Genomic DNA, 56,337 nt, shown 5'->3' on the forward strand with positions numbered 1-56,337 from the left:
CTGGTGCGCCCCCACGCGGCCTTCGCCGCATGCGCCGCGTCGAGGGCCGCCTCGACATCCTGCGCGTCGGAGCGCGCGATCTCGCAGACGACCTGGCCGGTCACCGGCGAGGCATTGTCGAAATACTTGCCCGAGATCGGCGCGACGAATTTGCCGCCGATGAAATTGTCATAGCGTTCGGCGAAGGGAACTTTGGTGACGCTGAGGAATTCCACCTTGTTCATTGATCACTCCCGATGTTTGCTGTTCGCGCAATTCGTCGCGTGGTCGCGACTTGCGCCGACGATGATGCGGGAGGTGTTTTCTGTCAGCCCGGGCGCGAGCGATGATGGCGCCGACCTGTCGCAGTTCTGCGACAGTGGTGCTTGCCCGCTTCCTCAAAGCAAAGGGCAGAAGGAGCGTTAGCGGCTTCCGCATCGTCATTGCGAGCGCAGCGAAGCAATCCAGAGTCCCTCCGCGGAAAGATTCTGGATTGCTTCGCTGCGCTCGCAATGACGGAGACAGAAAGCTCAGTGGTTCAGCTCGAACCGCTTCAGCTTCCGATGCAGCGTGGCGCGGCTGACGCCGAGCGCCTTGGCGGCCGCCGAAACGTTGCCACCCGCGCGGAGCAGCGCCCGCTGCAACACCGCGCGCTGACCGCCGGCAAGGTGGTCGTGTGCGGTGTCGCCGCCGAGGAGATCGGCGGCGGGCACCGGCTGCAACGCCCGGCCGAGGGCGATCCCGAGTCCGATCCGGGCAGAACGGGTTGCGCCGATCACGAGATCGTCCGCATCGACGGCAAGGAGGCCGCCGCAACTACCATCCGGGCCCTGCGTCAGCACGATGCGGGCATGGGTAAAGGCCCTGCGAAACAGGTCGGCCTCGATGCGCTTGGCCGCCTCGCCCGCCGCCAGCGCGATCAGACTGGAGAACGCGTCGGTGCGGTCGGCGCGGCAGGAGGAGACGTCAAGCACGCCCGCGAGCGCCGCCTCATGGTCGTAGATCGGAACGGCGGTGCAGCTCAAAAGCGTGTTGCGGGCGAAGAAGTGCTGGTCGCGATCGATCGTCAGCGGACGCTGCTCGACGAGGCAGGTGCCGATGCCGTTGGTGCCCTGGTGCTCCTCGCTCCAGAGCGCGCCGGTCCACAGGCCCCAGGATTGAAACGTCGCATCGTCCCCCGGCGTGCCACGGCGATCGACCGGAACGCCCTCGCCGTCCGCGAGCAACACGCAACAGCCGCTCGCGCCGACGGCCTGATACAGCCGGTCCATCGCACCTTGCGCGGCCGCCAGCAGCGACGCGATGCGCTCGCGGGCCTGAACCAGCTCAGCTTCGGTGAGCCGCATCGGTGAGTTGCGGCCGGCGGGATCGAGATGATGCAATCGGGACGAACGGCGCCACGAGGCCACGAGCGCGGACCGGGCCGCCTGGCCTGACGCGATGGCGGCCTCGACGCGGGCCGCGTGATGCGGGGGCGTTGACCCATTCATCACTGTTTCCTCCGGAAGGCAGTCTAGGCAGTGCCGGCACGGCCCGGTTGATCATGCGTCAATCTTGGGCGACTGCGAGGCATGAGCCCCCTTGCTGTGGCGCCGTCAAGGCAGCCGACCGCTTTTTGGCCTACGACTTTCGGTACAGCCGAGGGCCGAGCTGGTGGCCACCGGCAGCCGCTTTCGGTGTCGGTTTCGAATGCAGCGAAAACGCTATTTCGCCGGGATCATACGAACGAGATCATGCGGGTTGACATAGTCGAGCTGGTAGCGCGCCCGCTCGTCCAGCATATCAGGATCGATCCTGGACGTGCGTAGCAACGAGACGCGCTGCTCGCTCCTGGCGCGCTCGCGCTTGAGCTGTGCCAGCTCGCTGGTCAGCGCGATGATCTCCTGGTCCAGCTCCTGGCGGGCATTGAGGCCGTATTTGCCGGTGTAGGCGTTGACGCCGAAATAGCCGACGATCGCCGCCGCCATCGCATAGAGGGCAAGGCCGGTCAGGATCGATTTCAGGCGCGCGCGCGAGACCATCTTGGGAAGATGGGACAGGTTGGTTAAGGGAGTGCTAACCGTTCTCTCCCTACGCCCACTCCAGCCACCGATCGCAACGAGGCAAGCTATCTCCCCGCGCCATGGCCGGGCCTGTCCCGGCCATCCACGTTCTATGCCTGGGATGACGAAGAACGTGGATGCCCGGGACAAGCCCGGGCATGACGGAGAGTTGAGCGGCCTTGGCTTCCAGTTTCAGCCGTGATGCTTCGCGACGTGGGCGGCGAAGGCGTCGATATAGGCCTGGAGCACAGGCTTCAGCGACTCCTTGACCAGATTGCCCTCGGCATCAAAGGCGTCGCCAATGGCGTTCAGATAGGTCTCCGGCTGTTGCATGATCGGGCCGGTAATACCAGGCAGGATGGTTTGCAAATGCTTGGCCGCGCTGACCCCGCCGAGCGGGCCCGGCGAATTGGAGATGATGCCGACCGGCTTGCCATTGAAGGAGCTCTTGCCATAGGGCCGCGAGGCGACGTCGATGGCGTTCTTCAGAGCGCCAGGGATGGAGCGGTTGTATTCAGGCGTGACGAAGATGACGCCGTCCGCCTTCTGAAGCTTCTCGCGGAACGCCAGCCAGTCCGCGGGCGGCGCGCCCTCGAGGTCCTGGTTGAAGAACGAGATGCCCGCCGGCGTGATCACCTCGAGCTTGAGCGAGCTAGGTGCGAGCTTGGCGAGCGCATTGGCGATCTTGAGCGAAAAGCCGGCCTTGCGCACGCTGCCGGCGATTACGACGATATTGTAGGCCATGGAATGTCCTTCGAACTTGAGCGGGAGTGCCGGGAGCGCACTTAAGCGATCCGGACCGATGGATGCAAGTGCATGAACCGGCTCGATTTGGAAACGCTGCGTTTCTCGAACGTACCCCTTGGCTTCTCCGGGCGACATCGCGCCCTTTGACTGTTGGCCAAAACATTCGGGCCGCCAAGCGGCGGCCCGATCTCTCGCCCAAACGTCTAAGTCAGGTCAGATTGTCGGATTCCAGGCCGACGGGATCAGGCGATATTTGGCGCCGTCCTTCACGACATGCCCGACCGACGGGAAGGTGAAGTGGAAGCCGATCACGGTCGCTCTCTCGGCCGCCGCCATGTCGTAGAATTTGTGGCGGGTCGCCTGCGCCATCGCCGCATCATTGTCGAACATCACGTGCCAGTCCGGATTGCGCAGGAAGAATTCCGGAATGTTGGTGACATCGGACTGGATCAGCACTTTGGCATCGCCCGATGCGACCGCGAACGAGGTGTGGCCGGGCGTGTGGCCCGGCGTCGCGATCGAGGTGATGCCGGGCGCGACCTCCTTGCCCCACTCGTATTTGGTGACCTTGGATTCGAGGCCGGCAAAGGTCTTCTTCACGTTGGCGAAATAGTTCTTCATCATCGGGTTGGACTCGGCCTTGGCGGTGTTGTCCTCGTTGGTCCAGAACTCCCAGTCCTTGCCCGGCACCATGATCTCTGCATTCGGGAAGGCGAGCGCGCCATCGGCGAGACGGATGCCGTTAGTGTGATCAGGATGCAGATGCGACAGCAGCACGACGTCGATGTTCTTGGGGTCGACGCCAGCGGCCTGGAGATTTTGCAGGGTGCGGCCGACAGCGCCCTTGCTCGGCTCGAGATTGGCGACGCCATTGCCGGTGTCGATCAGCACGAGCTTGGAGCCGGTGTTGATGAGCTGCGGATTGAACGGCACCGTGACCATGCCCTTCGGCATGTAGGCCGCCTCGCCCGCGGCCAACGCTTCATCCTTCGGAATGTTGGCGACGAACTTTTCCGGCATCGGGAAGGTGCGCGCACCATCGTTGATCGAGGTGCACTCGTAGCTGCCGACCTTGTAGCGGTAGAAGCCCGGCGCCTGCGTCCCAGCCGGCGGCACTGAGGCATTGGCGGTGGTCGGTCCAAGCCCGGTAACGGCAGCCGCACTGAGGGCGGCGGCACCTGCGAGCAGGTGACGGCGATTGACGTCGGTCATGCAGAGATCCCCTTCTGAACGCCTTGCGGTTTTTCCGCTTTCAACGGCGGCGGGAATAATCCCCCGCTTCGCTCAGAAGGCAAGTCCCTTCTACCGGTGACGTGCCGTCGCACATCACGATTATTTATTTGGGTTGATGAGGAATTTTTCACCGGTCGCACGTTTGGCGTACACCGCGATATTGGCGAGGTCGAGCGCCTCGGCAAGCGAGACCACCTTGGTGTAGTGGCTGGCGAAGGTGGTCTTGAGCTCGGACGCGATGCGCTGGCGCAGGCGGCCGATCTCGGCCGGACCGATCTTCTGAAGGAACGGCGTGAGCAGCCAGCCACCGACGCCCCAGCTCAGGCCGAACGAGCGGTTCAGCTCGGTCGGCCGCGTGTCGAGGCTGCCGTAGATATAGACCTGCTTGTACACGTTGGAGCCATAGCGGCTGTATTCCTTCGCGGTCTTGTTGGCCGCGATCTCCATGGCGGTCAGGATCTGGCTCGCCAGCTTGCCGCCGCCGATAGCGTCGAAGGCAATCGTAGCGCCGGTCTCGACCAGCGCGTTGGTGAGGTCGTCCATGAAGCTCGCCGCGCTGGAATCCACAACATGCTTGGCGCCGATCTTGTGCAGGATGTCGGCCTGCTCCTTGCTGCGCACGATGTTGACGAGGCCGATGCCGTCCTTGATGCAGATCTTGTTGAGCATCTGGCCGAGATTGGAGGCGGCCGCCGTGTGCACCAGCGCCTTGTGGTTCTCCCGCCGCATCGTCTCGGTCATGCCGAGCGCGGTCAGCGGATTGACGAACCAGGAGGCGCCGTCGGCCGCCGTGGTGCCTGCCGGCAGCTCCATGACGTCGCGGACCTTCAGCACGCGATACTGAGTGTACATCGCGCCGCCGATCATCGACACCGTCTTGCCCATCAGCGCCTTCGCCGCATCCGATGATCCGGTCCGGATCACCGTGCCGGCCCCCTCGTTGCCGACCGGCAATGACTGATCGAACCTGGCCGCCATCATCCGCATCGCGCCCTCAGGCATTTTGGCGGTGATGACCGGCATCTCCTTGGTGCCGGAGGCCTGGGCAGCCGACATATCGGCGGCCCCGATCAGGAGCCCGAGGTCGGAAGGATTGATCGGGGTGGCTTCAACGCGGACCACGACCTCATCGTCGGCCGGCTCCGGTGTCGGGACATTCACGAGGGACAATTCCAGCTCGCCGCTCTTCTTCAGCAGCGAACGCAGTTGCAGTCCGGTGTTGCCGTCGCTCATGTCGATCCTCCCCTGTCCGTCTTTCGCGAGTCGAAGCGCCGGCTTATGCCAGCGCCTTCAGTGCCGCCTTGCCGCCGTAGAGCGCCTGCTTGCCGAGCTGCTGCTCGATGCGCAGGAGCTGGTTGTATTTGGCGGTGCGGTCGGACCGCGCAAGGGAGCCGGTCTTGATCTGACCGCAATTGGTGGCGACCGCGAGGTCGGCGATGGTGGAATCCTCGGTCTCGCCCGAGCGGTGCGACATGACAGAGGTGTAGCCGGCCTTATGCGCCATCTCGACGGCGGCGAGCGTCTCGGTCAGCGTGCCGATCTGGTTGACCTTGATCAGGATCGAGTTGGCTCGGCCCGCTTTGATGCCTTCGGCGAGGCGCTTGACGTTGGTGACGAAGAGATCGTCGCCGACGAGCTGGCACTTCTTGCCGATGAGGTCGGTGAGCTCCTTCCAGCCGTCCATGTCGTCTTCCGACATGCCGTCCTCGATCGTCACGATCGGATAGCGCGCGACGAGGTCCGCAAGGTACTTGGCCTGCTCGGAGATCGAGCGGGACTTGCCCTCGCCTTCATAGACGTACTTGCCGTCCCTAAAGAACTCGGTCGAGGCGCAGTCGAGCCCGAGCACGATGTCGGAGCCCGCCTTGAAGCCGGCCTTGCCGATCGCGTTCATGACGAAGTCGAGCGCCGCGTCCGCCGACGGCAGGTTCGGGGCGAAGCCGCCCTCGTCGCCGACATTGGTGTTGTGGCCGGCCTTCTTCAGCTCGGACTTCAGCGTGTGGAAGACTTCCGCGCCGTAGCGCAGGCCCTCGGCGAAGGATGACGCGCCGACCGGCAGGATCATGAATTCCTGGAAATCGATCGGGTTATCGGCATGCACGCCGCCATTGATGATGTTCATCATCGGCACCGGCAAGAGGCGCGCCGAGGTGCCGCCGACATAACGGTAGAGCGGCATGTCGAGCGAGTTCGCGGCCGCCTTGGCGCAGGCCAGCGACACACCGAGGATGGCGTTGGCGCCCAGCCGGCTCTTGTTCGGCGTGCCGTCGAGATCGATCATGATCTGGTCGATCTGGGCCTGCTGTTCGACGTCGAGGCCGCTCAGGGCCTCGAAGATCTCGCCATTGACGGCGCCGACTGCTTTGGAGACGCCCTTGCCGAGATAGCGGGCCTTGTCGCCGTCACGCAGTTCCACCGCCTCATGGGCACCGGTCGAGGCACCCGACGGCACCGCGGCGCGGCCGAGCGCGCCGTCTTCCAGCACGACATCGACCTCGACGGTGGGATTGCCCCGGCTATCGAGGATTTCGCGGCCAATGATGTCGATGATGGCGGTCATGATGTGCACTTCCGTTCGTTAGGGCTGATCGGTGCCGCGGGTCTTACACGGGCCGCAAGCAAATGTGAACGCTTGGACGAGCCGCTTCGACTGACGCGTGAAGCGCCTCAGATTATGTTTCGACAGCATCTCGTCGCGTCCAACCTCAATCCTAGACAGTCGGGGTAACGCCATGAATCGCCGCCAGTTTCTTGCCTCGAGCGCCGTCCTCCTCGCCGTCCGCCCAAGTTTTGCGCAGGAAGCCCCGTTCCGGACGAAATACTTCCCGATCAGCCCAGGCATCGGCCTGCATGATCTCACGCCCGCTCCTGACGGCACCGTGTGGTTCACGGCGCAAGGCAAGGGCCTGCTTGGCAGACTCGATCCAAAGGATGGCACCTTCAAGACGGTCAGCCTCGGCCAGGGCGCCGCCCCGCACGGTGTGACCATCGGCCCCGACGGCGCGCCATGGATCACCGAGGGCGGCCAGAATGCGATCGCGCGGGTCGATCCCGGCGATCTCAAGGTCACGCTGTTCCGCCTGCCGGAAAAGTTCGCTTCCGCCAATCTAAACACCGGCGTGTTCGATAAGGGAGGCACGTATTGGTTCACCGGGCAGTCCGGCTATTACGGCCGGCTTGTGCCGAAATCCGGCGAGATGACGGTCTTCAAGGCACCAAAAGGCATCGGGCCCTACGGCATCACCGTCACGCCCAAGGGCGACATCTGGTACGCCTCCCTCGCCGGCAGCTACATCGCCAAAGTCGATCTTGCAAACGGCAATGCCCGCGTCGTGCAGCCGCCGACACCGAATGCGGGCTCACGGCGCGTCTGGTCGGATTCAAAGAGCCGGATCTGGGTCAGCGAGTGGAACAGCGGGCATGTCTCGGTGCACGATCCCGCCGACGGCTCGTGGAAGACATGGAAGCTGCCAGGCGAACGCCCCCGCGCCTATGCCGTCTATGTCGACGACAAGGACAGGGTCTGGCTGAGCGATTTCTCCGCCAACGCCATCGTCCGTTTCGATCCCACGACCGAGCGGTTCAACGTCTTCGCCAGCGACAAAGCCAACGCCAATGTGCGACAGCTCGACGGCAGGCCGGGCGAACTGTGGGGTTGCGAGTCCGGCAACGACCGGATCGTCATGATCCAGACGATCGCGGCCGGTTGACGGCCGCGCCATTTGCGTCCATCCCGGCACCGAAACAGGATGTGACGACGATGGCGAAGAAATCCCTCCAGCTCGGCCGCGCGGTCGAGTGGCCGCACACACCGGAAGACGCCCAGCTCGACCGCGTGCCCAATCCGCAAAAGGGCACCGACTACATGGTGCGCTTCACCGTGCCGGAATTCACCTCGCTCTGCCCGGTCACGGGACAGCCGGATTTCGCGCATCTGGCGATCGACTACGCGCCGGGCGCGTGGCTGCTGGAGTCGAAATCGCTGAAACTCTACATCGCGAGCTTCCGCAATCACGGTGCCTTCCACGAGGACTGCACCGTGATGATCGGCAAGCGCATCGCGAGCGAAATCAAGCCGAAATGGCTCCGCATCGGCGGCTACTGGTATCCGCGCGGCGGCATCCCGATCGACGTGTTCTGGCAGACCGGCCGCGTGCCGAAGGGCCTGTGGGTGCCCGAGCAAGGCGTCGCGCCCTATCGCGGGCGGGGTTAGCTCCCTCTTGTCCAGCTTGGCGTGGCCCTGACCGACGTGCTCAGCCCCGCGCGTCTGACGGCGCCCGCAGCTTGAGCAGCTTCGCGCAAACGAAGCCCAGCACCACCATGATCACAGCGCTCGCGAACAGGGTCGGCATCTTGCCGGCATGCTGGAGGCCGAAGCCATAGGCGAGCGGACCGACGGTCTGCCCCATGAAGAAGAAGAACGAATGCAGCGACAGCGCGGTGGCGCGCGCCTCGACCGAGAGCTCGCTGGCGAAGACCTGGAGACAGCCATGGGCGATGTAGAAGCCCCATCCCATCACGATGAGATTCAGGGCCTGCACTTCCCAGCGTGGGCCGAAGGCGACGGCAATGAGCTGTGAGGCAACCAGCGTCATGCCCGCGATCATCATGCCCTTCATGCCGAGCCAAGGCAGCAGGCGCGACACCGTCAGCGTGTAGAACAAGCCGCCGACCGCAAAGCCCGCGATGACGATGCCGGCGATCGAGAGCGAGGTCTGGCCGAGCTCGAACAGGAACGAGGCGATGTAGGGAAACAGGCCGAGCACGCAACAACCCTCGATGAACACGGCCGAGTAGCAGACATAGGCGTTCGGATTGGTGAAGATGGTGCGATAGCCGGCCTTCAGCGCCGACAGGCTCGTCTTCGGCGGATGCTTGACCTTGGCGCCGTGAAAGCCGGCGGCAACCGCGATCGAGGCGGCGATCACGAGTACGCCGAGCACTGCGAGCACGCCGCGCCAGCCGAGGAAATCGCCGATCAGCCCGGAGGCCGAGGCGCCGAGCAGATTGCCGGTCATCGCGCCGGCGAGCGTGCGGCTGATCGCGACCTGGCGTTTCTCCGGCCCAACGAGATCGCTGGTCAGGCTCAGCGCCACCGGAAACACGCCGCCCGAGCCGATGCCGGCGAGAATGCGGGTCGCAAACAAAACCGAGAACGAGGTCGAAAGCGCGCCGAGGATGTTGGCAAGGCCGAGCAGCGCGAGGCAGCCGATCATCAGCCGCGTCTTGCCGAACAGATCGGCGGCAGCGCCGATGATGGGCTGGATGATCGAGAAGGTGAAGGCGAACACCGCGGCAAAGCCCGCGGCGGTCGCGATGCTGACGCCAAAATCCTCGGCGACATGCGGCAGCACCGGGTCGAGCGCGCGGGCCGAGAGCGCTGCGGCGAAGCTTGCGCCTGATATGACGTAGAGCGCTGTCGGCAAGCCGTGATCGTGCGGCCGCGCCTCGCCGTGCTGCATCAGCGCGGGCCGGTTTTGACAGATTCTTTGGCGAGCGCGTCGAACGCCATCAGTCTAGCGATCAGCCCCTCGAATTCGCGCAGCGGCACCATGTTGGGGCCATCGGAGGGCGCGCGATCAGGATCGGGATGGGTCTCGATGAAGACGCCGGCCACGCCAACGGCGACAGCCGCGCGTGCCAGCACCGGCACGAATTCGCGCTCGCCGCCCGACGACGTCCCCTTCCCGCCCGGCTGCTGCACCGAATGGGTGGCGTCGAAGATGACAGGGGCGCCGGTGGTGCGCGCCAGGATCGGCAGCGCGCGCATGTCGGAGACCAGCGTGTTGTAACCGAAGGAGGCGCCTCGCTCGGTGACGAGCACGTTGGGATTGTTCGCGCTCGTGATCTTGGTCACGACATTCGCCATGTCCCAGGGCGCCAGGAACTGGCCCTTCTTGACGTTGACGACCTTGCCGGTCGCGGCCGCAGCGAGAAGGAGATCGGTCTGCCGGCACAGGAAGGCGGGTATCTGCAAGATGTCGACGGCCTGCGCTACCTCGGCGCATTGCGTGGCCTCGTGCACGTCGGTCAGCACGGGCAAACCGAGCGAGGAGCGGATTTCGGCGAAGATCGGCAGCGATTGCGCAAGGCCCAGCCCGCGCGCCGCGGATGCGCTGGTGCGGTTGGCCTTGTCGAACGAGGTCTTGTAGACGAGGCCGATCTTCAGCCGCGCGGCGATCTCCTTCAGCGCGGAGGCGACCTCCAGCGCATGCTGGCGGCTCTCGAGCTGGCACGGCCCGGCAATGACCGAGATCGGCAGGTCATTGCCGAATTTGACCGTGCCGATGGTGACGACCGGCGCCGCTGATGTCGTAGAGCTCAAGGCAAATCCCTCGTTTCGGCGCGACCATAGCCGTGATGAGGGTCGGATCAACCCTCTTCCGCCCGGGCCATCAGAATATCAGGGTTGCGCCAGGGTTCCTCGCCGCGCGAGGGAATCGCTACTTGACCGCCGAAAAGGCGGTCGGCGCCAGGATCTGGCTGACGATGTTGCCGACGATCTGGCCGTCGGCTTCCGACTTCGCCCGCGCCTCGAGCCAGTCCGGATCGGTCATGAACGCGCCCCACTTCTTCTCGCGCTCGGCAAGCGAGTCCCAGGCCAGGAAATAGGTCAGCTCCTGGTTGGATTCACCGATCAGCGTGGTGAAGAACCCGGCCTGCTTGATGCCGTGCTTCTCCCAAATTTTCAGCGTGGCGGTCTCGAACCGCTTGAGCAGTGCCGGCAGGCGGCCGGGCACGCAGCGATACTGGCGCATTTCGTAGATCATTCATGTTCCTCCCTGAACAGGTCCGGCGGTTATAGCGGCTGGTCCCGACGGTGTCGTGAGCCCCGCCCGGTTGCCCCTGTGGCGTTCTGCGCATGGCTTGAGGTCGATCGGGGCCACTCCGCCGCAGCCGGTTCCCGCAATGCTGCCGCAATGATGCGGCCGCTAGAATGGCGCGGTTGAGATTGAGGTGCCGGATCATGCGGATTTTGCTCGTCGAGGACGAGGCCGAAATGGCCGATGCACTGGCGTCGGCGCTGAAGCGCTATGACATGGTGGTGGACCATGCCCCCTCGCTCGCCGAGGCCGAAGAGGCCATTTCTGCCGACGTCCACGCCGCCGTCCTGCTCGATCGCCAGCTTCCCGATGGCGACGGTCTCGCTTTGATCCCGAAACTGAGGGCGCGCGCCGACGGCGTGCCGATCATCGTGTTGACGGCGCGCGGCGAGCTCGCCGACCGGGTCGCCGGGCTCGACCGAGGGGCGGATGACTATCTGGCAAAACCGTTCGCGGTGGAGGAATTGCTGGCGCGTCTGCGTGCCGTGCTGCGCCGGCCCGGCCGGCTGCAGCCCGACATCATGCGCGCCGGCCGCCTTGCCTTCGACTTCGGCCATCGCGAGGCAAGCGTCGGCGGGGCTCCGCTCGAGCTGCCGCGGCGCGAGCTCCTGGTGCTGGAAGCCCTGGTACGCCGCATGGGCCGGACGGTGCTGCGCTCGGCGCTGGAAGAAGCCGTCTACAGTTTCGACGACGAGATCCAGTCGAATGCGCTCGATACGCACGTGTCGCGGCTCCGCCGCAAACTGGCCGAAGCCGATGCGCGCGTGGAGATCCACGGCATCAGCGGCGTCGGCTATCTCCTGAAGAAGCTGCCGTGAGCCGGCACGACGACCCATACTGCCTGCGCTCGCGGCTGAGCTGGCGGCTGCTTTCGCTGCAGGCCGCCCTGCTCGTCGCTCTCGTCGTCATCGTCGTCGGCGCGCTCTGCGCGTCGGGCTTCGTGCTGACCCAGCGGGACGAGGACCGCGTGATCGACATCGTGCAGCATGCGCTCGCGCGCGACGCTCAGGGTGGCCTCGCACTGCGACCGACCGACGAGCTGAAACAGTTGCGCGCAGAAACCCCGGACCTCTGGTTGCTGGTTCGCGACAGGCAGGGGCATTCGCTCAGCGAAGGCTCCGTCCCGGCCGAATTCGCCGCCATCGGCGGCGCCCTCGACCAGATCAGCCAGGCGCGGCTCGGCTGGCAGCTTTTCGAGGACGATCCGCGCAAGCCGCCGGCACGGCTGAAGCGCATCGACACCGGGGCCGGCAATGTGCAGGTCATCACGGCGACGCAGGGAAAATTGACCAGTGCCAAGGCGGTGTTCACGACGTCGCTCGTGTTGCTCGGCATCGCACTTCCCGGCCTGCTGTTGATGGGGACCGCGACCTTCATCGCGACACCGATTATCTTGCGGCGCGCGTTCAGGGGACTGGATACGACCGCGGACCAGGCGCGGCGGATCGATATTCACCAGCACGGCGCGCGATTATCGGCGGATTACATTCCGCTGGAGGTCGTGCCGCTCGTGACCGCGGTCAACGACGCGCTGGCGCGGCTCGACGAAGGCTATGCCCGGCACAAGCGCTTCGTCGCCGATGCCGCGCACGAGCTGCGCACACCGATCGCGATCCTGAACACGCGTCTGGAGTCACTTCCGCCGGGACCCGACAAGACCCGCCTGCTCGAGGATGCCGCGCGGCTCGCCACGCTCGCCGAGCAATTGCTCGACATCCAGCGACTCGACCGCTGCGGACATCCTTTCGCGCGGGTCGACCTCGTCGCAATCGCCCAGAGCGTCGCCGCCGAGCTTGCCCCGCTTGCCATCGCCGCGGGCTACGAGCTGGCGCTCGACGCACCGGAAACACCGATCGAGACACTCGGCGACACGGCCGCGCTCGAACGCGCGCTGACCAACCTCGTGCAGAATGCCATCCAGCACGGCCCGCGCCGCGGCACGATCGGCATCCGCGTCAGCAAGCCCGCATGCATCGAAGTCACCGACGAGGGCGCGGGCATTCCGCCCGATCAACACGAGCTGATCTTCGAGCCGTTCTATCGGCTCACGCCGCTCGATCGCGGTGCCGGCCTCGGCCTCAACATGGTTCGCGAGATCGTGCTGCTGCATCGCGGCCACGTCTCGGTGCTGGATGGAGCGAACGGCGGCGCATGCTTCAAGATCACATTGCCGCCGATCCGCGCCAATTGATCTTGGTCCGCATCGCCTCCGCAATGCTGTCGCAATGCATTCCCGTGAGATTGCGAGCCGCCTCTGATTTGCGAGGCGCGAAGCAAAATACCGGAGTGCGCATGCCCAACGATTTCCTCTCGTTCTTCCTCGCCTGGATGTCGGCCCCGCGTCAGGTCGGAGTGATCGCGCCGTCGAGCGCGGCACTGGCCGATCTCATCACGCGCGAGATCGACGCATCGACTGGCCCGATCCTCGAGCTCGGCCCCGGCACCGGCGCATTCACCTACAAGCTTTTGAAGCGCGGCGTGCGCCAGGAAGACCTCACGCTGGTCGAGTACGGCTCCGACTTCATGAAGCTGCTGCAGATGCGCTTTCCCGGGGCTCGCGTGTTATGGATGGATGCTGCCCGGCTCACCACGCATCGCCTTTATGAAGGCGCGCCGGTCGGCGCCGTGGTCAGCGGATTGCCGCTGCTCAACATGTCAATGCGCAAGGTCGTCTCGATCGTCAGTGGCGCATTCAGCTACATCCGCCCGGGCGGCGCGTTCTATCAGTTCACCTACGGCATGAGCTGCCCGGTGCCGCGCCCGGTGCTCGACCGGCTGGGCCTGCGCGCCAAGCTGGTGGATCGGGCGATGCTGAACGTGCCACCCGCTGCCGTCTACAGGCTGACGCGGCGGCCGCGGATCAAGGTCGTCACGGGATCGCATTCGCCCGAGGCTTCACGGCCGATCAAGCTGGATGATCACACCAGCCGGCTCTGCACCATCGCCGCCTGAATGAACGAGGCGAACAGCGGATGCGGCTCGAACGGGCGCGACTTCAGTTCGGGGTGGAACTGGACGCCGATGAACCAGGGATGATCCTCGTACTCGACGATCTCCGGCAGCACGCCGTCGGGCGACAGCCCAGAGAATTTCAGGCCGTGCTGCTCGAGGCGATCCTTGTAGGCCGTGTTCACCTCGTAGCGGTGGCGGTGACGTTCGGAGATTTCCGTCGCGCCGCCATAGACCTGCGAGACGCGGCTGCCGCGATTGAGCGTTGCCGGATAGGCCCCTAGCCGCATCGTGCCGCCGAGATCGCCGGCCTGCGAGCGCTTCTCGAGTTCGTTGCCGCGCAGCCACTCCGTCATCAGGCCGACCAGGGGCTCCTTGGTCGGACCGAATTCGGTGGAGTTGGCGTCCTCGATGCCGACGAGGTTTCGCGCGGCCTCGATCACCGCCATCTGCATGCCGAAGCAGATGCCGAAATACGGCACGTCGCGCTCGCGCGCGAATTGCGCCGCCTTGATCTTTCCCTCCGCGCCGCGCTGGCCGAAGCCGCCGGGCACCAGGATGCCGTTGACATGCTCGAGGAACGGCGCGGGATCTTCCTTCTCGAAGATCTCGCTCTCGATCCAGTCGAGATTGACCTTCACCTTGTTGGCGATGCCGCCATGCGACAGCGCCTCGATCAGCGACTTATACGCATCTTTCATGCCGGTGTACTTGCCGACGATGGCAATGGTGACATTGCCTTCGGGATTGCGGACGCGCTCGTTGATCTCTTGCCAGCTGCGCAGCTCCGGCGGAATCCGCGAGGCGATGCCGAAGGCGGCGAGCACTTCGTCGTCGAGGCCCGCATTGTGATAGGCCTCAGGGACAGCGTAAATGTTGTCGACGTCGCGCGCCTCGATCACGGCGCTTTCGCGCACGTTACAGAACAGCCCCAGCTTGCGCCGCTCCTCCTTCGGGATCGCGCGGTCGGTGCGGCAGAGCAGGATGTCCGGCTGGATGCCGATCGAGCGCAGCTCCTTCACCGAGTGCTGTGTCGGCTTGGTCTTGAGCTCGCCGGCGCTGGGGATATAGGGCAGCAGCGTGAGATGGATGTAGACGGCGTGATCGCGCGGCAGCTCGTTCTTGAGCTGGCGGATCGCCTCGAAGAACGGCAGGCCCTCGATGTCGCCGACGGTGCCGCCGATCTCGACCAGCACGAAATCGTAATCGTCATTGCCGTCGAGGACGAATTCCTTGATGGCGTTGGTGACGTGCGGAACCACCTGGATGGTCGCGCCGAGATAATCGCCGCGGCGCTCCTTGGAGATGATGTCCTGGTAGATGCGCCCCGTGGTGATGTTGTCGGCCTTGGTCGCCGGCCTGCCGGTGAAGCGCTCGTAGTGACCGAGATCGAGATCGGTCTCCGCGCCGTCATCGGTCACGAACACTTCGCCGTGCTGATACGGCGACATCGTTCCGGGATCGAGGTTGAGATAGGGGTCAAGCTTGCGGAGGCGGATCTTGTAGCCCCGGGCTTGCAACAGCGCACCGAGTGCCGCCGAAGCCAGACCCTTGCCGAGCGAAGAAACCACGCCGCCGGTGATGAATATGTACCGCGCCATGGGACTTAACCTCTAATCCCTCGAATTCGATTCGCCAAAGCGATTCGTATTCCGCCCCAAAGATTTTGCGGGCCTGTGGGTGATCCAGAACTGAAAGTGGTGACAGTGCCTTGATGGGGACTTTTGATGCAGGACGGTAGAAGCCGCCCTGCATGGCCCCCCTGCTTTATTGCGAGCGCGGCACCTGCGGGCCGGCGGGCGCCTGGTTCTGCTGCTGCTCGTCGGCCTTCTTCAGCGAATCCAGGATTCCGCCCGAGGTCGGCGGCGCGATCGGCGACCCGCCGGCCGGCTGGGTCTGCGACGGCTGGCCGATGATCGACGACGGCTTGCGGTCGTAGCCGGCATACCAGGACAGGAACAGGCTGGTGAGGAAGAAGCCAACGGCCAAAATAGCAGTGGTCCGCGTCAAAAGGTTCGCCGTGCCGCGGCTCGACATGAAGCCCGCGCCTCCGCCCATGCCGAGGCCGCCGCCTTCCGACTTCTGGAGCAGGACGGCGCCGATCATGACGGCGACGATCATGAGGTGGATGACGATGACAACGGTCTGCATAGTATCCTTCCGTCACAAGCGGGCGGCGCCTGACGGCGGCCGATCGCGCTTCGCGGGTTTTCCTGAAGTTGCGCGGTGTTACACGATCGGAGGGGGTATTGCCACCCCCGATCGGGTCCCGACCAACGGTTTGAATGAGTTAGGGACAGCCCTCTAGCTAGGGACAGCCCTTGGCGATCGCAAGGAAATCGGCCGCCTTCAGGCTGGCGCCGCCGACCAGCGCGCCGTTGACGTTCTTCACGGCCATCAGCTCGGCCGCATTCGAGGGCTTGACCGAGCCGCCGTAAAGGATCCGCATCTTGGCACCGTCGGCTTTGAACCGGGAACTCAGGAATTCGCGGATAAAGCCATGAATCTGCTCGACATCCTTGGCGGTGGGCGTCAGCCCGGTGCCGATCGCCCAGACCGGCTCATAGGCCACGACCAGATTGGCCGCGGTGGAGCCGTCCGGCAGTGAGCCGTCGAGCTGGCCACGCAGGACATCCAGGGTCTGGCCGGCGTCGCGCTGGCCTCGGGTCTCGCCGATACAGACGATCGCCGTCGCCCCGGCGCGCCAGGCTGCCTCGGCCTTCTGCCGGACCAGGGCATCGCCCTCGCCGTGGTCGGCGCGGCGCTCGGAATGGCCGACGATGATGGCGGTTGCGCCCGCATCCACCAGCATTTCGGCGGCGACATCGCCGGTATGGGCCCCTGAGGCCTTGGGATGGCAGTCCTGGGCCCCCACGGCGACCTTCTTGCCCCGCGCCTTGTCGGCGAAGGCGGCGATCAGGGTTGCAGGTGGGCAGACCAGCAGGTCGGCCTTGGCAGCCACGTCCGCCGCGCCGTTGAGCATGGCGTCGAATTCGGCAGCCTGGGCCTTCAGGCCGTTCATCTTCCAGTTGCCGGCGATCAGCGGTCGGATGGCGTCGGTCATGTCAATGTCCAGCAAAATGAGGTTTGTGCATGCGCTAGCAGAGCTGTCGCGGCAGTTCCAGAGACCAGGGGCTTTTAACCGCAGCTTCGAGGCGCCGCATGAGGTGAGGTTGCGGGGGGAAAGCCGCCACTTTATGATGATCTATCAATTTGGTGACGCGCTTTTGCGGAATCTGCATTAAGACGCGCTCCCGTTCCCCTCCTGCCAAACAAGTTGGACCAAATGCTTCGAGGAATGCGCAAGGCCTCATCAAACTGGCTCGGCAAGACCATTATGGCCGTGGTGATGGGCGTGTTGATCGTCAGTTTCGGCATTTGGGGCATCGCCGACATTTTCCGCGGCTTCGGGCAGTCCACGGTGGCCAAGATCGGCAGCACCGAGATTTCGCTCAACGAGTTCCGCCAGATCTACACCGACCGCTTGCAACAGATCAGCCGCCAGTTCGGCCGTCCGCTGACGCCCGATCAGGCGCGTGCCTTCGGCCTCGACCGCCAGGTGCTCCAGCAGACCATCGCCGAAGCCGCCATCGACGAAGAGGCGCGCCGGCTCGGGCTCGGCCAGTCCGACGACCAGATCCGCCAGGTCATCATGAACGACCCCAACTTCAAGGGAGTCGGCGGCAACTTCGATGCGAATCGCTTCCAGGCCGTGATCCGCAATTTCGGCTATACCGAGCAGCGCTACGTCGCCGAGCAGCGCAAAGTGTCGCTGCGCCGGCAGATCACCGGCACGATCGGCGCCGGCCTCGAGCCGCCGAAAACCATGCTCGACGCGTTGACGCGCTTCCAGAGCGAGCAGCGCGCCATCGAGTTCGTCAGGCTCGACGCCGCGCAGGCAGGCACCATCGATGCGCCCTCGCCCGAGACGCTCGCCGCCTATTTCGAGGATCACAAGGTCCAGTTCCGCGCGCCCGAATACCGCAAGATCGCCTTCGTCGTGGTCTCGCCGGAGGAGATCGGCAAGTGGACCGAGGTGTCGGACGACGACGCCAAGAAGGTGTTCGACCAGCGCAAGGACCGGCTCGGCACGCCGGAGAAGCGCCAGATCCAGCAGATCGTGTTTCCGAACGTGGCCGAGGCGCAGACCGCACGCGAGCGCCTCGTCGGTGGGATGTCGTTCGAGGACCTCGGCAAGGAGCGCGGCCTGAGCGTCTCCGACGTCGATCTCGGGCTCGTGACCAAGTCTTCGCTCGATCCCGCCGTTGGCGATGCCGCCTTCGCGCTTCCTGCAGGCGAGATCAGCCAGCCGATCCAGGGCGGTCTTGGCGTCGCGATCGTCAAGGTCGACAAGGTCGAGCCGGGCAAAGAGGCGGACTACGCCAGCGTTGCGGGCGACATCAAGCGCGAGATCGCGACCGAGCGCGCGCGCGTCAAGGTCGCCGATCTCCGCGACAAGATGGAGGACGAGCGCGGCGGCGGCTCCAGCGTGATCGACGCGGCGCAGAAGCTCGGGCTCACGGCCGTGACCATCGACGCCGTCGACCGTTCCGGCCGCGCTCCGAACGGCCAGCCGGTCGCCAACATTCCGCAGGGCCTCGACGTGGTGTCGCAGGCCTTCAACACCGACGTCGGCGTCGACAACGACTCGATCTCGTTCAAGGGCGGCTATGTCTGGTACGACGTCATCGCCATCACGCCCTCGCGCGACCGCAATCTCGACGAGGTCCGCGACCAAGTCGAGGCGCGCTGGCGCCAGGACCAGGTCGCGGCCAAGCTGAAGGCCAAGGCGACCGAGATGGTGCAGAAGCTCGAATCCGGCGGCAAGCTCGCCGATGAAGCTGCTGCAATCGGCGCCAAGGTCGAGACCGCGACCGGCTTCAAGCGCGACGATTCGCCCGCCGGCGTACCCGCAACCGTCGTATCGGCGGCCTTCCGCACCGCCAAGGACGGCGTCGGACAGACGCCCGTAAGCGGCGGCAGCGAAGTGATCGTCTTTCGCGTCACCGACATCGTCGAACCTACGGTGGACGCCGCTTCCGACGCGGTGAAGAAGCTGAAGGACAGCCTCGATCGCGCGCAGACCGAGGAGCAGGTCGCTTCCTACGTCAACAAGCTTGAAACCGACATCGGGACCACCATTAATCAGGCCGCCTTCGCGCAGGTGACCGGCGCGAATCAGTGAGTTGAAAGCACGCGATGGACGACCTGAAATCGATCATTGGAAAAGTGGCGACCGGCACCAGCCTGTCGCGTGACGAAGCCGCCTCCGCCTTCGATGCCATGATGTCGGGCGAAGCCACGCCCTCGCAGATGGGCGGCCTGTTGATGGCGCTCAGGGTGCGCGGCGAGACCGTGGACGAGATCACCGGCGCCGTTACGGCGATGCGCTCCAAGATGCTGGCCGTGACGGCGCCGCCTGACGCCGTCGACATCGTCGGCACCGGGGGCGACGGCTCCGGCTCGGTCAATGTCTCGACCTGCGCCTCCTTCATCGTCTCGGGCGCCGGCGTGCCGGTGGCCAAGCACGGTAACCGCGCGCTGTCCTCGCGCTCGGGCGCCGCCGACGTGCTGGCCTCGCTCGGCGTGAAGATCGACCTCAGGCCCGAGCAGGTCGGACATTGCGTGCGCGAATGCGGCATCGGCTTCATGTTCGCTCCCGCCCACCATCCCGCCATGAAGAACGTCGGCCCGACCCGGGTCGAGCTTGCGACGCGCACGATCTTCAACCTGCTCGGCCCCCTGTCCAATCCGGCCGGCGTCAAGCGGCAGATGGTCGGCGTATTCTCGCGGCAATGGGTGCAGCCGCTGGCGCAGGTGCTCAAGAACCTCGGCTCGGAATCCGCCTGGGTGGTGCACGGCTCCGACGGCCTCGACGAGATCACCCTGACGGGCCCGACCTTCGTCTCCGCCCTCCACAATGGCGAGATCCGGAATTTCGAGGTGACGCCGGAGGAGGCCGGCCTGTCGCGTTGCGAGACTGGCGCACTCAAAGGCGGCGACGCCGAGGCCAACGCGATCGCGCTGCAAAGCGTGCTCGACGGCAAGCCGAGCCCCTACCGCGACGTCGCGCTGATCAACGCTGCCGCCGCGCTTGTCGTGGCCGGACGCGCCAAGGATCTCAAGGAGGGCGTTGCGATCGGCGCGAAGTCGCTCGACAGCGGCGCCGCAAGCGCGCGGCTGAAACATCTGATCGCGGTCTCGAACGGCTGAGCCTGACATGTCGGATATCCTGACCAAGATCGAAGCCTACAAGCGCGAGGAGATTGCTGCGGCCAAGCGCGCGCAGCCGCTTTCGATTGTCGAGGCACAGGCCAAGGCGCAAGCCGCACCGCGCGGCTTCATGCGCGCGATCAAGGCGAAGCACACCAATGGCGACTACGCGCTGATCGCCGAGGTCAAGAAGGCCTCGCCGTCGAAAGGGTTGATCCGCGCGGATTTCGATCCGCCGCTCCTCGCCAAGGCCTATGAGGCCGGCGGCGCCGCCTGTCTCTCGGTGCTGACCGACACGCCGTCGTTCCAGGGTCATCTCGACTTCATGGTGGCGGCGCGCGCGGCAACGTCACTGCCGGTGCTGCGCAAGGATTTCATGTTCGACACCTATCAGGTGGCGGAGGCTCGCGCGCATGGTGCCGATTGCATCCTGATCATCATGGCCGCGCTCGACGATGCGACCGCTGGGGATCTCGAAGATGCCGCCTTCGACTACGGCATGGATGTGCTGATCGAGATCCATGACCACGCCGAGCTCGACCGCGCGCTGAAACTTCGCTCGGCGATGATCGGCGTCAACAACCGCAATTTGCGCACCTTCGAGACCACGCTTGCGACCAGCGAGGCGCTGGCGCCGCTGATCCCTGCGGACCGACTGATGGTCGGCGAGAGCGGCATCTTCACAGCCGCAGACCTTGCACGGCTCGAGCGCGTCGGCATGTCGACCTTCCTGGTCGGCGAGAGCCTGATGCGGCAGGCCGACGTCACCGCTGCGACGCGCACGCTGCTCGCGCGCGAGACGGCGGCGCCCGCGACGGGCACGCGCTGACATGGCGCGCAAGCCTTCCAAGTCCAAGACCAAGTTCAAGTCCGAGAAGGCCGGCCCTGCCCTCACCCATATTGGCGCCTCCGGCGAAGCGCGGATGGTGGACGTGTCGGACAAGCCCGCGACCGAGCGGCTTGCGGTGGCGGAAGGCCGCGTCATCATGACCAAGGCGACGCTCGATCTGATCGCGTCCGGCAACGCCAAGAAAGGCGACGTGCTCGGCACCGCGCGCATCGCCGGCATCATGGCCGCCAAGCGCACCTCCGAGCTGATCCCGCTCTGCCATCCGCTCGCGCTGTCGAAGGTCACGGTCGAGATCGAGCCCGATGCGAAACTGCCGGGCTGCCTCGTCCGCGCCAGCGTGAAGGTCACCGGTCCCACCGGCGTCGAGATGGAGGCGCTCACGGCGGTCTCGGTCGCCTGCCTCACCATCTACGACATGATCAAGGCGGTGGAGCGCGGCGTGCGCATCGAGGGGATCCATCTCGTCGAGAAGCTCGGCGGCAAGTCCGGCCATTATCGCGCCTGAAGCCGGCCCACTTCAGCGGTTTGCCTCTCGCGCCGCGCGCATCGATTGCTTTTGTGCGCGGCCATTCACGTTGCGTTAACCGCGCTTCCTAACTTTGCCTCCACACCGTTCCCGTAAACCAACGGATGTTTTCGGGGCCAAGAATTGATCCTGGCGTGTGCACGGCAATGATCCAGCATGATGACGAGATTCGGCAGTCGCCTCTTTGACCAGGCCTTCGTGCGCAGCGGACCGATCCGCTGGCTGGTGGTGGGCGGCACGCTGCTGATCGCGGCGATCGCCGTCGGCGCGACGCTGATGGCGCAGAATTTCCGTGAACGCGCACTGCGCAACTCCGGCCGCGAGCTCGAAAACACCGTGCTGATGCTCGCCCATCATTTCGACCAGCAATTGCAGGATTTCGCGGTCATCCAGAAGGATTTCGTCGACCACGTCCGCGCAACCGGCATCAATAATGCGGAGGATTATCGCAAGCGTCTCTCGGGGCACGACATCCACCGGATGCTGCGCTCGAAGATCGAGGCGCTGCCCTACATGGGCGGGGTCAACGTCATCGACGCCGAAGGTAATCTGGTCAACTCGTCGACGGCATGGCCGGCCCCGAATGTGAACGTTGCCGATCGCGCCTATTTCCGCACCTTCAAATACGATCCCTATTCGCCTGACGTGCTGATCGAGCCACTGCACAGCCGCATCTCGGGTGCCTGGACCATCCTGATCGTCCGCAAGATCCTTGGACCGAACGGCGAGTTCCTGGGCGTCGTCGGGCGCGGCATCGAGCCCGCCAATTTCGAGAAGTTTTTCGCTTCCGTCGTGCTCGGCGAAGGCGCGGCGATCTCGATGCTGCATCGAGACGGCACGCTGCTCGCCCGCTATCCCCTTTCCAGCGAATTGATGGGGCGGAATTTCAAGTCCGGCCCGTTCTCGCATCAGAGGGTTTTCGGGCTCGATCACTTCGCAGGCCGCTTCGTGAGCCCTATCGATGGCGACGACCGGCTGATCTCCTCGCGCGCCCTGCCCCACTTTCCGATCCTGATCATGGCCACCATGACGCGCGCGGCGGCCCTGGCGGACTGGCGCGAGCAGATCGGCATCCTGATCTCGGTCGCCGCCTCTTCCGCGCTCGCCATCGCCGGCGTGCTGATCGCGATCGTGCGCAAGCTGCTGGAGCAGCACCGCCTCTCGCGGGAACGGCTGACGCTGGAAAAGCAGCGTCTCGACCGCGCTGTCAACAACATGACGCAGGGCCTCCTGCTGTTCGATGCCGAGCGGCGTCTCGTGATCTGCAACCAGCGCTACATCGAGATGTACGGGCTGTCGGCCCAGACCGTGAAGCCCGGTTGCAGCTTCCACGACATCATCGCTCATCGCAAAGCGACGGGCTCCTTCACCGGCAATGTCGATCAATATGTCGCGCGCGTGCTGCGCGACATCCACCTGCGCAACTCCATGGTGGTCGACACCTCCGACGGCCGCTCGATCCAGATCGTCAACGAACCGCTCGCGGACGGCGGCTGGGTCGCGACACATGAGGACATCACCGAGCGCCGGCGGACCGAGGAACGCATCACCCATCTCGCCCATTACGACGCGCTGACCGACCTGCCCAACCGCGCCATGTTCCACGAGCATCTGCGCGAAGAGCTGGGTACCATCGCCGACGGCGAAGAGATCGCGGTGCACTACATCGACATCGACGAGTTCAAGGGCGTCAACGATGCACTGGGTCATCTCGTCGGCGACGAGCTGTTGAAATCGGTCGCACAGAGCCTTCGCCGCTGCGCAGGTCCGATGGACTTCGTGGCGCGGCTCGGCGGCGATGAATTCGCCATCGTACAGAGCGCAGTAACATCGCTGGAGGAGGTCAACGAGCTCGTCGCGCGGGTGTTCGAGACCATTCGCATGCCGTTCGACTGCATGGGCCATCATCTCACCACGGACGCCAGCATAGGCATCGCGCTTGCACCGAGACACGGGACCGCGCTGGACCAGATCCTGAAGAATGCCGATATGGCGATGTATGCGGCCAAAGCCGCCGGCCGCCGCACCTATCGCTTCTTCGAACCGGAGATGGACGCCAAGGTCCGCGAGCGGCGGCAGCTCGAGATCGACCTGCGCCACGCCATCGTCCATGGCGGCCTCGAGGTCTATTACCAGCCCTGCCTCGGCCTGAAGGACGACCGCATTACCGGATGCGAGGCGCTGGTACGCTGGCGCCATCCCGAGCGCGGAATGGTCTCACCGGCCGAATTCATTCCGATCGCCGAAGACACCGGCCTGATCAACGAGATCGGCGAATGGGTGCTGGCGACCGCCTGCAGGGATGCAGCAAACTGGCCCGACGACATTCGCCTCGCCGTCAACGTCTCGCCGGTGCAGTTCAAGAGCGGCACGCTGGCGCTGAAGATCATGGCCGCGCTCGCCGCTTCCAATTTGCCGGCGAGCCGGCTCGAGCTCGAGATCACCGAGGCCGTGCTGATCCGCGACGACGACGCCGCGCTCGCGATCCTGCACCAGCTTCGCGCCATTGGCGTGCGCATCGCGCTGGACGATTTCGGCACCGGCTACTCGTCGCTGAGCTATCTGCACCGCTTCCCCTTCGACAAGATCAAGATCGACCGCTGCTTCGTCGACGACATCGCCGGCCCCGACGGCTCCGCCAGCATCGTCCAGGCCGTCGTCAACCTCGCGGCCGCCCGCCGCATGACCACGACGGCCGAGGGCGTCGAGACCGAAGAGCAGCAGCGCCTGCTCCGCGCGCTTGGCTGTTCCGAGATGCAGGGCTATCTGTTCAGCGCCGCGAAACCCGCCGACAAGATGCTGGAGCTGTTCGCGCTGCATCGCAGCCGTCTCGCCCAGCGCGGTGGCGAGGAAATCCGCCGCCGCGAGGCAGGCTAGCGGGGTCTTCGACAAGCGGGCTGATCCTTTTGGCTTGACGGCTTCATCCCCGCGATGAAGTGCTGGTGGAGCGTGACCGCGCTCGCCGCTGGGCCGAGTGCGACGGCCGCTACGAGGCGACGTTTGCCGCCATGAACCCGAGCTGAGACGGCAGCCCCAAACGAAATCGCCCGGGAGCGGTCATCCGCTCCCGGGCGATTCCAGACGTCGCAAGAATTAGTTCGGCACCGCCGCCTTCGACCCTGGCTTCGAGGCAACCGCATTCGCGGTGACACCGTGCAAGAAGTCGAAAGCCGTATGCAGGGCTTTGTCGTCCTTCTCTTCCGGCGGGACGTAGGATTGTGATCCGGTCTGCTCGGTGCCGTCGGCGGCCTGCAGATGCCCGCGCATCTGGGATTCCGCCATGGTGTCCATCCGGCCCTTCAGCTCGGGCGGCACATCCTGCAGGATCTCGATGTCGGGCGCGATGCCCTGGGCCTGAATCGAGCGGCCCGACGGCGTGTAGTAGCGCGCCGTGGTCAGCGCCAGCGCACCGTTGCCGGCGCCGAGCGGAATGATCGTCTGCACCGAGCCCTTGCCGAACGAGCGCGTTCCGATGATCGTCGCACGCTTGTGGTCATGCAGTGCGCCGGCCACGATCTCGGAAGCCGAAGCCGAGCCGCCATTGACCAGAATCACCAGCGGCTTGCCCTTGGTGAGATCGCCGCCATGCGCCGTGAAGCGCTGGGTCTCTTCCGGATTGCGCCCGCGGGTCGAAACGACCTCGCCGCGCTGAAGGAATGCGCTCGACACCGAGACGGCCTGATCGAGCAGACCGCCTGGATTGTTGCGCAGGTCCATCACGTAGCCTGCGAGCTTCTCCGACGGGACCTGCTTGGAGATCGATGCAATAGCCTTCTTCAGGCCGTCGGCGGTCTGCTCGTTGAACGAGGTGATGCGGATATAGCCGATGTCGCCGTTCTCGACGTGGAAGCGCACCGGGCGCACATGGATGATCTCGCGGGTGATCGCGACGTCGAGCGGCGCGTCGGCCCCCTTGCGCACGATGGTGAGCTTGGTTTTGGTGTCGACCGGGCCCTTCATTTTGTTGACGGCCTGCTCGAGCGTCATGCCCTGCACGGCCTCGCCGTCGATCTTGCTGATGAGGTCACCGGACATGATGCCGGCCTTCGAGGCCGGTGTGTCGTCGATCGGCGAGACGACCTTGACGAGGCCATCCTCCATCGTGACCTCGATGCCGAGCCCGCCAAACTCGCCGGAGGTGGTCTCCTGCATCTCGGTCCAGGCCTTGGCGTTCATGTAGCGCGAATGCGGGTCGAGCGAGGTCACCATGCCCGTGACCGCGCCTTCGATCAGCTTGGCGTTGTCGGGCTTCTCGACATAGTTCGCCTTTACCCGCTCGAACACTGCGCCAAACAAGTTGAGCTGGGAATAGGCATCATCCGCGCTCGCCGCCGCCCGTGCCGCCCACACGCCGCCGTGGGGACTGGCTACCAGAAGGGTCAGACACGCTCCCGTGAGCGCGCCCAGGGGGAACAGCAGGTTTTTCCGCATGGATTGACTGGCCTTTTGCTTAGCGGTTCTCTTGAGGGGCTTGTCTCTCGGGCTTGGAAGCCGCCATGCAAATGGCGATCCAAGTCACGTCTCACAACACCATTCTGGTTTCTTCAAGGCCGGCCCGCCGTGCCGGCGGTACGGCGAAGAAATCCCTTCGCCGTGGCTTAAACTATTGGCAACGTTCCGAAACCACTTTGCGCAAAGCGGACATCGGTCGGCCGCCCACGCCTCGCAGCTATGCGATTTTAGGATGGTTTTGGAGGGCCGGACGCGATAGGCGATGGCGATAAGACTTCAAATTCTCGGGAGGACAACAATGAACGACGCGCCCCGCATCCGGCCGGAAAGGAACGTCGAACTCGGCGCCAGCAACGAGCCGTTCCAGAACCTGCACGAATTCATCCGGAAAGCGCGCGCCAACCTCAACCAGAATGCCTGGGACTACATCGTCGGCGCTGCCGAGACCGAGACCACGATGCGCCGGAACCGAATGGCGCTGGACGAGATCGCCTTCCGCCCCCGCGTGCTGCGCGATGTTCGCAAAGTCGACGGCTCGGTCGAGCAACTCGGCCGCAGGATGCGGCTGCCGGTGGTGCTCGCCCCGGTCGGTGCGCTCGAAATCTTCGATCCCGATGGTGCGGCAAGCGTGGCGCGCGCCGCCGGCACCTTCGGTGCGGCGCACATGTTGAGCTCGGTGTCCGAGCCCGGCCTGGAAAAGACTGCCGAGGCCGCGCCCGACGCGCTGCGGCTCTATCAGCTCTATGTCCGCGGCGACGATGCCTTCGTCGCCGATGTCGTCAGCCGTTCCGAGAAGAACGGCTATGCCGCATTCTGCCTGACCGTCGACACCGCCCATTACAGCCGTCGCGAACGTGACATCGCCAAGCGCTACGTTCGCGAAAGCCGCCTGCGCGCGACCGGCGGTGACTACCAGAAGGGTCTGGAATGGCGGACCGTGAAGATGATCAAGGACAAGTTCAGGATCCCGCTGATCCTGAAGGGCATTGCCACGGCCGAGGACGCACAGATCGCGATCGATCACGGTGTCGAGTGGATCTACGTCTCCAACCATGGCGGCCGTCAGCTCGATCATGGCCGCGGCGCCATGCATGTGCTGCCTGAAATCGTCGAGGCCGTGAAGGGCCGTGCCAAGATTATGGTCGATGGCGGCTTCTGCCGCGGCACCGACATCGTCAAGGCGATCGCGGCGGGCGCCGACATCGTCGGTATCGGCCGGCTGCAGTGCTGGGCGCTGGCGGCGGCCGGCGAAGCCGGCGTGATGCGAATGCTGGAACTGCTGGAGGACGAAGTGCTGCGCTGCCTCGGCCTCTTGGGTGCCACCTCGTTCGCCGAGGTCGACAAGTCCTGCCTGCATCAGGCGACCGCAACGAATGCGCCGAGCGTGTTCAGCGCGTTCCCGCTGTTCGACCACGACCCCTATCGATACTGACGTGAAAGGATACGATGACCTCGCTCTCTCCCGGCAGCGCTGATGCGCTCCTGTTCGATCTCGGACGCGTGGTGCTCGACATCGATTTCTCCAAGGCGATCGCCTGCTGGGCGGGACATGCCGGCTGCCAGCCCGAGGCCATCGTCGCGCGCTATGTGCGTGACGAGGCCTACCGGCTGCACGAGGTCGGCAAGATCAGCGACGAGGATTATTTCCAATCGCTGCGTTCATCGCTCGGGATCGGCATTTCCGATGCGCAGTTTCTGGAGGGATGGAACGCGATCTTCGCCGGCGAGATGCCTGATATCGCCGAGCTTTTGCCGCGGGCGGCCAAGCAGATGCCGCTCTATGCCTTCTCCAACACCAACCGGCCGCATGTCGACTATTTCTCGAAGGAATATGCGGGCGTGCTCGGGCATTTCCGCGAGCTCTATTTGTCGTCCAGCATCGGCCTGCGCAAACCGGATGCGGAGGCGTTCGACCATGTCGTGACCGCGATCGGCGTGCCGGCCAGCCGAACCGTGTTTTTCGACGACCTTGCCGAGAACATCGAAGGGGCGCGGGCGCGCGGATTGACCGCGGTGCATGTCACCTCGCCCGGCGACGTCGGCAACGCCTTGCGAGCGTTGGGAATTTGACCGCCGGCGCCCCGGCCGGATCTGGTCGGGTTCCCGGGACCAAATCTGCTTGGGATGCGGAACCAAATCACCTTGTGCATTTTTGTACAAAGTTCCGGGAACGGAATACTTCCTTCCGGACTCTATGAGTCCGTTGGGACTTCTACATCGGACTTATTCTCGTGCTGGGCAAAGCCTACCTCACAAAGCAAGCCTCTCTGCTGCTCGAATTCGCCAGAACCACCTCGGATTCGCGCCTCTCCGCCAAGCTCATCAGCAAGGCCGCCGACCTGAAATCCCAGGCCGATCCGCTGCCGGACAAGGATCAGGGCCCCAAAGCTCCGGACGTCGCGCTGGACGACGTTTCGGATCGACCGAGCGGGAGTTGACCAATGCTGGCCGTGGCGCTCGTCCTTCTCGTCCTCGCCATGGCCATCCTCGTGCCGGTCTGTCTCGCCTTTCGGATCATGCCGCGGCGGACTTGAGCCGCCTCAGGCGTCCGAGTGCTCGCGTTCCTGCGCGGGATGCTGGGCCGTGAGAATGATGACTTCGCCAGCCTCTTCGTCCAGTGTGTAATAAACCAGATAAGGATACCGCCGCGTCACCAGCTTGCGTACGCCCTCGACCTTCTGCGGTCTCCCAAGTCGCGGAAAGCGAACGAGATTCTGAAGCGATTCAAGGATCGCAGCGCGCACGCGCAACGCGCCTTGCGGGCTATGCTTCCTGACGTAGTCGGCAATGCTAATCAGGTCTTGTGCCGCGCGTGGCGTGAATCTGAGTTTCATCGCTCGAAGCGGCGGAACGCGGCTTCGATCTCGACATCAGACGCAAATTGCCGGAGGTTCGCTTGTGCGAGCCCCTCAAGGACCGCCGGAAGATGCCCGGGATCGATTTGCTCGGGCTCCCCTACGTTACCGGTCAAAGCCAACATCGCGCGCGCGATCTCGTCCTGGCTATCCGCAGGGAGCTGCCGCACGGCTTCGAGCGCTTTTTCGAGCAATTTCGTCATCGACGCGAAGATAAGGCGCGGTTGCGCCGAAAGGAAGTGTGTCTTCTCACTCCATTGAGCGTCCCTTTTGCCTCGGCCCTTCGGCTCGGCTAGAACCCTGCCGACCGAGTCCTAGTGATTTGTTGCGGAGTTCGCCCGTGGCCCTCATGCCGGTTTCCGATGCGCTTGCCGCCCTGCTTGCCGGCGCGGAGCCTCTGGCCGAGGAAATGGCCGCGCTCGACGCGGCCTTCCACCGTGTGCTCGCCCGCGACGTGGCGGCGCTGCGCACGCAGCCGCCGGAAGCAATGTCGGCGATGGATGGCTATGCCGTGCGCGCGGCCGACGCGGGGGCGATCGATTCCCAGTTGACGGTGATTGGCGAGGTGGCGGCGGGTCGTCCGTTCGCGGGAACGGTCGGCCCTGGCGAAGCCGTGCGGATCTTCACCGGCGGCGTCGTTCCCAACGGTGCCGACGCGGTCGTGATCCAGGAGGATACGGTCGCGGACGGCAAGCGCATCACGATCAAGGAAGCCGCGATTCCCGGTCGGCACATCCGCCCCGCAGGCGTCGACTTCTCCCAAGGCGACGTGCTCCTGCGCAAGGGAACCCGCCTCACCGAACGCGACCTCGCGCTCGCCGCCGCCATGAATCACCCCCAGCTTGCCGTCTGCCGCCGTCCGAAGGTCGCAATCCTCGCCACCGGCGACGAATTGGTGATGCCGGGCACCACGCCCAGCCATGGCCAGATCGTCTATTCCAACGGCTACGCCCTGCACGCGCTCGCCCGCAGCGAGGGGGCCGATACCATCGACCTCGGCATTGCCGCCGATACGCTGGAGGCCACCACCGCCGGCATCCGCCGTGCCCGCGAGAGCGGCGCCGACATCCTGGTCACGACCGGCGGAGCATCGGTCGGCGACCACGATCTGGTCCAGCAGGCGCTGAGGGACGAAGGTATCTCGATGGCGTTCTGGAAGATTGCGATGCGCCCGGGCAAGCCGATGATGCATGGGCGGCTCGGTGCGACGCGCGTGATCGGCCTGCCGGGTAATCCAGTGTCATCCTATGTGTGCGCCTACCTGTTCATGGTGCCGCTGATTCGCGCCTTGTCGGGACGATCCATGATTCATCACCGCCATGAGCGCGCCGTGCTCGGCCGCGATGTGGGCGCAAACGATATGCGCGCGGATTATCTTCGCGCACGTCTGGAACAGCGCGACGACGACACGCTGGTGGCCATTCCCGTCAACCACCAGGATTCCTCGCTGCTTGCGAATCTCGCTGCGGCACAGGCACTTCTCGTGCGCGCACCGTTCGCGCCGAAAGCCGGAGCCGGCTCGCCTTGCGAAGTGCTGCGCCTGCCCGTCTGAGCGCATCCACCACACGTGTTCCGCGAACTTTGTCGCGTTCACGCTAAATTAAGCAGTTGCGGAACACATATCGAACATATAGTGTCCGTTCATGATTTGTTTCGAGGATGTAGCGGTTCGCCGCTCCAATCAGCGTCTCGGAATCGAACGACATCAACCGGGGGACTTTGGTCGAGATGTTAACGCGCAAACAATACGAGCTTCTGCGGTTCATCAGCGAACGTCTGAAGGAAAGCGGCGTGCCGCCCTCCTTCGACGAGATGAAGGATGCGCTCGACCTGCGCTCTAAATCGGGCATCCATCGCCTGATCACCGCGCTGGAGGAGCGCGGCTTCATCCGCCGCCTGCCCAACCGCGCCCGTGCCATCGAGGTGATCAAGCTGCCTGAGCTCCAGGCCGCCGCCGGCAACCGCCGCGGATTCACGCCGAGCGTCATCGAGGGTAATCTCGGCAAGGTGCGCGCGAGCTCCAGCCCGCCCGCGGACGAGGGCGAGCGTCCCGTTGCGGTGCCGGTGATGGGTCGCATCGCAGCCGGTACGCCGATCGAAGCGTTGCAGACCCGCAGTCACACCATCAGCGTACCGCCCGACATGCTGGGCTCGGGCGAACACTACGCGCTCGAAGTGCGCGGCGATTCGATGGTCGAGGCCGGCATCCTCGACGGCGACATGGCGCTGATCCAGCGCAACGAGAGCGCCGATACCGGCGACATCGTGGTGGCGCTGATCGACGATGAGGAAGCGACGCTCAAGCGCTTCCGCCGCCGCGGCGCCTCGATCGCGCTCGAGCCCGCCAACGCCGCCTACGAGGTCCGCATCCTGCCACCGAACCGGGTGAAGATTCAGGGCAAGCTGATCGGGCTGTACCGCAAGTACTGAGACGACCCAGCGGTCATTCGATACCAATGATTCCGATTGGAGCGAACGGATTGTCCGCTCCAATTGGATAGTTTTTCTGGTCTTGGGCAGATTATCGGGCCCCTCTCCCTGCGCTACGTCCTCGGCAGCCGCCCGAAGCACTCATCGCTTTACGACTCAAGAGATCGAGGAGACAACGATGCGCAGGATCGTTTTGAGCGCCGTCGCAACTGTGTTGATCGCTGCATCGGCAACGCAAGCATTCGCAGCACAATTGCAGCACCATCCCCGCAAGTCGGCGCACGCGACAACGACCGAGCAATTCCGCAGCGCCCGAAATGCCGTCGCGCAACAGCCACGGCCGAGTTGGCCATACTCCGGATGGTCGGCGCCCGCAGGCCGCTGACGCTCGCATCCGCCAAATGCATTGAAGCGAGCTTTGTTCCTATTGGAGTCGGGAAAGATAATGTGATCGCATCCGGCTGACGCCAGCCGCAGATTCGCCCACAACCAAGCAGAACGTTACGTGCTTCCACTCTGATAGAGGCTTGCGCCTCCGAAAGAGGCGTGGGTTGCTATCTTCGAATAGGAGCACCCGATGTGTGACTACAGCCTGCATGCCGTTGCATCGCGCCCCGCCGAAGTCGGCGAGACGATCGTGTCGACAACATTCCGCGGCACCTCGACGCGCGGCTTTGCTTCCGCGGCCGACCCGACCGTGGCCGTCTGCCTGCTGCCGGGAACGGAGCTCGCCTTCGCCGACAACGTCCGTTACGACAATCGCTGGATCTGGACGCGCACGATCAACTCCCGCGTCGGCAAGTTCGGCAAGATCGATCCGCACATTCCCGATCGCCATCATGATGCGATCGAATTCCCCGACGGCAAATACGTGCTGGTGACGCAGCTCGTCGAAGGCCAGCGCGCAACCGTGCTGCAATTGCCGGTGACGCAGCCGGTAAGCGAGCGCGAGCACAAGCCGCAGATCGATACCGACAGCCGGCCGACGATCACGCGTCTGCCGATCGGCTGAGCCGTCCCTGGCCGCCAGGTCGGCCAGGATTGAAATTGCCATCGCCGGCCGAGGCCGGCGAGACGGTATGATTTATGTTCTGCGGAAGTCCGGTCGAACCCGGACCAACTCCTCGCATTTGTTCTTAATCGTCTGGCCTTAGTCGTCCGCCTGCAAGTCGGTCTCTGCCGGAGTTGCGTCCCGGTTGCGGGCCGCAGCCGTCCTCGGCGCAAGGCTCCCGTCGAAATCACCCTCGCCAGCGCCGGCCGGCAGCCAGGGACGACTTGTGCCTCTTGCTCTTACAGCCTGAACTGCAAAACCGTCACCACGCTGCGTCAACGCCAGCGCGCCTTGGCTGGTGAGACGTTGCCGATCGACCACCATCGCCGCACAATCCGGCGGCGCGGGCCGCCGCGTCACCACCAGCGCGGCGCGGCTGCAATCATCAGCCAGCGCGTCGATCCGCAGGGAAATCGCGACCAGCCGCCCGTCGGCGAGCGGCGTCACACAGCCCGCCTCGTCGCACGACACGCCGTCGGCCAGCGAGCTACTCCCGGCGTCGCGCGGATCGGCGTCGGCAGCTAACCACTCCTTGAGCAGAAAGCCGTCCTTGCTCGAAAGGATCACATGCAGGTGTCCGTCCCGGCCGCGCACCGCGACGCTCGCGCCGTCGCCGGCAATCAGGATGTCGGGCTGCCGCACCGACAGCCCCCAGGCAATGGAAGCCAGCAGCAGCAAGGCACCGGACCAGCGCAAGGGTGTGCGCAACAGGCCCATCACGATGATCCCGAGGCTTGCCGCGATCAGCGGCGCGATGCCGAAGGCAGGGATGCGGCCGACTGCGCCCGGCAGTGCCGCCACCCAGCGCGAGACCGCGACCATCCAGTCGATCCCGATCCCCATCAGCCACCAGAACACGCCGTCGAGCCCGAAGGGCGCCGCGAGCAGTCCCAGCAGCCCCGCCGGCATCACCAGCGCCGAAACCACCGGCATTGCACCGAGATTGGCGAGCACGCCGTACGGCGTGACGCGGTGGAAATGGAAGGCGGCGTAGGGCGTGGTCGCAAGCCCCGCGATCAGCGAGGCCAGGAACAGCATCGCGATCTCGCGCCCGCCCCATAGCGCGATGCGCGCCGTCGCCGAATGATCCGGCGAGGCAAACAGGTTCGGCATGCCGATCTGCACCAGCGCGACGAGTCCGAGCGTCGCGGCGAAGGACATTTGAAAACTCGGATGCACCAGCGCTTCGGGCGCGACCGCGAGCACGATCAGCGCGGCCACGGCCAGCGTGCGGAAGGTGATAGCGCGGCGATCGACCATGACCGCGATCAACACCACCGCTGTCATGAAGAACGATCGTTGCGTTGCGACCTCAGCGCCTGACAGCAGCAGATAGAACGCGGCCGCCACCAGCGCGGCGGCCGCCGACCATTTCTTGATGGCAAAGCCCGCCGCCAGCCCGGGGATCAGCGCCAGCAGTGCGCGCACCGCGAAGAACACCACACCGGCGACGACCGCCATGTGATAGCCGGAGATCGACAGCACATGGCCGAGGCCTGAGATGAACATGGCGTCGTTGACGGGCGTGGTGATCGCATCGCGCCGTCCGGTGAGCAGCGCGGTTGCGATCGCGCGGTTGTCGCCCTCGAGCGTCGCACGGATGCGCGCGTCGATCGCATCGCGCAGGCCCTGCATGAAGGCCGCGTAGCGCAGCCGCAGGCCACCGGCATCCGGCGGCACTGAAGCCGTGATTGCGCCCATCACGAAGCCGGAGGCGCCGATGCCCTGGAAGAACATGTCGCGGGAGAAATCGTAGCTCCCCGGGCGCACGGGAGAGATCGGCGGCATCAACCGCGCCTTCAGTTGCACGAAGCTGCCGACCTCCGGCGCCGTCCCCTTGCGCACCGACAGGCGCACGCGCTCCAGCCGGACGTCGCTGCGCTGCGCCTCCATCGCGGTAACCCGCAGCACGAAGCGATCGGTGCGCTCGCGGATGTCACGGGTCTCCACGAAGCCCGACAGCGACACCGAATAGAGTGGCTTGGCCAGCACGGGATGGGCGATGCGCGCCGTCTTCCAGGTCGCCATGGCAAAACCGGCGGCGACGGCGGCAAGCATGATCGCGGGCGCGAACAGCCGGCTCCGCCGCAACAGGACCGCGCCGAGCACGAGCGCGATGGCGGTCGTGGCGACGACCCATAGCACCGGCTCGTGATCGGCAGCGAAATAGAGCGCGATGCCGGCGCCGAAGGCGACAGGCACCCAAGGCAACAGCCGCCCGGCGCCGGCCTCAGCGCGCGCCCATTCGCGCAGCGTCTCGACGAACGCAGGCCAGACGCCAAAGCCCGCCGGCGCAAAGCCGCCGGCCGATGTGGCGCGGCCAACCGGCCACGTTCCAGCGACTCCCTGGGAGCGTACTGGCCGGCCCGGCTCCGCCATTCCCCTGCACCTTACGATACGCGACGGGTGCAGAGGCTACCGGAACGTGCGGCGGTGCGAATAGCGGTACGGATCAGGAACAGGCGGCGAAGCGCCCTACTTTTCCCTTCCATCGTCACGGCGACCGCCGCCTTGGCATCTCTTCTGGATTCCTCGCAACGCCTGAGACGTCTTTGACCAGAAGTCGCGAAGTATTCGAGCCCTTCCGATCTCGTTGGCAAGACGCCCGCGACAGATCGATTGAGCCGAAAGTCTCATAAGTTGCCGGCCCGAGGTGGGATTACACTATGGTTCCCCGCCTTCCCGACAGACGGGCAAGGCAGTGGTGGCTCGCGGTTCTAAGGCCGCCGGAGCTCTTCTCAGGTGACGCGAAAGCGCACCTGAAGTCAGACGTTGCCGACGCAACTCTTTGAATTGGCGCCTGCGACGCCGCGCATCACGCTCTCCCCGCGAGAAGATCGATCGCTGAAACAGGCGAGGAGACGTCTTGAAAACCAAAGGAGTCGCACATGCAGGTACCGAGTGATTTTCGCCGCGTGATCATCGCTGCATCGGTGGGAAACATCATCGAATGGTATGATTTCTACATCTTTGGCAGCCTGGCCGCAGTTCTATCGGTCAAGTTCTTTGAGCAATCCCACCCGGTTGCCGCCCTCCTCAGCACGATCGCGCTCTTCACGGCAGGATTTCTCATCCGTCCGCTGGGGGCCTTCCTGTTCGGATGGATGGGTGACCGGGTCGGCCGCAAATACACCTTTCTCATTACGCTCAGCGGAATGGGACTCGGCACGGGGGCGATCGGGTTGATCCCGACCTATCAGTCGATTGGTCTGACGGCCGCGTTCGTTCTCTTCGGCCTGCGCATGATCCAGGGCCTGTGCCTTGGCGGCGAATATGGTGGCGCCATCACCTACGTCGCCGAACATGTACCGGACGATCGACGCGGCTATTATACTGGCTGGCTGCAGACCTCGCCTACTCTCGGAATCGTGGTGTCGCTGGCCGTCATCATCCTCACGCGGACATATGCCGGCAACCAGGCCTTCGACGAATGGGCTTGGCGCGTTCCGTTCCTGCTGTCCTTCCTGCTGGTGGCGATCGCGATCTACATCCGGCTCCAACTCCAGGAAACGCCGATCTTCCAGGAGATCAGGTCCCGCGGCCAGATGACGAGGAACCCTTGGAAGGAGGCTTTCCTCAGCTCCAACATCAAATACATCGGGATCGCGATTGTGGTCCTGATCGGACAGGGCGTGGTCTGGTACAGCGGTCAGTTCTGGGCGCTGTACTTCCTGCAGCAGGTCTCCAAATTGGACCCGCTGACCTCCGCATACATCGTGGGCGCCGCACTGCTCATTGCCACCCCGAGCCTGATCTTCTTTGGCTGGCTGTCGGATCTGATCGGCCGCAAGCCGGTGATCCTCGGCGGCATGCTGCTCGCCGCGATCACGTACTATCCGCTGTATCTGTGGCTGGGGACTGTCACACAGCCCGGAAACGTCAACTATCCGGCCGCGACCTTCATCATCTTCATCCTCGTTTGCTATGTCGGGATGGTGTACGGGCCGGTCGGCGCGTTTCTGGCGGAATTCTTTCCCGCCAGGATCAGGTATACGTCAGTCTCGGTGCCGTACCACATCGGCAATGGCTGGGGTGGCGGATTGGTGCCGTTCATCACGTCGGCGGCATTCGCCGCGACCGGCAGCATCGGCTATGCGCTGATCTATCCGATCGTGGTCCCCGCGGTGTGCTTCGTGCTGGCCGTCTTCCTGATGCCGGAGACGCGCAAGATCAGCATCTGGCAGCCGATCGAGCCGAGAGCCGCATCGTGATGGGTTGATCCAGGCGCAGGGATCCTGGTGCAGGACCGCGAGGCCCTGCACCAGAGTTCGTGTCGAGGCGCAGTGACGATCATTCCCCTCGGCACCGCGCCCGAGCGAGCCGATCTCGAACTCCCGGCCGCCAGCAAAGGGCGGTCGGCAAGCGCCCGACTAGCACCTCTTCTCAGCCGGCCAGGCGATGCCAACGATCGTGCCACCAGGTGCTGAAGTCGCGATCGGTCATCAACTCCCAGACAGCGAGCAGGATCACCAGTATGCCGGACAGCACGCTGCTCACCGTTGCCGATACCGGCTCATAGCCAATGGTCCAAGGTGCCAGTAGCAGAGCCAGGCCCAGCAGCAATTCTCCCCATTCTTCCAGATAGGACGGGATGAAAAATGCCTCGATGGCAAACAGCATGACGCCGAGCCCGAGCGCGATGGAGACCCAGACAGGCGCTCCGGACAAGCCCAGGATAAAGGACGAAAGAACCAGCCAAAGGCCCACCAGGAGGCTGGCAGCGTCTTGCCAATGTTGGATGCGCATAATGCTCACCTCCTCTCTCCCGGTTACATGGTGGCGCAGCTGAGAAAATGCATCCCTCCGACCTGCGCCGTGTTGCCGCGACTGAACCCGCACCCAATCCTCGCAGCCCATGCCCCGGAAAGGGGCCTTGCGAGTGCCTGCACCAGGATGCAGACTAGCCGCGCTGGACAGGTGTCTACGTCTATCGTCCCCCGGCTCGCACCTCGTTCGCGTTGCGCCCGGGACAAGAGGGAGGTGACGCCATGATGCGAGAAATCGAAATCCACGACTATGCGCGGCAGTTGCTGGAAGCACATGGTCCCAAGGCCATTGCGGAAGCCGCCCAGAACGCCATCGATCTCGAGTCGAAGGGCGAGCTCGAGCTCGCCAAAACCTGGCGGCATATCGAAGACGCCATGAAGCTGATGCGCGGGCCTCACCAAAGCTGAAGCAGCCGGCGTGCCTAGCCGCCTGACCGCAAATGCCGCCAAGCCGGATTGAGGCTGGAGGGGCGGCAACACAGAGTATGGACCACAATCCGTCGCAAGCCGTTCGGCTGCGGCTGGCCGGCAACGCGACCCGCAAGACGCGCATCTCCACGATGCTGGGAGCGAGCCATGTTTCCAAAATGTGCGACGGCCGAAGATCTCGTGAAGGCGATCAAGGACGAGAAGGTCCAGATGATCGATCTGCGGTTCACTGACCTGCCGGGGGTATGGCAACATTTTTCCGTCCCGCCGAGCGCGGTGAGCGTCGATGCGCTCGAGGAGGGCATCGGGTTCGACGGCTCATCGATCCGCGGCTTCCAGGAGATACAGGAGAGCGACATGCTGGTCGTCGCCGATCCGACGACGGTCTTCGTCGACCCCTATAGTCCGGCAAAGACGCTGGTCCTCATCTGCAACATCCGCGACCCCGTGACCGGCCAGTCCTATAGCCGCGATCCACGCTACGTCGCCCAGAAGGCTGAAACCTATCTCAAGGGCACTGGTCGCGCCGATACGAGTTACTTCGGCCCGGAAGCGGAGTTCTTCGTCTTCGACGAGGTGCGCTACGGTCAGGGCATCAATTACGCCATGCACGAGATCGATTCCAGCGAAGGCAGCTGGAACACCGGCGCGGAGGAAGCGCCGAATCTGGGGCACAAGCCGCGCCCTAAGGAGGGATATTTTCCCGTTCCTCCGACCGACAGCATGCAGGCGCTACGCACCGAAATGGTGCTGACCATGGAACAGCTGGGAATCCAGATCGAAGCTCATCACCACGAGGTCGCAACCGGCGGCCAAAACGAAATCGACATGCGCTTCACAACCCTGACCCGCATGGCCGACAATTTGATGATCTACAAATACGTGGTGAAGAACACCGCGCATGAGCACGGCAAGACCGCGACCTTCATGCCGAAACCGCTGTTCGAAGACAACGCTTCGGGCATGCATGTGCACCAGTCACTGTGGAAGAGCGAGACTAACCTGTTCTACGACCAGGGCGACTATGCCGAATTGAGCCAGCTCGGCCGCTACTACATCGGCGGCCTCCTGACCCACGCCTGGGCGTTGTGCGGGCTTTGCGCCCCGACGACCAACTCATATCGGCGCCTGGTGCCGGGCTATGAGGCCCCCATCAACCTGGTCTACTCCCAACGCAATCGTTCGGCCTGCTGCCGAATTCCCATGTACTCGCCGAATCCACGCGCAAAGCGCGTCGAGTTTCGTTCGCCCGACCCCTCCTGCAATCCCTACCTGGCTTTTGCCGCAATGCTGATGGCGGGCCTCGACGGTATCGAAAACCGGATCGACCCCGGCAGCCCCATCGACAAGAACCTTTACGACCTGCCACCGGCCGAAGCCAAGCAAGTGAAGTCGACACCGGGATCGCTGGATCAGGCGCTCGACGCACTCCAGCGCGACCACGCATTCCTGCTGCGCGGCGACGTCTTCACGGCCGACCTGATCGAGACCTGGCTCGACTACAAGCGAAAAAAGGAGGTCGATGCGATCCGGCTGCGACCGCATCCCTATGAGTTCCACCTCTACTACGACATCTGACAGCGGTCCTCACTGTGGGATCGTCCGCGGCTGACCAAAATCGCGTCGTGCCCCCCTGTCGGCACCATCGGCGAAGGCGCTTGAAATGAGTTTCATGGCTCTCTCCTCGGGCTGCGGGACACATCGGGCTCGCGCTTGACGAGATATTTCAAGATCCGGCCCGCGGCTGACGCAGCCGAACCACGGATCGAAAGTCGGCACGAGCGCGATCCGATTAGTGTATTCTGACTCGATCTTGCCGGGTGCGGAATTCATCAACGTTGGCTAAGCGCGGGAAATCCATCGGGCGCTGTTGCAGCAGAATAGTTTGCCATGCGACCACTTTTCCATCCGAGCCTGGTCAACGGTCGCTACGGCGACCCGACGGTCTATGTCGAAACGCTGTTCGAAAAGCGAAGTCTGCTGTTCGATGTCGGAGAGATTGCTTCACTAGCGCCGCGGAGGATACGGCGCGTCGACCAGGTCTTTGTCTCGCATGCACATATTGATCATTTCGTGGGCTTCGACCATCTGCTTCGCTTGCTCGTCGGGCATGAGAAATCGGTGCAGCTGTTCGGTCCGTCCGGCTTTGCCGAGCACGTCTTTCACAAGCTTCAGGCCTATTGCTGGAATCTGGTCGAAACCTATCCCTGCGATCTCGTTTTCGATGTAAGCGAACTCGGAACGGCGGATTCCATCTCGACCACGCGGTTCCACCTGAGGAAGGCGTTCGCAGCAGAGCCAACAGTCTCTCGCAAGGCCTTTGGCGGCATACTCTGCGATGAACCGACCCATCGCGTGTCCGCCGCGATCCTTGAACATGGCACGCCCTGCCTCGCCTTTGCGCTGCAGGAGGCAGCGCATGTCAACGTATGGAAGAACCGGCTGTTGGAGCGCGGACTGCCCGTCGGTCCCTGGTTGCTGTCGCTGAAGAAGGCCATCGTCGAGCGTCGCGCCGACGATCATTTGATCCGCATCGATGAAACGGCAACGTCAGATCGTCTCGTTCCGCTCGCCAGCCTGCGCGATCTCGTGACGGTAACTGCGGGCCAGAAAATTGCCTATGTAACCGATGTTGCCGACACGCCGGCCAATCGCGCCGCCATCGTGGCGCTGATTCAGAATGCAGACATCCTCTTCATCGAGGCGGCGTTTGCGGGGGCCGACGCCGCATTGGCGAGTGAGCGGGCTCATCTTACAACCACGGCTGCCGGAGAAATCGCACGGGAAGCCAATGTGCGCCGCGTCGAGCCCTTCCACTTCTCTCCGCGCTATGCGGGAGAGCAGGAGCGGATGCTGGCCGAGGTGATGGCGGCGTTCAGGCATCTCGCACCTGACGCAAAGAGCTAAGCGACAGGACCGGAGTGGAAAGTCATGTCCGAGGAACGACATCTGCCAGCGGTGTGTCGGAAACCGGTGCGGCTCTTCCTATGCGGAGATGTCATGTGCGGCCGCGGCATCGACCAGGTGCTGGCGCACCCCTGTAGCCCCGAGATTTACGAAGATTACATGCGATCGGCGTCGGGCTACGTGCAGCTCGCCGAGCAGGCGAACGGGCCTATTCCGCGGCGCAATGGATCGTCCTACGTCTGGGGCGCTGCACTGGACCAATTCGAGTCCATGCAGCCGGACGCGCGGATCATCAATCTCGAAACGGCTGTGACGGGCAGCAACGACCGCGCGAACAAGGGCATCAACTACCGCATGAGCCCCGAGAACGCAGACTGTCTCGCGGCCGCGGGGATCGACTGCTGTCTATTGGCCAACAACCATGTGCTCGATTGGGGCCGCGCCGGCCTAGTAGAGACGCTGACGACTTTGCAGAAGCTCAACATCAAGGCGGCGGGCGCAGGCCGCAATGATCGGGAAGCGCGCGCACCCGCAGTGCTGAGCCTTGCCGACGCGCGGCTCCTGGTCTTTGCGTTCGGATCGACATCGAGCGGAATCCCGTTCAAGTGGGTTGCAATGTCAGACACTCCGGGCGTCAACCTGCTGCCTGACCTCAGCGGGGCGAGCGCGTTCGAGGTCGCTGACCAGGTCATGGCGGCCAGAAGGCCGGGCGATCTCACGGTGGTGTCGATCCATTGGGGATCCAATTGGGGATATGACATTCCCGATGAGCAGAGGATTTTTGCCCGGGCCCTGGTCGACAAGGCAGGCGTGTCGATCGTTCACGGGCATTCTTCGCACCATCCGAGAGCGATCGAAATCTATCGAGACCGCCTTATACTCTATGGCTGCGGTGATTTTCTGAACGACTATGAGGGGATCCGTGGTTACGAGTGCTACCGCGACGACCTGGCGTTGATGTATTTCGCCGACCTGGATCCAACCAGCGGAAGCCTTCATGCACTCCATCTGGTTCCCATGCAGATCAAGAACTTTCGTCTCTCCGTTCCATCGCGGCGCGACATTGAATGGATCCGGCAAACCCTGGATAGGGAATGCCGGCCGTTCGGAACGAGGGTCATTTTTGAATCCGAACAGCAGCTTGCATGTGTCGCGCAGAGGGCAACGACCTGACTCTCGTAACCCGATAAAATTGGCGAGCCAGCGCACTGGGACTGCGTCCCCGCCCGGCAGCTGACCTAATCTTCGACTCCCGCTAGCCGACGAAGGCTGTGGCTTTGCCAAACACCGCCTTCGGATGTCTTATGCTCAATGTCCGCCGCGGAGGTTACGCCCGATGTTGACCCAGGTTTATGAAATCTCGACCATCGAAGAGGCGTCCGCTGTTTCAGCCATTGGCGTCGATCATATCGGCGTGCTCGTCGGAGACGGCCGATTTCCGCGCGAGTTGCCGATCTCAGCAGCTTCCGAAATCGCCGCGGCGATTGTACCGCCATCGAAGTTCTCAGCACTGTTTCTGACCTGCGATCTCTCCTTGATTGCCCCATGGGCGCGCGAACTCAACCCCGCGATCGTCCATTTGGGAGCCCGCGCCGAATTGCTTTCCCCGCAAGACGTTGCTTCGCTCAAACGCATGTTGCCCGGGATGGTCGTGATGAGGAGCATACCGGTGTTCGGCGAGGAGAGCATCGCGATTGCCCGCAGCTACGTTGGCATTGCAGACTTTCTGCTTCTCGACAGCTATCGAGCCACGGACAAGCAGATCGGCGCGCTCGGCGTGACGCATGACTGGGATATCAGCCGCCGGATCGTGGACCTCGCCCCTGTTCCTGTTGTCCTTGCCGGTGGTCTCGGACCGGACAACGTCGCAGAAGCGATTCGCACCGTCCGTCCAGCCGGTGTTGATTCCAAGACGAGAACGGATCAGGACGGATCGCATGCCAAGGACCTGGATCGAGTCCGCCGGTTCCACGAAGCGGCTCGGGCGGCGGCGCCGTCATAGTGTGGAGCAGCTGACATCATGATTGTTCTGTTCACGGATTTCGGATTGCACGGCCCCTATACGGGCCAGATGAAGGCCGTGCTGCACCAGATGGCGCCTGGCATACCCGCTATCGACCTCTTCACCGATGCGCCCATGGGGAATCCCAGGGCGTCGGCGTACCTCCTGGCGGCTTATGCCGCCTGGTTTCCGCCGGAAACTGTCTTTCTCTGCGTCGTCGATCCCGGCGTCGGCGGGACGCGCCCGGCCATTGTGATCGAGGCCGACGGCCGGTGGTATGTCGGCCCCGGCAACGGCTTGTTCGAGCTTGTCCAGCGCCGCGCCACAAGGACGCGCAGTTGGGACATCGACTGGAGGCCGGAGCGCCTCTCGGCCAGCTTTCACGGGCGCGACCTCTTCGCACCGCTCGCAGCCATGCTGGCGCGCGGCGAGCCGCCGCCCGGCCAGCCGCGAGGGGATGACAGGGATCGCCGCGCGGACTGGCCCGACGACCTCTGCGAGATCGTCTACGTCGACCACTTCGGCAATGCTATGACTGGATTGAGAGCCGCCGTCCTGCCGCCCAACGCCAGGCTTGCCTTGGCGGGTCACATATTGGAGCGCGAAAGAACCTTCAGCGATCGGCCGCCGGGCTCAGCCTTCTGGTACGAGAACTCGAACGGGCTCGCCGAAATCGCCGTCAACCAGGGCCGTGCGGACCGGGATCTTGGCCTTTCGACCGGCAGCCCGGTTGAGATCGTCCCTTAGATGGTTATGTCACAACGTGGTCTGCAGTTATGCGCACGCCAAGAAAGCAGAGCTCAGGAACGGATTGGCCAAAGCCGAAGACGCCTCACGCCAGGCCGCCGGCGACTGGCAACAAGCGGTTGGCCGATCAGACCCGCAAGATTCTCCGCAAGCACTACGCGAGCAAATATCGGATGGGGCAATCGCGGTAAGGGGCGAAATCGGCCACCTGTGCTGCTTGCAATCACTTTCCGGCGGCCTAACATGTAGCTCTGCCGACAGGAGCGCGGCCATGGAACTCACCGTGGTGCCCATCGTCAAGCCGGACGCGGCCAACTTCATCTTCGGTCAGTCGCATTTCATCAAGACCGTGGAAGATCTCCACGAGGCGCTCGTGGGCGCGGTTCCGGGCATCCGCTTCGGGCTGGCCTTCTGCGAGGCCTCCGGCAAGCGACTGGTACGCTGGTCGGGCAATGACGAAGCGGCCCTCACCCTCGCCCGCAACAACGCATTGGCCATCGGCGCCGGCCACACTTTTCTGATCTTCCTGGGCGACGGGTTCTTTCCGGTCAACGTCCTGGCTCCCGTGCGCGCGGTGCCGGAGGTCTGCCGCATCTACTGCGCGACGGCCAACCCCACGCAGGTGATCGTCGCGCAAACCGAGCTTGGCCGCGGCGTGCTCGGCGTAGTGGATGGCGCTTCGCCGCTGGGTATCGAGACCGACGCCGACATTGCGTGGCGGAAGGACCTGCTGCGAAAGATCGGCTACAAGCTGTAGTGGCTGGATGAAGCAGGATGCGATCAGGTACGCGTCCGGCGTTAGATCAGTGCAACCCTGGACGACACGTGGTGGCTCGCGATCTTCCAGTCGCCGCCTTCACGCACGATTGCCCAGGTAAGTTTGACCGACAGCGGCGCGGCCTCCTCGCCGAGGTCGAACGAGGCGATCGCGGCCATGTTGATCACTTCGGGCGCGACCTGCGCCGCGGCCACCTCGGAAAAGCGGACGCTCGGCGAGCGCCAGCGCGGCAGGCCATTGAAATAGGCCGCGACTCCGTCCCTGCCACGATATAGCGTCGGGTTGGAGCCGAAGAAGAATGCGTTCTTCGCATAGAGCGACGACAGCGCGGCCGCGTCGAGCGTCGCGAAGCCGGCGCACCATTTCGCGATGATGGCGGAAACGATGGCGTCGGCTTCATTGTTCATGTCGTATCTCAGCCTTTCGCGGCTTCCTTCGCAAACGTGTCGCGCAGGCCGATGGTGCGCGAAAACACCGGCTTGCCGGGCGTCGAGTCCTTGTCACGCACGAAATAGCCCTGGCGCTCGAACTGCATCGGCTCCATCGAATTGCTCTCCGCGACTGATGCCTCGACTCGGGCATCAGCCAGGATCTCCAGCGATTGCGGATTGAGATCAGCCGCGAAGTTCGCGGCGTCCGGATTCGGATTGGAGAACAGCTGGTTGTAGATGCGGATTTCGGCCGGCTTCGACGTCGCTGCCGGCAGCCAGTGCATGGTCGCCTTGACCTTGCGGCCATCGGGCGCGTTGCCGCCCTTTGTCGCGGGATCGTAGGTGCAGCGCAGCTCCACCACCTCACCCGCCTCGTTCTTGATCACGCCGGTGCACTTGACGAAATAGGCATAGCGCAGCCGCACCTCGTTGCCCGGCGACAGGCGGAAGAACTTCTTCGGCGGATTCTCCATGAAGTCGTCGCGCTCGATATAGAGCTCGCGGCCGAACGCGATCTTGCGCGTGCCGGCGCTGGGATCGTCGGGATGGTTGATCGCCTCGAGCTCCTCGACCTGCCCCTCCGGATAGTTCTCGATCACCACTTTCAGCGGCTTCAGCACCGCCATGCGGCGCTGCGCCGTGCGGTTCAGTTCCTCACGGATGCAGAACTCAAGCATGCCGACGTCGACCACGCTGTTGGCCTTGGCGACGCCGATGCGCTTGACGAATTCGCGTAGCGCCGCCGGCGGCACGCCGCGGCGGCGCATCCCCGCAATGGTCGGCATGCGCGGATCGTCCCAGCCCGCGACATGGCCCTCGCGAACAAGCTGGGTCAGCACGCGCTTCGAGAGCAGCGTGTAAGTCAGGTTCAGCCGCGCGAACTCGTACTGGTGCGGCTCTGACGGCACCGGCAGCTTCTCGATGAACCAGTCATAGAGCGGCCGATGGTCCTCGAACTCCAGCGTGCAGATCGAGTGCGTGATGCCCTCGATCGCATCCGACTGGCCGTGGGCATAATCGTAGCTCGGATAGATGCTCCATGTGGTGCCGGTGCGCGGATGATGCGCATGCAGGATGCGATACAGCACGGGGTCGCGCAGATTGATGTTGCCCGCGGCCATGTCGATCTTGGCCCGCAGCACGCGCGCCCCGTTCGGGAATTCGCCGGCCTTCATGCGCCGGAACAGGTCGAGATTTTCCTCCACCGAGCGGTCGCGGAACGGCGAGTTCCTGCCGGGCTCGGTCAGCGAGCCGCGCGAAGTGCGGATCTCCTCCTGGGTCTGGTCGTCGACATAGGCGAGCCCGTCGCGGATCAGTTGCTCCGCCCATTCATAGAGGCGATCGAAATAATCCGAGGCGAAGAACAGGTTCTTGCCCCAGTCGAAGCCGAGCCAGCGCACGTCGGCCTGGATGGAATCGATATATTCCTGCTCTTCCTTGATCGGGTTGGTGTCGTCGAAGCGCAGATGGCAGCGGCCCGGAAACTCCTGGGCGATGCCGAAATTGAGTGCGATCGACTTGGCGTGGCCGATATGCAAATAGCCGTTCGGCTCCGGCGGGAACCGGGTCACGATCTCCTTGTATTTGCCCTGATCGAGATCGGCCTGGATGATGTCACGAATGAAATCGCGCCCAACCTCAGTCGCCACCGGTTCTGTCATTACGAAAATCCTGTAGGGAAATCAGCGGTCCTTCTGCCAAATTCGCTGGGCCGCGCCAAGCCTTAGCAGGTCCGCTGTCGGGCTTTAGTTATGCTCCGGTCCTGATATATACCACCGCCTCCAATGCATAGGCCCTGCCAAGAATGACCGATTCCGTCGTCACGCGCTTCGCTCCCTCGCCGACCGGCTTCCTCCATATCGGAGGCGCCCGCACGGCGCTTTTCAACTGGCTCTATGCGAAGAAGCACGGCGGCAAGATGCTGCTGCGGATCGAGGATACCGACCGGGAGCGCTCCACCGAGGCCGCCATCGCGGCCATCCTCGACGGCCTCAAATGGCTGGAGCTCGGCTGGGACGGCGAGGTCATCTACCAGTTCGCCCGCGCCGCCCGCCATCGCGAGGTCGCCGAGCAGCTGCTCGCCGACGGCAAGGCCTATCGCTGCTACGCCACCGCCGAGGAGCTTGCCGCCATGCGCGAGAAGGCGCGCGCAGAGGGCCGTACCCGCCTCTATGACGGCATGTGGCGCGACCGCGATCCCGCGACCGCCCCGGCCGATGTGAAGCCCACCATTCGCCTGCGCGCGCCGCAGACCGGCGAGACCGTGATCGAGGACCAGGTCCAGGGCCGCGTGGTCTGGCAGAACGAGAATCTCGACGACCTCGTCCTGCTGCGCGGCGATGGCAACCCGACCTACATGCTCGCGGTGGTGGTGGATGACCACGACATGGGCGTGACCCATGTCATTCGTGGTGACGACCATCTGATCAACGCCGCCCGCCAGAAGCAGATCTACGATGCGATGGGCTGGGCGCTGCCGAGCATGTCCCACATCCCCCTGATCCACGGCCCGGACGGCTCGAAGCTGTCGAAGCGCCACGGCGCGCTCGGCGTCGATGCCTACCGCGCCATGGGGTACCTCCCGGCAGCGTTGCGCAACTATCTCGTCCGGCTCGGCTGGAGCCATGGCGACCAGGAGATCTTCTCGACCGAGGAGATGGTCGCCGCGTTCGATCTCGGCAGCGTCGGCCGTGCCGCCGCCCGCTTCGATTTCGCCAAGCTGGAAAACCTCAACGGCCACTACATCCGCAATGCCGACGATCAATCACTCGTGAAGCTGTTCGAGGATGTGCTCGACCACGTCGTGCCCAGCCGCGACGACATTAAGGCCAAGTTAAACGACACCACGCGGGCGCAGCTCCTGAAGGCCATGCCGGCCCTGAAGGAGCGCGCCAAGACGCTGATCGAGCTGATCGACGGCGCCTACTTCATCTTCGCCGACCGGCCGCTGCAGCTCGATACCAAGGCGCAGGCGCTGCTGACAGCTGAGAACCGCAAGCTGATCGGCCAGCTTCATTCCGCGCTGGGGAAAGTCGAGACATGGAGCGGCGGCAGCACGGAAGCCGCGCTGCGCACCTTTGCCGAGGAAAATAGTCTCAAGCTCGGCGCGGTCGCCCAGCCGTTGCGGGCGGCGCTGACGGGACGGACGACCTCGCCAGGGATTTTCGAGGTTTTGGACGTTCTGGGACGCCAGGAAAGCCTTGGCCGGCTTAGGGATCAGGCTACGACGTAAGTCGACCATGTGCGCGGCGATCTTGCAGCGCACACAGCAATAATATACCCATCTCACCCGTACCTTCTGGAATATCCGGCTTGCCCCATCGTCTTATGGGGTCTCCGGGTCCGGCCCGTTTCACCATACATCGGGGACCTACGATGGACGCAAAACCGAGCAACAAGACCGCGACGCTGACGGTCGGCAACAAGAACTACGATCTCCCGATCCTCAGCGGCAGCATCGGGCCCGATGTCGTCGATATCGGCAAGCTCTACGGCCAGTCCGGCCTGTTCACCTACGATCCCGGCTTCACCTCGACCGCAAGCTGCCAATCCAAGATCACCTATATCGATGGCGACGCGGGCGTGCTGGAATACCGCGGCTATCCGATCGAGCAGCTCGCCGAGCATGGCGACTTCCTCGAGACCTGCTATCTCCTGCTCTACGGGAACCTGCCGACCGCGACCCAGAAGAAGGACTTCGACTACCGCGTGACCCATCACACGATGGTGCACGAGCAGATGGCCCGCTTCTTCCAGGGCTTCCGCCGCGACGCCCATCCGATGGCGATCATGGTGGCGGCCGTTGGCGCGCTCGCCGCGTTCTACCACGATAGCACCGACATCAACGATCCGAAGCAGCGCATGATCGCCTCCATGCGCATGATCGCGAAGATCCCGACGCTGGCGGCCATGGCCTACAAGTACACCGTCGGCCAGCCCTTCGTGTATCCGAAGAACTCGCTCGGCTTCGCCGAGAACTTCATCAACATGTGCTTTGCGGTACCCTGCGAGGATTACAAGGTCAGCCCGGTTCTCGCCGACGCGCTGGAGAAGATCTTCATCCTGCACGCCGACCACGAGCAGAACGCCTCGACCTCGACAGTGCGCATTGCCGGCTCCTCGGGCGCCAACCCGTTCGCCTGCATCGCGGCCGGCATCGCCTGCCTCTGGGGCCCGGCGCATGGCGGCGCCAACGAGGCCGCGCTCAACATGCTCTACGACATCGGCACGGTCGACAAGATCCCCGAGTTCATCGCCAAGGTGAAGGACAAGAACTCTGAAGTCCGCCTGATGGGCTTCGGCCACCGCGTCTACAAGAACTATGATCCGCGCGCCAAGATCATGCAGAAGATGTGTCACGCCGTGCTCAAGGAGACCGGCCATGGCAACGATCCGATGCTGAACGTGGCGATGGAGCTCGAGAAGATCGCTCTCAGCGACCAGTACTTCATCGACCGCAAGCTCTACCCGAACGTCGACTTCTATTCGGGCATCACGCTGAAGGCGATGGGCTTCCCGGTCTCGATGTTCACCGTGCTGTTCGCGGTCGCCCGCACCGTCGGTTGGATCAGCCAGTGGAGCGAGATGATCGAAGATCCCCACCAGAAGATCGGCCGTCCGCGCCAGCTCTACACCGGCGTCGCTAAGCGCGACTACGTGCCGATCGACAAGCGGTAACCTCGGCCGTCACGGCTTTCGAAACGGCGCCATCGAGAGATGGCGCCGTTTTTGTTTGTGCGCGCACTTGTAGGGTGGGTTAGCTAGCGGCTGCGCGAAGCGCAGTCCGCTGGCGTAACAACTTCGTTCGGCCAGTGCAGAAGCATGGTGGGTTACGCCTTGCAGGTGCGCTTCGCGCATCTGCAAGGCTAACCCACCCTACAAACACCGCTGTTGCTGCCGCGCACAACAACAAGGCGGCGCATTGGACCGGCAAACACTTGACAGCCGAAACGCTCCGCGCGCAAATTCTTACACTAAGTAAGAATGACGACAGGGATGGAAATGCCGGAGCAGCCGAGAAGTCGGCGGCAGACGCGCGCTGCCATTTTGACTCATTTGCTCCAGTCGGGCGGCTCGTTTCGGCCGCCACTGGCGAAGGCGGTGCGCCTGTCCGAGGCAAGCCTGTCGCGCATCCTGTTTGACCTGAAGACCGAGGGCCTGATCGAGGAAGTGCGACGCCCTGCCCCTTACGTCGGCGGCCCGACGGGTCTCGTGACGCTCGACGGCTCCGTGGCGCTCGCAGCCCTCGAGCTGACCGCTCAATGGCTCAGCGTCGGCGTCGGCGGTCTCTCGGGCGAGCTGCACTACACCGAGCGTCTGCCATTGCCCAAGGCGCCAACCGTCGAGACGGTCGGCCGCGTGTTCCGCGAAGCGATGACATTGCTGCGCGACTGGACGCGCCGCCGCCACATCACGCTCTCACAGATCGGCGTCTCCATTCCGGGCCTCGGTCGGTTGACCATATCCGGCAATCCGATCATCCCCTGCGACGTCGGGCGCATCAGCGGCATGATCGGCGAGATGTTTGCCGACGTGCCGTTGGAATTCACCAATTCGGTGGTGGCGCACGCCACTTTTCACCGCTGCCGCACGCAGAACTATCCATTCAGCGGCACGCATCTGTTCGTCTTTGTCAGCCATGGCGTTGCCGGCGCCTGGATGGATGACCCGTCTGAAGCCGATGCGCTCCAGCCGGTCGAACTGGGCCACATGGTATTTGGTCCGGAGGGACCGCGCTGCCGCTGCGGCCATCACGGCTGCGTCGAGGCCTATACCTCGCTTCCCGCTTTGGCCGAGCTCCTCGGCGTCTCCGACGCCGAATTGCTCCAGCTCGGCAGCGAATGGGTGCACACGATCCCGCTCTCGACGCGCGTGCGCCAGGAGTTGCGGCGGCGGCTGTTCCGGCTTGGCCTTGCGATCGGCAACACGCTGAACGTGAAGCCATGCGGTGGCGTCGCCATCAGCGGCTGGCCATCGCTGCTCTCCGATGACGATCGCAACGCCGTGGTCGAGGGGATCGACGCCTGCCTGCTGGGCGGCCGGACATTGGCGCAAGTATCCATCGCCTTCGTGCCACCCTCGACCGGCAACGATCCGCAAGCGGCCCTGGCCTTCGCCGCCTTCTGCCTGGCCAGCCGCGGCGGCATGCCCGCCACATCGACGGAGGCCGCCTGACATGCCCTGAGCCGTGCGGCCTCAACGCGCAAAGCACTCAACACGGGAGGAACTGCCATGCCGATCACAACAACAAGGCGCCGTCTGCTCGCTGGATCTGCTGCCGCACTCGCGCTGCCGGCATTTGCCCGCGCCCAGGGCGCGGTCAAGCCGCGCCTGACCGCGATCTCGCAATGGTCCGCAGGCAGCGATGGGGCGGCGATCACGGCGCTCGGGAAGAAATTCGAGGAGAAAGGCGGCGTTTGGCAGCACTCGCCCGTCCCCGGCTTCACCACCGAGATGATGAACAAGCTGCGTGCTCAGATCATGGCCGGAGATCCACCGGCCTGCTCGCAACTTAAAGGTCCCGAGATTGCAGCCTGGTCGAAGATTGCCCCGACCGTCGATCTTGACGCCGTCGTCGCTGCCGCTGCTTACGAAAAGGTCGTCGCTCCAGACCTTGCACGATTGCATAAGCCGGCGGGCAAATGGATCGCGCTGCCGCTGCAGATCTACAGCACCAACATGCTGTTCCTGTCCAAACGCGCGATGGACAAGGCCAAGGCCGACAAGATCCCCGTCACCTGGGCAGACTTCAATGAGCTTGCTGAAAAGATGAAAGCGGGCGGGGTCACCTATCCCATCGCCAACGGTGGTACCCGCCCGGACGACGGACAAAAATTCGAGGCTTCTCTGGCGGGCATCAGTCCCACCGCATACCGCGCAGCCGTTATGACTCTGGACAAGAAGGCTCTGGAGGGTCCCGAGATCAAGGCCGCGTTCGCACAGGTGCGCAAGATCGCCGACTGGATGGACCCCAACGTCGGCGCCCAACACTTTTCGACGAACCTGAAGCGCTTCGTCGACGGCGACATGGGCATGATGATCATGGGCGGATGGGCGCAGGGCGTATTACGCAATGCCGGTTTCAAGTTCGACGACTTCATGATTGCGCCGGGCCCCAGCGACAATGGCAAGCCGGTGTTCCTGTTGAACGCCGATGCGTTCATCTTCTGGCAGCGCAAGGAGCCCGACCTCCAGGCCGGTCAGACGTTGATGGCTCAGCTCGTCATGGATCCGGCGATCCAGACGATGTATTCGCAGATTACCGGATCGATACCCGTGCGCACCGATGTCGATCTTTCCGGTGAAGGCTGGTCGGACGGCCAACGGCGGACCGCAGCAGCTTTGAAAGACGCTATTGCCAGCAATCAGGCGGTTCTGAGCCTTGCGCACAATATGGCCCAGGAAAACGGAATGACCGCGGCGATGATCGACGTGATCACGGAATACGTGAAGAACAAGACGATCAAGCCGGAGCAAGCGGTCACCCGCCTTGCCGATGCCATCGAGAGCGCACGTTGACCCAAGCCGTCGCGACAAGACCGGGCCGGCCGGCGATTTCTGATGTGGTGCGCCGGCTGCCCGAATATCTGATGATCTGGGTGCCGCTACTGCTGTCCGCCGTGCACCTCGTGTCGTTCTCGCTGTGGACGATCTGGATATCATTCACGCCATCCACTCTGGTTCCGGTGTCGGGCTGGGTGGGGTTGCGCAACTACACGGCGGTCGCGGCATCGCGGAACTGGCAGATCGCCTTCGACAATTTACTGCTGTTTGGCAGCGCTTTCGTGCTGCTGAGCGCGGCGACCGGCCTCATCCTTGCGATCCTGCTGGATCAGCGCATTCGCGGCGAGAACCTGCTCCGATCCATCTTCCTCTACCCCCTCGCGGTGTCGTTCGTGGTCACCGGCACGGTCTGGAGTTGGCTGCTCAATCCTGGCCTTGGGATCCAGAAGCTGGTCCATGACCTCGGCTGGACCTCCTTCAAGTTCGACTGGCTGATCGACCGCGACATGGCCATCTGGACCATTGTTATCGCTGCCATCTGGCAATCCTCGGGCTTCGCCATGGCGCTCTTCCTTGCCGGCCTTCGCTCGGTCGATGCCGACCTCATCAAGGCTGCGCAGATCGACGGCGCAGGACCGGTCCGAATGTACCGGCGCGTCCTTCTGCCGACGCTTTGGCCGATCACCATCACCGTCGTCGTGATCCAGTTGCAGTTCGCGATTTCGGCTTTCGACCTCGTCCGCGCGCTCACCAACGGGGGGCCGGGAATCGCGACCCAGCTGCCGGCACTCGTCGTCTACGACCTGATGTTCCAGCGCAGCCTGCTCGGCCGGGGCGCGGCGGCGGCGGTGCTCATGTTGCTCATTCTTCTCGCGGTGCTGCTGCCGTATGCAGGGTGGCATTATGTCCAGCGGCGGCGGGCGACCCATGCGTGACCGAACCTTCGCACCAAGCCGGATTTTGATCTATCTCAGTGTTTCGCTGATCGCTGCAGCATGGCTCGCGCCATTGGCTGTTGTCGTCCTGAACTCGCTCCGCACCAACGAGGAGATCGCGCAGGCCTCGATGATCGGCTGGCCGCAGCAATGGGCCTGGAGCAATTACGCCGTAGCCTGGAGCGGCTTCTGCGTCGCCGAGACCTGCGCCGGCATCCGGCCGTACATGCTGAACTCCGCGCTCGTCACGATTCCTGCGACGATTTTCTCGACCATGCTCGGTGCGATCGCCGGTTATGCCGTGTCGCTCTGGCGTTTTCGCGGCGACAGCTGGGTCTACGGCATCGTGACCCTTGGCCTCTTCCTTCCGCAGCAGATGCGTCTGCTTCCCTGGACCATCGTGCTGCGAGACATCGGTCTCATCAACACGCTGGCGGGCCTCGTGCTGATTCACACCATCCAGGGACTCTCCTTCACGACGCTGTTCTGCCGAAACTACTATGTGGCCATTCCCCACGAATTGATCAGGGCCGCGCGCATCGATGGCGCCGGATTCTTTCGTATTTTCTGGCGCATCATTCTGCCGCTCTCGCCTCCCATCCTGATCGTCACCGTGATCTGGCAGTTCACGCACATCTGGAACGAGTTCCTCTACGGCGTGACGTTCACGAGCGGCCAACAGCAGCCCGTCACGGCTGCTCTCATCGCGCTATCTGCTGCAGTTGCGGATATCCCGCAGCATGGCGTGCAGAGCGCAGCGGTGATCATCGCAGCGCTGCCCACATTGTTGATCTATCTCCTCGGCGGCAGGTACTTCGTACGCGGCCTGACGGCCGGCGCAGTGAAATGATGGATTTGTCATGGCAGCATTGAGCATTCGCACGCTCTCCAAGCGCTACGCCAATCTGGAGGTGCTGAAGGGCATCGATCTCGACATCGAGAGCGGCGAATTCACCGTGTTGGTCGGGCCGTCCGGCTGCGGCAAGTCCACGCTGCTCAACATCGTCGCCGGGCTCGACCGACCGAGCGCGGGGACGATCGAGATTGGCGGACGCGTCGTCAACGACATCCCGCCCAAGGACCGCGACATCGCCATGGTGTTCCAGTCCTACGCGCTCTATCCCTCGATGACGGTGCGCCAGAACATCACCTTCGGCATGGAATGCCGCCATGTGCCTAAGGCCGAGCAGGAGAAGGCGGTCGCGAACGTGGCGAAGCTGCTCCAGATCGAGCCGCTGCTCGGCCGCAAGCCATCACAATTGTCCGGCGGCCAGCGCCAGCGCGTGGCGATGGGCCGCGCGTTGGTGCGCAATCCCCTGCTCTTCCTGTTCGACGAGCCGCTGTCCAATCTCGACGCCAAGCTGCGCGTCGAGATGCGGATGGAGATCAAGCGGCTGCACCAGCGTATCGGCGCCACCATCGTCTATGTCACCCACGACCAGATTGAGGCGATGACGATGGCGACGCGGATCGCAGTGATGCATCAGGGCAGCGTGCAGCAATTCGCCGACCCCGATACCGTGTACCGCTACCCCGCCAATCTGTTCGTCGCGCGTTTCATGGGCTCGCCGCCGATGAACACCGTGCCGGCGCGGCTCGAGACCGGGAATGACGGGCCGGTGGTCGTGATCGGTGCGGGGCGGCCGGACGAGGTTCGCCTGCGCCTGAGGGGATATGAGGCCGCAGCATCCTTCGTCGGTCGCGAGGTGGTGTTCGGGATCAGGCCGGAATGCATTGCCGAAGGAAGCCGCGCGTTTTCCGGCGATGCGCCTGTCCTCGTCAACGCACCGGTGGAAATGGTCGAGCCAACCGGTGCCGAGACGATGGTGTTGCTGCGGCTTGGGGGCGAGCCCGCGATGGCGCGAATCTCGCCCGATATCCGCCCCACGCTCGGCGCGTCCGCCTCTTTCGCGCTCGACACGCGGCGCATTTGCCTGTTCGACCCCGAGACGGAGCGACTGATCGCATGACGAAGACGACCTATTCAGGCCTTGCGGGCCGCGTGGTGTTGATCACCGGCGGCGCCAGCAGCATCGGCGCCGCCTTCGTACGGGCTTTCGCGTCCCAGGGCGCCCGCGTCGCCTTCCTCGACATCGACACGAATGCGGGTGAAGCGCTGGCGCGGCAGGTGGCGGCCGCGGGCCGGACCGCACCGCTGTTCGTGCCCTGCGATCTCCTGGACATCGACGCCTTGCGCACCGCGATGGCGGAGGTCCACCGTTCGCTCGGCGATGCCGCCGTTCTCGTCAACAACGCCGCCAACGATCAACGCCAGGTTCTTTCCGAGGTGACGCCGGCCGAGTTCGACTGGATGATCGGCGTCAATCTCAAGCACGTCTTCTTCGCGGCGCAGGCGGTGGTGCCGCAGATGCAGGCGCGCGGCGGCGGCTCGATCATCAACATGTCGTCGATCGCCTGGATCCGCGGCGCCCCGGCGCTGCCGGTCTATGCCGCCGCGAAAGCGGCGATCGTCGGCTTCACCAACTCGCTGGCCCGGTCGGTCGGCCCCGACCGCATTCGCGTCAACGCGATTGCACCGGGCATGGTGATCACCGAGCGCCAGCGCCGGCTGTGGTATCCGGACGAGCAGGCCATCGCCGAGATGCGCGCGCGTCAGGCCCTTCCCGATGCGGTGACGCCCGACGACATCGCCAACATGGCGCTGTTCCTCGCCTCCGACGAGAGCCAGCGCATCACCAGCCAGTGTTTTCGGGTCGACGGCGGTCTCGGCTAGCTCGCTCGCCTGCCCTTGCGCATCGTCGCGAGCACGATGTCGGCGGCGAGCACGCTCGGCGATTTGTTGCCGGTCGACATGATCTGATCGAGCCGGGCGAAGGCTTCGACCTGCTCCCGGCGCAGCGGCGAATCCGTCAGCAGGGCGGCGAGCGCCGGTGCCAGCTTCTCGGGCGTGCAGTCCTCCTGCAAGAATTCCGGAATGACGTCCTTGCCGATCACGAGATTGGCGAGGATCACCGAGGAGACGCGGATCGCGCGGCGCAGGATGAAGGCCTCGATGGCGCCGACGCGATAGGCCGTCACCATCGGAATGCCCGACAGCGCGAGCTCCAGCGTCACCGTGCCGGACTTCGCCAGCGCCGCGTGGGCAATGCGGAAGGCGGCGCGCTTCTCGTTCTCGCCGATCACGATTTGCGGCTTGACCGGCCAATTCGCGATGCCCTCGCGGATGGTCGCTTCGAGATGCGGCATGGTCGGCAGCATCAGTTCGAACACGCGCCCCTCCGCCTGCAACCGGCCGAGCGTCGCGCCAAACACCTCGAGGTGATGCCGGATCTCGCTGCGACGGCTGCCGGGCAGCACCAGGAGCACCGGCGGCTCACTGTTGCGGCGCTTCTGTTCCTCCGCGTTCGGCCGCAGCGAGCCCAATTGCTCGACCAGGGGATGGCCGACATAGCTGCATGGCGGCCCGCCGAGCTTGCGGTATTCCTCCGGCTCGAACGGCAAGAGGCCGAGCACATGGTCGACATAGCCGAGCATGGTCCGCGCCCGTCCCGGCCGCCACGCCCACAGCTGCGGCGAGACGTAATCGACGATCGGAATCGCCGGACTGCGCGAACGCACGCGGCGGGCGACGCGATGGGTGAAATCGGGGCTGTCGATGATGACGAGCGCGTCAGGCGCAGCCTCGGTCACGGCCTCGGCCGTCTTACGGATCAGCCGCAGGATTTTC

At 64.2% G+C, this 56,337-nt stretch carries 55 protein-coding genes (1 of these 55 only partly in view); 34 read left to right on the forward strand and 21 right to left on the reverse strand.

Annotated features, from left to right (window positions below):
* On the reverse strand, positions 1-224 hold a 224-nt coding region (locus CWO91_RS12295), incomplete at its 3' end, for an aldehyde dehydrogenase family protein (protein ID WP_130213684.1).
* Here CWO91_RS12295 and CWO91_RS12300 point away from each other — a divergent pair.
* A complete protein-coding gene (locus tag CWO91_RS12300; protein WP_130213685.1) occupies positions 217-405 on the forward strand; it encodes a hypothetical protein in 189 nt (62 codons plus the stop codon). The genes CWO91_RS12295 and CWO91_RS12300 overlap by 8 nt on opposite strands.
* A gap of 104 nt (positions 406-509) precedes the next feature.
* Here CWO91_RS12300 and CWO91_RS12305 read toward each other — a convergent pair whose 3' ends face one another.
* The 6 genes from CWO91_RS12305 to eno form a co-directional block, all read right to left on the reverse strand.
* Complete coding sequence (locus CWO91_RS12305) at positions 510-1,469, reverse strand: GAF domain-containing protein (RefSeq protein ID WP_165405386.1); 960 nt, start codon at positions 1,467-1,469, stop codon at positions 510-512.
* A gap of 213 nt (positions 1,470-1,682) precedes the next feature.
* The gene (locus tag CWO91_RS12310; RefSeq protein ID WP_008567889.1) at positions 1,683-2,000 is read right to left on the reverse strand and encodes an FtsB family cell division protein; all 318 of its coding nucleotides are present in this window, start codon (positions 1,998-2,000) and stop codon (positions 1,683-1,685) included.
* Positions 2,001-2,213: 213 nt separating this feature from the next.
* Positions 2,214-2,765 carry an NADPH-dependent FMN reductase gene (locus CWO91_RS12320; protein ID WP_130213688.1) on the reverse strand — a complete coding sequence of 184 codons (552 nt, stop codon included), beginning with the start codon at positions 2,763-2,765 and terminating at the stop codon, positions 2,214-2,216.
* 216 nt (positions 2,766-2,981) lie between these two features.
* Entirely contained in the window at positions 2,982-3,980 is a 999-nt protein-coding gene (locus CWO91_RS12325; protein ID WP_130213689.1) for an MBL fold metallo-hydrolase, read from the reverse strand.
* A 120-nt stretch (positions 3,981-4,100) separates the two neighbouring features.
* The gene (locus CWO91_RS12330) at positions 4,101-5,234 is read right to left on the reverse strand and encodes a zinc-binding dehydrogenase (RefSeq protein ID WP_130213690.1); all 1,134 of its coding nucleotides are present in this window, start codon (positions 5,232-5,234) and stop codon (positions 4,101-4,103) included.
* A gap of 43 nt (positions 5,235-5,277) precedes the next feature.
* Positions 5,278-6,561, reverse strand: a complete 1,284-nt coding sequence (gene eno / locus CWO91_RS12335) for a phosphopyruvate hydratase (protein WP_130213691.1) — start codon at positions 6,559-6,561, stop codon at positions 5,278-5,280.
* Positions 6,562-6,733: 172 nt separating this feature from the next.
* Between eno and CWO91_RS12340 the strand changes: the two genes are divergently transcribed.
* Both CWO91_RS12340 and queF read left to right on the forward strand, forming a co-directional pair.
* On the forward strand, positions 6,734-7,711 hold the full coding sequence (locus tag CWO91_RS12340; protein WP_130213692.1) for a Vgb family protein: 978 nt from the start codon (positions 6,734-6,736) through the stop codon (positions 7,709-7,711).
* Positions 7,712-7,761: 50 nt separating this feature from the next.
* Entirely contained in the window at positions 7,762-8,214 is a 453-nt protein-coding gene (queF, locus tag CWO91_RS12345; protein WP_165405387.1) for a preQ(1) synthase, read from the forward strand.
* Between the two features lie 40 nt (positions 8,215-8,254).
* Here the strand turns inward: queF and CWO91_RS12350 are convergent, their stop codons facing one another.
* The 3 genes from CWO91_RS12350 to CWO91_RS12360 form a co-directional block, all read right to left on the reverse strand.
* Complete coding sequence (locus CWO91_RS12350) at positions 8,255-9,463, reverse strand: MFS transporter (protein ID WP_130213694.1); 1,209 nt, start codon at positions 9,461-9,463, stop codon at positions 8,255-8,257.
* A complete protein-coding gene (gene kdsA / locus CWO91_RS12355; protein ID WP_130213695.1) occupies positions 9,463-10,326 on the reverse strand; it encodes a 3-deoxy-8-phosphooctulonate synthase in 864 nt (287 codons plus the stop codon). The genes CWO91_RS12350 and kdsA overlap by 1 nt, the downstream gene beginning before the upstream one ends.
* A gap of 118 nt (positions 10,327-10,444) precedes the next feature.
* Positions 10,445-10,771, reverse strand: coding sequence for an NIPSNAP family protein (locus CWO91_RS12360; protein ID WP_130213696.1), 327 nt, complete (start codon positions 10,769-10,771; stop codon positions 10,445-10,447).
* Positions 10,772-10,968: 197 nt separating this feature from the next.
* Between CWO91_RS12360 and CWO91_RS12365 the strand changes: the two genes are divergently transcribed.
* The 3 genes from CWO91_RS12365 to CWO91_RS12375 all read left to right on the forward strand — a co-directional run bounded on the left by CWO91_RS12365 (position 10,969) and on the right by CWO91_RS12375 (position 13,777).
* Positions 10,969-11,643 (forward strand): response regulator transcription factor, encoded by a 675-nt coding sequence (locus CWO91_RS12365; protein WP_130213697.1) that lies wholly within the window; start codon positions 10,969-10,971, stop codon positions 11,641-11,643.
* A complete protein-coding gene (locus tag CWO91_RS12370) occupies positions 11,640-13,016 on the forward strand; it encodes a sensor histidine kinase (protein WP_130213698.1) in 1,377 nt (458 codons plus the stop codon). The genes CWO91_RS12365 and CWO91_RS12370 overlap by 4 nt, the downstream gene beginning before the upstream one ends.
* A 101-nt stretch (positions 13,017-13,117) precedes the next feature.
* Positions 13,118-13,777: a class I SAM-dependent methyltransferase gene (locus CWO91_RS12375; protein ID WP_165405388.1), complete on the forward strand. Its 660-nt coding sequence runs from the start codon at positions 13,118-13,120 to the stop codon at positions 13,775-13,777.
* Here CWO91_RS12375 and CWO91_RS12380 read toward each other — a convergent pair.
* The 3 genes from CWO91_RS12380 to tpiA form a co-directional block, all read right to left on the reverse strand.
* Complete coding sequence (locus CWO91_RS12380) at positions 13,744-15,375, reverse strand: CTP synthase (protein ID WP_130213700.1); 1,632 nt, start codon at positions 15,373-15,375, stop codon at positions 13,744-13,746. The two genes, CWO91_RS12375 and CWO91_RS12380, sit on opposite strands and share 34 nt — an antisense overlap.
* Positions 15,376-15,541: 166 nt before the next feature.
* Complete coding sequence (gene secG / locus CWO91_RS12385) at positions 15,542-15,925, reverse strand: preprotein translocase subunit SecG (RefSeq protein ID WP_130213701.1); 384 nt, start codon at positions 15,923-15,925, stop codon at positions 15,542-15,544.
* Positions 15,926-16,082: 157 nt separating this feature from the next.
* A complete protein-coding gene (tpiA, locus tag CWO91_RS12390) occupies positions 16,083-16,838 on the reverse strand; it encodes a triose-phosphate isomerase (RefSeq protein WP_130213702.1) in 756 nt (251 codons plus the stop codon).
* A 222-nt stretch (positions 16,839-17,060) separates the two neighbouring features.
* Here tpiA and CWO91_RS12395 point away from each other — a divergent pair, with 222 nt between their 5' ends.
* The 5 genes from CWO91_RS12395 to CWO91_RS12415 all read left to right on the forward strand — a co-directional run bounded on the left by CWO91_RS12395 (position 17,061) and on the right by CWO91_RS12415 (position 24,240).
* The gene (locus CWO91_RS12395) at positions 17,061-18,959 is read left to right on the forward strand and encodes a SurA N-terminal domain-containing protein (protein WP_130213703.1); all 1,899 of its coding nucleotides are present in this window, start codon (positions 17,061-17,063) and stop codon (positions 18,957-18,959) included.
* 14 nt (positions 18,960-18,973) lie between these two features.
* Complete coding sequence (gene trpD, locus CWO91_RS12400; protein WP_130213704.1) at positions 18,974-19,987, forward strand: anthranilate phosphoribosyltransferase; 1,014 nt, start codon at positions 18,974-18,976, stop codon at positions 19,985-19,987.
* A 7-nt stretch (positions 19,988-19,994) separates the two neighbouring features.
* A complete protein-coding gene (gene trpC / locus CWO91_RS12405; RefSeq protein ID WP_130213705.1) occupies positions 19,995-20,816 on the forward strand; it encodes an indole-3-glycerol phosphate synthase TrpC in 822 nt (273 codons plus the stop codon).
* A gap of 1 nt (position 20,817) precedes the next feature.
* Complete coding sequence (moaC, locus tag CWO91_RS12410; protein WP_130213706.1) at positions 20,818-21,342, forward strand: cyclic pyranopterin monophosphate synthase MoaC; 525 nt, start codon at positions 20,818-20,820, stop codon at positions 21,340-21,342.
* A 177-nt stretch (positions 21,343-21,519) separates the two neighbouring features.
* Positions 21,520-24,240, forward strand: a complete 2,721-nt coding sequence (locus CWO91_RS12415) for a bifunctional diguanylate cyclase/phosphodiesterase (protein WP_130213707.1) — start codon at positions 21,520-21,522, stop codon at positions 24,238-24,240.
* Positions 24,241-24,456: 216 nt separating this feature from the next.
* On the opposite strand, the gene CWO91_RS12425 is transcribed toward CWO91_RS12415, so the two are convergent.
* Entirely contained in the window at positions 24,457-25,794 is a 1,338-nt protein-coding gene (locus CWO91_RS12425) for a S41 family peptidase (RefSeq protein ID WP_130213708.1), read from the reverse strand.
* Between the two features lie 319 nt (positions 25,795-26,113).
* Here CWO91_RS12425 and CWO91_RS12430 point away from each other — a divergent pair, with 319 nt between their 5' ends.
* The 3 genes from CWO91_RS12430 (at position 26,114) to CWO91_RS12440 (ending at position 28,253) form a co-directional block, all read left to right on the forward strand.
* Positions 26,114-27,247 (forward strand): alpha-hydroxy acid oxidase, encoded by a 1,134-nt coding sequence (locus CWO91_RS12430; protein WP_091885725.1) that lies wholly within the window; start codon positions 26,114-26,116, stop codon positions 27,245-27,247.
* Positions 27,248-27,261: 14 nt separating this feature from the next.
* Positions 27,262-27,885 (forward strand): HAD family hydrolase, encoded by a 624-nt coding sequence (locus CWO91_RS12435; protein WP_130213709.1) that lies wholly within the window; start codon positions 27,262-27,264, stop codon positions 27,883-27,885.
* 161 nt (positions 27,886-28,046) lie between these two features.
* Entirely contained in the window at positions 28,047-28,253 is a 207-nt protein-coding gene (locus tag CWO91_RS12440; protein ID WP_130213710.1) for a hypothetical protein, read from the forward strand.
* 102 nt (positions 28,254-28,355) lie between these two features.
* Here the strand turns inward: CWO91_RS12440 and CWO91_RS12445 are convergent, their stop codons facing one another.
* A complete protein-coding gene (locus CWO91_RS12445) occupies positions 28,356-28,649 on the reverse strand; it encodes a type II toxin-antitoxin system RelE/ParE family toxin (protein WP_130213711.1) in 294 nt (97 codons plus the stop codon).
* Positions 28,646-28,873 (reverse strand): hypothetical protein, encoded by a 228-nt coding sequence (locus CWO91_RS12450; RefSeq protein ID WP_130213712.1) that lies wholly within the window; start codon positions 28,871-28,873, stop codon positions 28,646-28,648. Before CWO91_RS12450 ends, CWO91_RS12445 begins: the two co-directional genes overlap by 4 nt.
* A gap of 137 nt (positions 28,874-29,010) precedes the next feature.
* Here CWO91_RS12450 and CWO91_RS12455 point away from each other — a divergent pair, with 137 nt between their 5' ends.
* The 4 genes from CWO91_RS12455 (at position 29,011) to CWO91_RS42885 (ending at position 32,112) form a co-directional block, all read left to right on the forward strand.
* Complete coding sequence (locus CWO91_RS12455) at positions 29,011-30,222, forward strand: molybdopterin molybdotransferase MoeA (RefSeq protein ID WP_130213713.1); 1,212 nt, start codon at positions 29,011-29,013, stop codon at positions 30,220-30,222.
* Positions 30,223-30,398: 176 nt separating this feature from the next.
* Positions 30,399-31,100, forward strand: coding sequence for a transcriptional repressor LexA (lexA, locus tag CWO91_RS12460; protein ID WP_091886069.1), 702 nt, complete (start codon positions 30,399-30,401; stop codon positions 31,098-31,100).
* 63 nt (positions 31,101-31,163) lie between these two features.
* Positions 31,164-31,565 (forward strand): hypothetical protein, encoded by a 402-nt coding sequence (locus tag CWO91_RS42880; RefSeq protein ID WP_165405389.1) that lies wholly within the window; start codon positions 31,164-31,166, stop codon positions 31,563-31,565.
* A 112-nt stretch (positions 31,566-31,677) separates the two neighbouring features.
* Positions 31,678-32,112 (forward strand): hypothetical protein, encoded by a 435-nt coding sequence (locus CWO91_RS42885; RefSeq protein ID WP_165405390.1) that lies wholly within the window; start codon positions 31,678-31,680, stop codon positions 32,110-32,112.
* Positions 32,113-32,250: 138 nt separating this feature from the next.
* Here CWO91_RS42885 and CWO91_RS12475 read toward each other — a convergent pair whose 3' ends face one another.
* Positions 32,251-34,530, reverse strand: coding sequence for a ComEC/Rec2 family competence protein (locus CWO91_RS12475; protein WP_130213715.1), 2,280 nt, complete (start codon positions 34,528-34,530; stop codon positions 32,251-32,253).
* 509 nt (positions 34,531-35,039) lie between these two features.
* Between CWO91_RS12475 and CWO91_RS12480 the strand changes: the two genes are divergently transcribed.
* On the forward strand, positions 35,040-36,362 hold the full coding sequence (locus CWO91_RS12480; protein WP_130213716.1) for an MFS transporter: 1,323 nt from the start codon (positions 35,040-35,042) through the stop codon (positions 36,360-36,362).
* Positions 36,363-36,534: 172 nt separating this feature from the next.
* Here the strand turns inward: CWO91_RS12480 and CWO91_RS12485 are convergent, their stop codons facing one another.
* Positions 36,535-36,897 (reverse strand): SPW repeat domain-containing protein, encoded by a 363-nt coding sequence (locus CWO91_RS12485; RefSeq protein ID WP_165405395.1) that lies wholly within the window; start codon positions 36,895-36,897, stop codon positions 36,535-36,537.
* A gap of 245 nt (positions 36,898-37,142) precedes the next feature.
* On the opposite strand from CWO91_RS12485, the gene CWO91_RS12490 reads away from it, so the two are divergent.
* From CWO91_RS12490 to CWO91_RS12520, 7 genes are all read left to right on the forward strand, one after another.
* Complete coding sequence (locus tag CWO91_RS12490) at positions 37,143-37,325, forward strand: hypothetical protein (protein ID WP_164935201.1); 183 nt, start codon at positions 37,143-37,145, stop codon at positions 37,323-37,325.
* A 168-nt stretch (positions 37,326-37,493) separates the two neighbouring features.
* On the forward strand, positions 37,494-38,924 hold the full coding sequence (glnA, locus tag CWO91_RS12495) for a type I glutamate--ammonia ligase (RefSeq protein ID WP_130213719.1): 1,431 nt from the start codon (positions 37,494-37,496) through the stop codon (positions 38,922-38,924).
* A gap of 312 nt (positions 38,925-39,236) precedes the next feature.
* Complete coding sequence (locus CWO91_RS12500) at positions 39,237-40,253, forward strand: ribonuclease Z (RefSeq protein WP_130213720.1); 1,017 nt, start codon at positions 39,237-39,239, stop codon at positions 40,251-40,253.
* A gap of 24 nt (positions 40,254-40,277) precedes the next feature.
* Positions 40,278-41,426, forward strand: a complete 1,149-nt coding sequence (locus CWO91_RS12505) for a CapA family protein (RefSeq protein ID WP_130213721.1) — start codon at positions 40,278-40,280, stop codon at positions 41,424-41,426.
* 163 nt (positions 41,427-41,589) lie between these two features.
* The gene (locus tag CWO91_RS12510; protein ID WP_245471227.1) at positions 41,590-42,255 is read left to right on the forward strand and encodes a phosphoribosylanthranilate isomerase; all 666 of its coding nucleotides are present in this window, start codon (positions 41,590-41,592) and stop codon (positions 42,253-42,255) included.
* A gap of 18 nt (positions 42,256-42,273) precedes the next feature.
* Entirely contained in the window at positions 42,274-43,002 is a 729-nt protein-coding gene (locus tag CWO91_RS12515; RefSeq protein ID WP_130213723.1) for an SAM hydrolase/SAM-dependent halogenase family protein, read from the forward strand.
* A gap of 271 nt (positions 43,003-43,273) precedes the next feature.
* A complete protein-coding gene (locus CWO91_RS12520) occupies positions 43,274-43,759 on the forward strand; it encodes an adenosine-specific kinase (RefSeq protein WP_130213724.1) in 486 nt (161 codons plus the stop codon).
* A 41-nt stretch (positions 43,760-43,800) separates the two neighbouring features.
* Here the strand turns inward: CWO91_RS12520 and CWO91_RS12525 are convergent, their stop codons facing one another.
* Positions 43,801-44,187 (reverse strand): nuclear transport factor 2 family protein, encoded by a 387-nt coding sequence (locus CWO91_RS12525; RefSeq protein WP_130213725.1) that lies wholly within the window; start codon positions 44,185-44,187, stop codon positions 43,801-43,803.
* Positions 44,188-44,195: 8 nt separating this feature from the next.
* The gene (locus tag CWO91_RS12530) at positions 44,196-45,872 is read right to left on the reverse strand and encodes a glutamine--tRNA ligase/YqeY domain fusion protein (RefSeq protein WP_130213726.1); all 1,677 of its coding nucleotides are present in this window, start codon (positions 45,870-45,872) and stop codon (positions 44,196-44,198) included.
* A gap of 143 nt (positions 45,873-46,015) precedes the next feature.
* Between CWO91_RS12530 and gltX the strand changes: the two genes are divergently transcribed.
* From gltX to CWO91_RS12570, 8 genes are all read left to right on the forward strand, one after another.
* Positions 46,016-47,443, forward strand: coding sequence for a glutamate--tRNA ligase (gltX, locus tag CWO91_RS12535; protein WP_130213727.1), 1,428 nt, complete (start codon positions 46,016-46,018; stop codon positions 47,441-47,443).
* A gap of 143 nt (positions 47,444-47,586) precedes the next feature.
* The gene (gltA, locus tag CWO91_RS12540) at positions 47,587-48,888 is read left to right on the forward strand and encodes a citrate synthase (protein ID WP_130213728.1); all 1,302 of its coding nucleotides are present in this window, start codon (positions 47,587-47,589) and stop codon (positions 48,886-48,888) included.
* 318 nt (positions 48,889-49,206) lie between these two features.
* Entirely contained in the window at positions 49,207-50,385 is a 1,179-nt protein-coding gene (locus CWO91_RS12545) for an ROK family transcriptional regulator (RefSeq protein WP_208753016.1), read from the forward strand.
* 57 nt (positions 50,386-50,442) lie between these two features.
* A complete protein-coding gene (locus CWO91_RS12550; protein WP_130213730.1) occupies positions 50,443-51,729 on the forward strand; it encodes an ABC transporter substrate-binding protein in 1,287 nt (428 codons plus the stop codon).
* Complete coding sequence (locus CWO91_RS12555) at positions 51,726-52,649, forward strand: carbohydrate ABC transporter permease (RefSeq protein WP_165405392.1); 924 nt, start codon at positions 51,726-51,728, stop codon at positions 52,647-52,649. The genes CWO91_RS12550 and CWO91_RS12555 overlap by 4 nt, the downstream gene beginning before the upstream one ends.
* Positions 52,642-53,499: a carbohydrate ABC transporter permease gene (locus CWO91_RS12560; protein WP_165405393.1), complete on the forward strand. Its 858-nt coding sequence runs from the start codon at positions 52,642-52,644 to the stop codon at positions 53,497-53,499. The genes CWO91_RS12555 and CWO91_RS12560 overlap by 8 nt, the downstream gene beginning before the upstream one ends.
* Before the next feature lie 10 nt (positions 53,500-53,509).
* Positions 53,510-54,619 carry an ABC transporter ATP-binding protein gene (locus CWO91_RS12565; RefSeq protein ID WP_130213733.1) on the forward strand — a complete coding sequence of 370 codons (1,110 nt, stop codon included), beginning with the start codon at positions 53,510-53,512 and terminating at the stop codon, positions 54,617-54,619.
* Positions 54,616-55,383, forward strand: a complete 768-nt coding sequence (locus CWO91_RS12570) for an SDR family NAD(P)-dependent oxidoreductase (RefSeq protein WP_130213734.1) — start codon at positions 54,616-54,618, stop codon at positions 55,381-55,383. Before CWO91_RS12565 ends, CWO91_RS12570 begins: the two co-directional genes overlap by 4 nt.
* Here CWO91_RS12570 and lpxB read toward each other — a convergent pair.
* On the reverse strand, positions 55,380-56,337 hold the 3' portion of the coding sequence (gene lpxB / locus CWO91_RS12575; protein ID WP_130213735.1) for a lipid-A-disaccharide synthase. It continues 227 nt past the right edge of the window; the window shows 958 of its 1,185 coding nt (coding positions 228-1,185); the start codon falls outside the window, past its right edge — the gene reads right to left on this strand; it ends in the stop codon at positions 55,380-55,382. The genes CWO91_RS12570 and lpxB overlap by 4 nt on opposite strands.

Origin of the sequence: Bradyrhizobium genosp. SA-3 (assembly GCF_004212635.1) — a bacterium.
Taxonomy (GTDB): domain Bacteria; phylum Pseudomonadota; class Alphaproteobacteria; order Rhizobiales; family Xanthobacteraceae; genus Bradyrhizobium.

Coding starts and splice junctions, on each gene's coding strand:
- CWO91_RS12305 (WP_165405386.1), bottom strand. CDS start 1,469: ATGAATGGGTCAACGCCCCCGCATCACGCGGCCCGCGTCGAGGCCGCC.
- CWO91_RS12310 (WP_008567889.1), bottom strand. CDS start 2,000: ATGGTCTCGCGCGCGCGCCTGAAATCGATCCTGACCGGCCTTGCCCTC.
- CWO91_RS12320 (WP_130213688.1), bottom strand. CDS start 2,765: ATGGCCTACAATATCGTCGTAATCGCCGGCAGCGTGCGCAAGGCCGGC.
- CWO91_RS12325 (WP_130213689.1), bottom strand. CDS start 3,980: ATGACCGACGTCAATCGCCGTCACCTGCTCGCAGGTGCCGCCGCCCTC.
- CWO91_RS12330 (WP_130213690.1), bottom strand. CDS start 5,234: ATGAGCGACGGCAACACCGGACTGCAACTGCGTTCGCTGCTGAAGAAG.
- eno (WP_130213691.1), bottom strand. CDS start 6,561: ATGACCGCCATCATCGACATCATTGGCCGCGAAATCCTCGATAGCCGG.
- CWO91_RS12340 (WP_130213692.1), top strand. CDS start 6,734: ATGAATCGCCGCCAGTTTCTTGCCTCGAGCGCCGTCCTCCTCGCCGTC.
- queF (WP_165405387.1), top strand. CDS start 7,762: ATGGCGAAGAAATCCCTCCAGCTCGGCCGCGCGGTCGAGTGGCCGCAC.
- CWO91_RS12350 (WP_130213694.1), bottom strand. CDS start 9,463: ATGCAGCACGGCGAGGCGCGGCCGCACGATCACGGCTTGCCGACAGCG.
- CWO91_RS12360 (WP_130213696.1), bottom strand. CDS start 10,771: ATGATCTACGAAATGCGCCAGTATCGCTGCGTGCCCGGCCGCCTGCCG.
- CWO91_RS12365 (WP_130213697.1), top strand. CDS start 10,969: ATGCGGATTTTGCTCGTCGAGGACGAGGCCGAAATGGCCGATGCACTG.
- CWO91_RS12375 (WP_165405388.1), top strand. CDS start 13,118: ATGCCCAACGATTTCCTCTCGTTCTTCCTCGCCTGGATGTCGGCCCCG.
- CWO91_RS12380 (WP_130213700.1), bottom strand. CDS start 15,375: ATGGCGCGGTACATATTCATCACCGGCGGCGTGGTTTCTTCGCTCGGC.
- secG (WP_130213701.1), bottom strand. CDS start 15,925: ATGCAGACCGTTGTCATCGTCATCCACCTCATGATCGTCGCCGTCATG.
- tpiA (WP_130213702.1), bottom strand. CDS start 16,838: ATGACCGACGCCATCCGACCGCTGATCGCCGGCAACTGGAAGATGAAC.
- CWO91_RS12395 (WP_130213703.1), top strand. CDS start 17,061: ATGCTTCGAGGAATGCGCAAGGCCTCATCAAACTGGCTCGGCAAGACC.
- trpD (WP_130213704.1), top strand. CDS start 18,974: ATGGACGACCTGAAATCGATCATTGGAAAAGTGGCGACCGGCACCAGC.
- trpC (WP_130213705.1), top strand. CDS start 19,995: ATGTCGGATATCCTGACCAAGATCGAAGCCTACAAGCGCGAGGAGATT.
- moaC (WP_130213706.1), top strand. CDS start 20,818: ATGGCGCGCAAGCCTTCCAAGTCCAAGACCAAGTTCAAGTCCGAGAAG.
- CWO91_RS12415 (WP_130213707.1), top strand. CDS start 21,520: ATGATGACGAGATTCGGCAGTCGCCTCTTTGACCAGGCCTTCGTGCGC.
- CWO91_RS12425 (WP_130213708.1), bottom strand. CDS start 25,794: ATGCGGAAAAACCTGCTGTTCCCCCTGGGCGCGCTCACGGGAGCGTGT.
- CWO91_RS12430 (WP_091885725.1), top strand. CDS start 26,114: ATGAACGACGCGCCCCGCATCCGGCCGGAAAGGAACGTCGAACTCGGC.
- CWO91_RS12435 (WP_130213709.1), top strand. CDS start 27,262: ATGACCTCGCTCTCTCCCGGCAGCGCTGATGCGCTCCTGTTCGATCTC.
- CWO91_RS12445 (WP_130213711.1), bottom strand. CDS start 28,649: ATGAAACTCAGATTCACGCCACGCGCGGCACAAGACCTGATTAGCATT.
- CWO91_RS12450 (WP_130213712.1), bottom strand. CDS start 28,873: ATGACGAAATTGCTCGAAAAAGCGCTCGAAGCCGTGCGGCAGCTCCCT.
- lexA (WP_091886069.1), top strand. CDS start 30,399: ATGTTAACGCGCAAACAATACGAGCTTCTGCGGTTCATCAGCGAACGT.
- CWO91_RS42885 (WP_165405390.1), top strand. CDS start 31,678: ATGTGTGACTACAGCCTGCATGCCGTTGCATCGCGCCCCGCCGAAGTC.
- CWO91_RS12475 (WP_130213715.1), bottom strand. CDS start 34,530: ATGGCGGAGCCGGGCCGGCCAGTACGCTCCCAGGGAGTCGCTGGAACG.
- CWO91_RS12480 (WP_130213716.1), top strand. CDS start 35,040: ATGCAGGTACCGAGTGATTTTCGCCGCGTGATCATCGCTGCATCGGTG.
- CWO91_RS12485 (WP_165405395.1), bottom strand. CDS start 36,897: ATGCGCATCCAACATTGGCAAGACGCTGCCAGCCTCCTGGTGGGCCTT.
- CWO91_RS12490 (WP_164935201.1), top strand. CDS start 37,143: ATGCGAGAAATCGAAATCCACGACTATGCGCGGCAGTTGCTGGAAGCA.
- glnA (WP_130213719.1), top strand. CDS start 37,494: ATGTTTCCAAAATGTGCGACGGCCGAAGATCTCGTGAAGGCGATCAAG.
- CWO91_RS12500 (WP_130213720.1), top strand. CDS start 39,237: ATGCGACCACTTTTCCATCCGAGCCTGGTCAACGGTCGCTACGGCGAC.
- CWO91_RS12505 (WP_130213721.1), top strand. CDS start 40,278: ATGTCCGAGGAACGACATCTGCCAGCGGTGTGTCGGAAACCGGTGCGG.
- CWO91_RS12510 (WP_245471227.1), top strand. CDS start 41,590: ATGTTGACCCAGGTTTATGAAATCTCGACCATCGAAGAGGCGTCCGCT.
- CWO91_RS12515 (WP_130213723.1), top strand. CDS start 42,274: ATGATTGTTCTGTTCACGGATTTCGGATTGCACGGCCCCTATACGGGC.
- CWO91_RS12520 (WP_130213724.1), top strand. CDS start 43,274: ATGGAACTCACCGTGGTGCCCATCGTCAAGCCGGACGCGGCCAACTTC.
- CWO91_RS12525 (WP_130213725.1), bottom strand. CDS start 44,187: ATGAACAATGAAGCCGACGCCATCGTTTCCGCCATCATCGCGAAATGG.
- CWO91_RS12530 (WP_130213726.1), bottom strand. CDS start 45,872: ATGACAGAACCGGTGGCGACTGAGGTTGGGCGCGATTTCATTCGTGAC.
- gltX (WP_130213727.1), top strand. CDS start 46,016: ATGACCGATTCCGTCGTCACGCGCTTCGCTCCCTCGCCGACCGGCTTC.
- gltA (WP_130213728.1), top strand. CDS start 47,587: ATGGACGCAAAACCGAGCAACAAGACCGCGACGCTGACGGTCGGCAAC.
- CWO91_RS12545 (WP_208753016.1), top strand. CDS start 49,207: ATGGAAATGCCGGAGCAGCCGAGAAGTCGGCGGCAGACGCGCGCTGCC.
- CWO91_RS12550 (WP_130213730.1), top strand. CDS start 50,443: ATGCCGATCACAACAACAAGGCGCCGTCTGCTCGCTGGATCTGCTGCC.
- CWO91_RS12560 (WP_165405393.1), top strand. CDS start 52,642: ATGCGTGACCGAACCTTCGCACCAAGCCGGATTTTGATCTATCTCAGT.
- CWO91_RS12565 (WP_130213733.1), top strand. CDS start 53,510: ATGGCAGCATTGAGCATTCGCACGCTCTCCAAGCGCTACGCCAATCTG.
- CWO91_RS12570 (WP_130213734.1), top strand. CDS start 54,616: ATGACGAAGACGACCTATTCAGGCCTTGCGGGCCGCGTGGTGTTGATC.